Source organism: Bradyrhizobium sp. CSS354 (genome assembly GCF_029051725.1).
In the GTDB taxonomy this organism is placed as follows: Bacteria; Pseudomonadota; Alphaproteobacteria; order Rhizobiales; family Xanthobacteraceae; genus Bradyrhizobium.
The window spans coordinates 56,008-111,420 of sequence record NZ_JAACFU010000019.1 but is presented as its reverse complement, the minus strand read 5'-3'; the positions used below and the strand labels follow the sequence as shown (position 1 = coordinate 111,420).

At 63.7% G+C, this 55,413-nt stretch carries 55 protein-coding genes, 1 other RNA gene and 2 pseudogenes (2 of these 58 cut by a window edge); 14 read left to right on the top strand and 44 right to left on the bottom strand.

Annotated features, from left to right (window positions below; all coding sequences use genetic code 11):
• The 3 genes from GWG67_RS32075 to GWG67_RS32065 all read right to left on the bottom strand — a co-directional run.
• Positions 1-171 carry the beginning of a septal ring lytic transglycosylase RlpA family protein gene (locus GWG67_RS32075; RefSeq protein ID WP_275173522.1) on the bottom strand. The gene continues 342 nt to the left of window position 1, outside the view, so only the first 171 of its 513 coding nucleotides appear in the window; it begins with the start codon at positions 169-171; its stop codon lies beyond the left edge, outside the window.
• Between the two features lie 240 nt (positions 172-411).
• Positions 412-2,064: an NAD-dependent malic enzyme gene (locus tag GWG67_RS32070; RefSeq protein WP_275173521.1), complete on the bottom strand. Its 1,653-nt coding sequence runs from the start codon at positions 2,062-2,064 to the stop codon at positions 412-414.
• 268 nt (positions 2,065-2,332) lie between these two features.
• Entirely contained in the window at positions 2,333-3,331 is a 999-nt protein-coding gene (locus GWG67_RS32065) for a tripartite tricarboxylate transporter substrate binding protein (RefSeq protein ID WP_275173520.1), read from the bottom strand.
• 332 nt (positions 3,332-3,663) lie between these two features.
• Here GWG67_RS32065 and GWG67_RS32060 point away from each other — a divergent pair, with 332 nt between their 5' ends.
• Positions 3,664-3,981 (top strand): hypothetical protein, encoded by a 318-nt coding sequence (locus tag GWG67_RS32060; protein ID WP_275173519.1) that lies wholly within the window; start codon positions 3,664-3,666, stop codon positions 3,979-3,981.
• Positions 3,982-4,655: 674 nt separating this feature from the next.
• Here GWG67_RS32060 and GWG67_RS32055 read toward each other — a convergent pair.
• From GWG67_RS32055 to GWG67_RS32015, 9 genes are all read right to left on the bottom strand, one after another.
• Positions 4,656-6,986, bottom strand: coding sequence for a mechanosensitive ion channel domain-containing protein (locus GWG67_RS32055; RefSeq protein ID WP_275173518.1), 2,331 nt, complete (start codon positions 6,984-6,986; stop codon positions 4,656-4,658).
• 849 nt (positions 6,987-7,835) lie between these two features.
• Positions 7,836-8,786: a polyphosphate kinase 2 family protein gene (locus tag GWG67_RS32050; protein ID WP_275173517.1), complete on the bottom strand. Its 951-nt coding sequence runs from the start codon at positions 8,784-8,786 to the stop codon at positions 7,836-7,838.
• Positions 8,746-9,765, bottom strand: a complete 1,020-nt coding sequence (locus GWG67_RS32045; protein ID WP_275173516.1) for a branched-chain amino acid ABC transporter permease — start codon at positions 9,763-9,765, stop codon at positions 8,746-8,748. The genes GWG67_RS32050 and GWG67_RS32045 overlap by 41 nt, the downstream gene beginning before the upstream one ends.
• Positions 9,762-10,643 carry a branched-chain amino acid ABC transporter permease gene (locus GWG67_RS32040; RefSeq protein WP_275173515.1) on the bottom strand — a complete coding sequence of 294 codons (882 nt, stop codon included), beginning with the start codon at positions 10,641-10,643 and terminating at the stop codon, positions 9,762-9,764. Before GWG67_RS32040 ends, GWG67_RS32045 begins: the two co-directional genes overlap by 4 nt.
• 13 nt (positions 10,644-10,656) lie before the next feature.
• Entirely contained in the window at positions 10,657-11,361 is a 705-nt protein-coding gene (locus GWG67_RS32035) for an ABC transporter ATP-binding protein (RefSeq protein ID WP_275173514.1), read from the bottom strand.
• Positions 11,361-12,131, bottom strand: a complete 771-nt coding sequence (locus GWG67_RS32030; protein WP_275173513.1) for an ABC transporter ATP-binding protein — start codon at positions 12,129-12,131, stop codon at positions 11,361-11,363. Before GWG67_RS32030 ends, GWG67_RS32035 begins: the two co-directional genes overlap by 1 nt.
• A 31-nt stretch (positions 12,132-12,162) precedes the next feature.
• Positions 12,163-13,485, bottom strand: coding sequence for an ABC transporter substrate-binding protein (locus tag GWG67_RS32025; protein WP_275173512.1), 1,323 nt, complete (start codon positions 13,483-13,485; stop codon positions 12,163-12,165).
• A gap of 95 nt (positions 13,486-13,580) precedes the next feature.
• Positions 13,581-14,285, bottom strand: coding sequence for an NUDIX hydrolase (locus GWG67_RS32020; RefSeq protein WP_275173511.1), 705 nt, complete (start codon positions 14,283-14,285; stop codon positions 13,581-13,583).
• A 29-nt stretch (positions 14,286-14,314) separates the two neighbouring features.
• Positions 14,315-15,340 carry an ABC transporter substrate-binding protein gene (locus GWG67_RS32015; RefSeq protein ID WP_275173510.1) on the bottom strand — a complete coding sequence of 342 codons (1,026 nt, stop codon included), beginning with the start codon at positions 15,338-15,340 and terminating at the stop codon, positions 14,315-14,317.
• 137 nt (positions 15,341-15,477) lie between these two features.
• Here GWG67_RS32015 and GWG67_RS32010 point away from each other — a divergent pair, with 137 nt between their 5' ends.
• Positions 15,478-15,927 (top strand): cupin domain-containing protein, encoded by a 450-nt coding sequence (locus GWG67_RS32010; protein ID WP_247288096.1) that lies wholly within the window; start codon positions 15,478-15,480, stop codon positions 15,925-15,927.
• Between the two features lie 39 nt (positions 15,928-15,966).
• Here GWG67_RS32010 and GWG67_RS32005 read toward each other — a convergent pair whose 3' ends face one another.
• Together GWG67_RS32005 and GWG67_RS32000 are read right to left on the bottom strand one after the other, a co-directional pair.
• Positions 15,967-16,752: an ABC transporter permease gene (locus tag GWG67_RS32005; RefSeq protein ID WP_275173509.1), complete on the bottom strand. Its 786-nt coding sequence runs from the start codon at positions 16,750-16,752 to the stop codon at positions 15,967-15,969.
• Positions 16,752-17,570, bottom strand: a complete 819-nt coding sequence (locus GWG67_RS32000; RefSeq protein WP_275173508.1) for an ABC transporter ATP-binding protein — start codon at positions 17,568-17,570, stop codon at positions 16,752-16,754. The genes GWG67_RS32005 and GWG67_RS32000 overlap by 1 nt, the downstream gene beginning before the upstream one ends.
• Positions 17,571-17,702: 132 nt before the next feature.
• Between GWG67_RS32000 and GWG67_RS31995 the strand changes: the two genes are divergently transcribed.
• Together GWG67_RS31995 and GWG67_RS31990 are read left to right on the top strand one after the other, a co-directional pair.
• On the top strand, positions 17,703-18,485 hold the full coding sequence (locus GWG67_RS31995; RefSeq protein WP_275173507.1) for an ABC transporter ATP-binding protein: 783 nt from the start codon (positions 17,703-17,705) through the stop codon (positions 18,483-18,485).
• Positions 18,482-20,041: a glycine betaine ABC transporter substrate-binding protein gene (locus tag GWG67_RS31990; RefSeq protein ID WP_275173506.1), complete on the top strand. Its 1,560-nt coding sequence runs from the start codon at positions 18,482-18,484 to the stop codon at positions 20,039-20,041. The genes GWG67_RS31995 and GWG67_RS31990 overlap by 4 nt, the downstream gene beginning before the upstream one ends.
• A gap of 169 nt (positions 20,042-20,210) precedes the next feature.
• Here the strand turns inward: GWG67_RS31990 and GWG67_RS31985 are convergent, their stop codons facing one another.
• The 11 genes and pseudogenes from GWG67_RS31985 to miaA form a co-directional block, all read right to left on the bottom strand.
• Positions 20,211-21,923, bottom strand: a complete 1,713-nt coding sequence (locus GWG67_RS31985) for a sulfatase-like hydrolase/transferase (RefSeq protein ID WP_275173505.1) — start codon at positions 21,921-21,923, stop codon at positions 20,211-20,213.
• A 231-nt stretch (positions 21,924-22,154) separates the two neighbouring features.
• Positions 22,155-22,445, bottom strand: a complete 291-nt coding sequence (locus tag GWG67_RS31980; RefSeq protein ID WP_018454346.1) for a DUF1330 domain-containing protein — start codon at positions 22,443-22,445, stop codon at positions 22,155-22,157.
• A gap of 62 nt (positions 22,446-22,507) precedes the next feature.
• The gene (locus tag GWG67_RS31975; protein ID WP_275173504.1) at positions 22,508-23,359 is read right to left on the bottom strand and encodes an SDR family oxidoreductase; all 852 of its coding nucleotides are present in this window, start codon (positions 23,357-23,359) and stop codon (positions 22,508-22,510) included.
• 475 nt (positions 23,360-23,834) lie between these two features.
• On the bottom strand, positions 23,835-24,854 hold the full coding sequence (ilvC, locus tag GWG67_RS31970) for a ketol-acid reductoisomerase (protein ID WP_148740630.1): 1,020 nt from the start codon (positions 24,852-24,854) through the stop codon (positions 23,835-23,837).
• Between the two features lie 147 nt (positions 24,855-25,001).
• Positions 25,002-25,604 (bottom strand): LysE family translocator, encoded by a 603-nt coding sequence (locus tag GWG67_RS31965; protein ID WP_275173503.1) that lies wholly within the window; start codon positions 25,602-25,604, stop codon positions 25,002-25,004.
• Between the two features lie 2 nt (positions 25,605-25,606).
• Complete coding sequence (locus tag GWG67_RS31960; RefSeq protein WP_275173502.1) at positions 25,607-26,503, bottom strand: EamA family transporter; 897 nt, start codon at positions 26,501-26,503, stop codon at positions 25,607-25,609.
• A 72-nt stretch (positions 26,504-26,575) separates the two neighbouring features.
• Positions 26,576-27,262: pseudogene (locus tag GWG67_RS31955) on the bottom strand (class I SAM-dependent methyltransferase); the annotation flags it as partial.
• Between the two features lie 3 nt (positions 27,263-27,265).
• On the bottom strand, positions 27,266-27,808 hold the full coding sequence (gene ilvN, locus GWG67_RS31950) for an acetolactate synthase small subunit (RefSeq protein WP_027519532.1): 543 nt from the start codon (positions 27,806-27,808) through the stop codon (positions 27,266-27,268).
• Between the two features lie 23 nt (positions 27,809-27,831).
• Complete coding sequence (locus GWG67_RS31945) at positions 27,832-28,815, bottom strand: threonine dehydratase (RefSeq protein ID WP_275173501.1); 984 nt, start codon at positions 28,813-28,815, stop codon at positions 27,832-27,834.
• A 153-nt stretch (positions 28,816-28,968) separates the two neighbouring features.
• Positions 28,969-30,744: an acetolactate synthase 3 large subunit gene (locus GWG67_RS31940; protein ID WP_027570800.1), complete on the bottom strand. Its 1,776-nt coding sequence runs from the start codon at positions 30,742-30,744 to the stop codon at positions 28,969-28,971.
• A gap of 329 nt (positions 30,745-31,073) precedes the next feature.
• Entirely contained in the window at positions 31,074-32,030 is a 957-nt protein-coding gene (miaA, locus tag GWG67_RS31935; RefSeq protein WP_275173500.1) for a tRNA (adenosine(37)-N6)-dimethylallyltransferase MiaA, read from the bottom strand.
• 11 nt (positions 32,031-32,041) lie between these two features.
• Here miaA and serB point away from each other — a divergent pair, with 11 nt between their 5' ends.
• Positions 32,042-32,947: a phosphoserine phosphatase SerB gene (gene serB, locus GWG67_RS31930; RefSeq protein ID WP_275173499.1), complete on the top strand. Its 906-nt coding sequence runs from the start codon at positions 32,042-32,044 to the stop codon at positions 32,945-32,947.
• A 130-nt stretch (positions 32,948-33,077) separates the two neighbouring features.
• Here serB and GWG67_RS31925 read toward each other — a convergent pair whose 3' ends face one another.
• From GWG67_RS31925 to GWG67_RS31875, 11 genes are all read right to left on the bottom strand, one after another.
• On the bottom strand, positions 33,078-34,577 hold the full coding sequence (locus GWG67_RS31925) for a Do family serine endopeptidase (protein WP_275173498.1): 1,500 nt from the start codon (positions 34,575-34,577) through the stop codon (positions 33,078-33,080).
• Between the two features lie 144 nt (positions 34,578-34,721).
• Complete coding sequence (locus GWG67_RS31920; protein WP_275173497.1) at positions 34,722-34,928, bottom strand: DUF2065 domain-containing protein; 207 nt, start codon at positions 34,926-34,928, stop codon at positions 34,722-34,724.
• Between the two features lie 71 nt (positions 34,929-34,999).
• Positions 35,000-35,896, bottom strand: coding sequence for a protease modulator HflC (gene hflC, locus GWG67_RS31915; protein WP_275173496.1), 897 nt, complete (start codon positions 35,894-35,896; stop codon positions 35,000-35,002).
• Positions 35,893-37,029 (bottom strand): FtsH protease activity modulator HflK, encoded by a 1,137-nt coding sequence (gene hflK, locus GWG67_RS31910; RefSeq protein ID WP_275173495.1) that lies wholly within the window; start codon positions 37,027-37,029, stop codon positions 35,893-35,895. Before hflK ends, hflC begins: the two co-directional genes overlap by 4 nt.
• Before the next feature lie 153 nt (positions 37,030-37,182).
• Entirely contained in the window at positions 37,183-37,692 is a 510-nt protein-coding gene (locus tag GWG67_RS31905) for a dihydrofolate reductase (RefSeq protein WP_275173494.1), read from the bottom strand.
• Positions 37,692-38,177 (bottom strand): GNAT family N-acetyltransferase, encoded by a 486-nt coding sequence (locus GWG67_RS31900; protein ID WP_275173493.1) that lies wholly within the window; start codon positions 38,175-38,177, stop codon positions 37,692-37,694. The genes GWG67_RS31905 and GWG67_RS31900 overlap by 1 nt, the downstream gene beginning before the upstream one ends.
• 5 nt (positions 38,178-38,182) lie before the next feature.
• Positions 38,183-38,977, bottom strand: coding sequence for a thymidylate synthase (locus GWG67_RS31895; RefSeq protein WP_007613362.1), 795 nt, complete (start codon positions 38,975-38,977; stop codon positions 38,183-38,185).
• Positions 38,978-39,204: 227 nt separating this feature from the next.
• On the bottom strand, positions 39,205-40,770 hold the full coding sequence (locus GWG67_RS31890) for a tripartite tricarboxylate transporter permease (protein WP_275173492.1): 1,566 nt from the start codon (positions 40,768-40,770) through the stop codon (positions 39,205-39,207).
• Between the two features lie 7 nt (positions 40,771-40,777).
• A complete protein-coding gene (locus tag GWG67_RS31885; RefSeq protein WP_275173491.1) occupies positions 40,778-41,539 on the bottom strand; it encodes a tripartite tricarboxylate transporter TctB family protein in 762 nt (253 codons plus the stop codon).
• Positions 41,540-41,634: 95 nt separating this feature from the next.
• Complete coding sequence (locus GWG67_RS31880; protein WP_275173490.1) at positions 41,635-42,165, bottom strand: chromate transporter; 531 nt, start codon at positions 42,163-42,165, stop codon at positions 41,635-41,637.
• Positions 42,162-42,779, bottom strand: coding sequence for a chromate transporter (locus GWG67_RS31875; protein ID WP_275173489.1), 618 nt, complete (start codon positions 42,777-42,779; stop codon positions 42,162-42,164). Before GWG67_RS31875 ends, GWG67_RS31880 begins: the two co-directional genes overlap by 4 nt.
• Before the next feature lie 84 nt (positions 42,780-42,863).
• Between GWG67_RS31875 and ssrA the strand changes: the two genes are divergently transcribed.
• From ssrA to GWG67_RS31840, 7 genes are all read left to right on the top strand, one after another.
• Positions 42,864-43,229: a transfer-messenger RNA gene (gene ssrA, locus GWG67_RS31870) on the top strand.
• A 114-nt stretch (positions 43,230-43,343) separates the two neighbouring features.
• Positions 43,344-43,859, top strand: coding sequence for an SspB family protein (locus tag GWG67_RS31865; protein ID WP_275173488.1), 516 nt, complete (start codon positions 43,344-43,346; stop codon positions 43,857-43,859).
• A gap of 86 nt (positions 43,860-43,945) precedes the next feature.
• Positions 43,946-45,418: a class II fumarate hydratase gene (gene fumC, locus GWG67_RS31860; protein WP_275173487.1), complete on the top strand. Its 1,473-nt coding sequence runs from the start codon at positions 43,946-43,948 to the stop codon at positions 45,416-45,418.
• 278 nt (positions 45,419-45,696) lie between these two features.
• The gene (locus tag GWG67_RS31855; RefSeq protein ID WP_275173486.1) at positions 45,697-45,885 is read left to right on the top strand and encodes a DUF4169 family protein; all 189 of its coding nucleotides are present in this window, start codon (positions 45,697-45,699) and stop codon (positions 45,883-45,885) included.
• Positions 45,882-46,136, top strand: coding sequence for a ribbon-helix-helix domain-containing protein (locus GWG67_RS31850; RefSeq protein WP_007600962.1), 255 nt, complete (start codon positions 45,882-45,884; stop codon positions 46,134-46,136). Before GWG67_RS31855 ends, GWG67_RS31850 begins: the two co-directional genes overlap by 4 nt.
• A 152-nt stretch (positions 46,137-46,288) precedes the next feature.
• Positions 46,289-46,564: a FeoA family protein gene (locus tag GWG67_RS31845; RefSeq protein ID WP_007600961.1), complete on the top strand. Its 276-nt coding sequence runs from the start codon at positions 46,289-46,291 to the stop codon at positions 46,562-46,564.
• A gap of 20 nt (positions 46,565-46,584) precedes the next feature.
• Positions 46,585-48,456 (top strand): ferrous iron transporter B, encoded by a 1,872-nt coding sequence (locus tag GWG67_RS31840; protein ID WP_275173484.1) that lies wholly within the window; start codon positions 46,585-46,587, stop codon positions 48,454-48,456.
• A gap of 226 nt (positions 48,457-48,682) precedes the next feature.
• Here the strand turns inward: GWG67_RS31840 and GWG67_RS31835 are convergent, their stop codons facing one another.
• The gene (locus GWG67_RS31835) at positions 48,683-49,858 is read right to left on the bottom strand and encodes a GAF domain-containing sensor histidine kinase (RefSeq protein WP_275173482.1); all 1,176 of its coding nucleotides are present in this window, start codon (positions 49,856-49,858) and stop codon (positions 48,683-48,685) included.
• 155 nt (positions 49,859-50,013) lie between these two features.
• Here GWG67_RS31835 and GWG67_RS31830 point away from each other — a divergent pair.
• A pseudogene (locus GWG67_RS31830) lies at positions 50,014-50,143 on the top strand (N-acetyltransferase); the annotation flags it as partial.
• Between the two features lie 26 nt (positions 50,144-50,169).
• On the opposite strand, the gene GWG67_RS31825 reads toward GWG67_RS31830, so the two are convergent.
• Genes GWG67_RS31825 through soxC form a run of 4 tightly spaced genes read right to left on the bottom strand, consistent with a single transcriptional unit; the run spans position 50,170 to position 52,856 of the window.
• The gene (locus tag GWG67_RS31825) at positions 50,170-50,523 is read right to left on the bottom strand and encodes a hypothetical protein (RefSeq protein WP_275173480.1); all 354 of its coding nucleotides are present in this window, start codon (positions 50,521-50,523) and stop codon (positions 50,170-50,172) included.
• A 45-nt stretch (positions 50,524-50,568) separates the two neighbouring features.
• Positions 50,569-51,039, bottom strand: coding sequence for a DUF302 domain-containing protein (locus tag GWG67_RS31820; RefSeq protein WP_275173479.1), 471 nt, complete (start codon positions 51,037-51,039; stop codon positions 50,569-50,571).
• Between the two features lie 10 nt (positions 51,040-51,049).
• Complete coding sequence (locus GWG67_RS31815) at positions 51,050-51,598, bottom strand: c-type cytochrome (RefSeq protein WP_275173477.1); 549 nt, start codon at positions 51,596-51,598, stop codon at positions 51,050-51,052.
• Positions 51,585-52,856, bottom strand: a complete 1,272-nt coding sequence (gene soxC / locus GWG67_RS31810) for a sulfite dehydrogenase (RefSeq protein ID WP_275173475.1) — start codon at positions 52,854-52,856, stop codon at positions 51,585-51,587. The genes GWG67_RS31815 and soxC overlap by 14 nt, the downstream gene beginning before the upstream one ends.
• Before the next feature lie 163 nt (positions 52,857-53,019).
• Here soxC and GWG67_RS31805 point away from each other — a divergent pair, with 163 nt between their 5' ends.
• Complete coding sequence (locus GWG67_RS31805; protein ID WP_275173473.1) at positions 53,020-53,517, top strand: GNAT family N-acetyltransferase; 498 nt, start codon at positions 53,020-53,022, stop codon at positions 53,515-53,517.
• Here the strand turns inward: GWG67_RS31805 and GWG67_RS31800 are convergent.
• The 3 genes from GWG67_RS31800 to GWG67_RS31790 all read right to left on the bottom strand — a co-directional run.
• Complete coding sequence (locus GWG67_RS31800; RefSeq protein ID WP_275173471.1) at positions 53,499-54,680, bottom strand: MFS transporter; 1,182 nt, start codon at positions 54,678-54,680, stop codon at positions 53,499-53,501. The two genes, GWG67_RS31805 and GWG67_RS31800, sit on opposite strands and share 19 nt — an antisense overlap.
• Positions 54,681-54,918: 238 nt before the next feature.
• On the bottom strand, positions 54,919-55,302 hold the full coding sequence (locus GWG67_RS31795) for a DUF1330 domain-containing protein (protein ID WP_275173469.1): 384 nt from the start codon (positions 55,300-55,302) through the stop codon (positions 54,919-54,921).
• 13 nt (positions 55,303-55,315) lie between these two features.
• Positions 55,316-55,413: the final stretch of a putative quinol monooxygenase gene (locus tag GWG67_RS31790; RefSeq protein WP_275173467.1), read on the bottom strand. The gene runs 295 nt beyond the window's last position; 98 of the gene's 393 nt are visible here — the last part of the coding sequence; its start codon lies off the right edge, out of view — the gene reads right to left on this strand; the stop codon is at positions 55,316-55,318.

The window sequence follows — 55,413 nt, the reverse complement described above, 5'->3', positions numbered from 1 at the left end:
GTGCGGTCGTTCGACAGCGGCTTGGCGGTGGGTGCCGAGATCGGCCTTCTGGCGGCCGACCGGCGATTGCGCACACGCCGCAAGCGACGCCGCGCCGATGATGGCGAGCAGTACCCGGCACAGGGTTGCCGGCGAAATCCGGGCATTTTCGGCACGTGCAAAGCAAGACATGATGCGCCCTCCGAACGTCCCTGAGTTTCGGTGGGCAATGAGGGCAGAACCTTGTCGGAACGAAAGCGCGCCTGAGGCCGCAGTCGTTTCGGCTTTAGCTGTGACGATTCCACCACACTGGCTTGTCCTGAATCGAGACAGATTCTCTCGCGAGCACCTCTCTTACTCCCTCTCCCCCGTTCTTGCGGGGAGAGGGAGTGGTGAGGAGCCGCCTCCGCGAGTCCGGCGTGAATGTAAGCGTCAGTACTGCGGCTCGTACATCTGGGACTGCACCAGTCCCTTCACATCATTGGGCGCAGGTCCGTCCGCGAGCCCGCGCTGAAAAGCGACATCGGCGACGGCGGCGGCGATACGGACCGAGACCTCGCGGATGCGCGGCAGCGCCGGGTAGAGGCCGCCCTGCGCGAGATCGTCCTTGCCGACGCAATCGGCGAGCGTATGGGCGGCCGCCATGAACATCTCGTCCGTCACCAGCCGCGAGCGGCTGGCGATAACGCCGAGGCCGACGCCCGGGAAGATGTAGGAGTTGTTGCCCTGGCGCGGCACGAAGGTGCGGCCATTGAGCTTGACCGGGTCATACGGGCTGCCGCAGGCAAACAGCGCGCGGCCCTCGGTGTAGCGGTAGGCGTCCTCCGCCGAACATTCGGCCTTCGAGGTCGGATTGGAAAGCGCGAACACGATCGGCTGTTCGTTGAGCTCGGCCATCGCCTTGAGCACGTCGGGCGTAAAGGCGCCGCCGACCGCGGCAACACCGATGATCGCCGTCGGCTTCAGCGTCCTGATCGCGGTAAGGAAGTCGGCGATCGGCGCCTGGTCGGCATGGGCATAACGAAGCTTGTGGCCGGACAGGCCTTCACGGCCGCCGACGACGAGGCCGCGGGAATCCACCAGCCAGTTGCGGCGGAGCGCTTCCGCCTCGGAGGCGCCCTCCGCCATCATGGCGGACGTCACGAGATCGGCGATGCCGGTCGCGGCCTCGCCCGCGCCGAGGAACAGGATGCGCTGATCCCTGAGCTTGCCGCCGTTGACGCGCAGGGCCGAAAAGAGGCCGGCGAGCGCGACCGCAGCCGTACCCTGGATGTCGTCGTTGAAGACGCAGGCCTCGTCGCGATATTTGTGCAGCAGCTTGAACGCCGAATGATTGGCGAAATCTTCGAACTGGATCAGCACACCCGGAAAGGTCTTTCGCGCGGCGACCATGAACTCGTCGACGAAGCTGTCATAGGCCTCGCCGGTGAGCCGCCGCTCGCGCAAGCCGAGATAATAAGGGTCTTTCAGGAGCTCTTCGTTGTTGGTCCCGACGTCGAGCACGATCGGCAGGCACGTTTCGGGATGCACGCCGGCGCAGGCCGAGTAGAGCGAGAGTTTTCCGACCGGAATACCCATGCCGTTGGCGCCGAGATCTCCGAGGCCGAGGATGCGCTCGCCATCGGTGACGACGATCAGCTTGGCCGGATAGGGCCAGTTCTTCAGGATCTCGGCGATCTGGCCGCGATCGCGCGAGGAGATGAACATGCCGCGTGGACGCTGGAAGATAAGGCCGTATTTCTGGCAGGCGAGCCCGACCGTCGGGGTGTAGATGATCGGCTGGATCTCGTCGATATTGTCGACGACGACGCGGAAGAACAGCGCCTCGTTGCGGTCATGCAAGGCATTCAGCGCGACATATTTTTCGAGATCGGTCGGCAGCGTGCGCAGATTTACGAGCACCCGCTCGACCTGGGTCTCCATCGTCAGAACGCACGGCGGCAGCAGGCCGCGCAGGCCGAGATTGTCGCGCTCCTGCGCGGTGAAGGCGGTGCCCTTGTTGAGCAGGGGATCGCGCAGCAGCGCCATGCCGTGCACGGAATCGGACGATGTCGAATGGGCGCTGACCCGAGCAGGTCTATTCACGAATTCCCCCAGGGAGTTTCTTATTGAAGGGCGGGCATTGTCGGCCAGCGCTCACCTGAGATCAAGGACGCAGAAAACTGCGGCAAGGATTGTGATCCCGCACCGCAGCGAGGTTTTGGTGACGGGCAAAGGTTAATGCCGTAACGCTCCCGCTCCTCATGGTGAGGGGCGCGTCTTCGCGCGTCTCGAACCATGCAGGCCCTGCTCTCGCCCGCGGCGCATCCTTTGAGACGCCCGCTCCGCGGGCTCCTCAGGATGAGGAGGGGTATTATTCAGCCTTGATGTCGGCGGCCTTCACGATCGGCCACCATTTCTCGGTCTCGGCCTTCTGGAAGGCTCCGAGCGTTGCGGGCGTTTGCTGCTCGGACGGAGGAATCTCCTGCCCCAATTCGCCAAACCGCTGCTTGACGGCGGGATCGGCAAGCACGGTGACGATGGCCGCGTTGAGCTTCGTGACGATCTCCTTCGGCGTGTTCTTCGGTGCCCAGATGCCGTGCCAGTAGGAGATGTAGAGACCGGGCAGCCCCGCTTCGTCGACAGTCGGGATATCGGGCGCGGAGGCGAGCCGCGTCGGCGAGGTTACCGCGAAAGCCTTGATCGCACCGTTCTTGTAGTGCGGCAGCGAGTTCGAGGCCTGGTCGAACATGATGTCGATCTGCCCGGCCACGAGGTCGATCATGGCAGGCCCCGCGCCGCGATACGGCACGAACTGGAAGTCGGTGCCGGTTCTCTCCTTGAAGAAGACACCGGCAACGTGGGCACCCGTGCCTGCGCCGGCCGTGCCGGCAGTCACCTTGCCGGGGTTGGCCTTCAGCCACCCGATCATCTCTTTCAGATTGTTGGCCTCGAGCGACTTCCGGCCGACGATGAGCTGCGTGCCCATCGCGATCATCGCGACCGGCTCGAAATCTGCGATCACGTCATAGGGCAGCTTGAAGATCGCGCCGTTGAGCACATGCGTGCCCCAATGGCCGATCGTGATCGTGGTGCCGTCAGGCGTTGCGCGCGCCACGCGGGCGCCGGCGATGCTGCCGGAGGCGCCCGCCACGTTTTCGACCACTATCGTCGCGTGCAATTCGGCGGCGATGCGTTCGGACAGGATGCGCGCCAGCGTGTCGGTCGGACCGCCCGCCGCGAACGGCACCACGAGAGTGATGGGGCGCGATGGGAACGGCTGCGCTCTCGCTGGAGCAGTCCACGCTGCACTTCCGAGCAACGCACAAATGACGATCACATGACCGCGCAGTCCAACCCACCGCCCCCGCATCAATCTCTCCCACCCTTTTTGTCGCCCGCATGTTGTCAGCGGGCTGGAGCCGGAGTGAACGCTGTCGAACGGATGGAGGCAAGCCGGAAATGATGCCAGACCGCTTAGGACATGTACTCATAAACTCGCGCTGCACTTCGTGTGAGGTCCGCCCTGCCTCCGATACCGGCCGTGTTGGCGCACCTCACCCTAGGTCCGAGTTGGGCCAATAGGCGACATTTTGAGCCCATCCAATCCAATCGTTCGGCGTACTTTTGAAATAGCAATCGGAACTAGGAAACACTGGGAAGTCCGCGCGTTTAGGGAGACGGGGCAACACACTGGAGGAAAGCATGCGAACAACAACTCTCGCGATGATAGTCGTTGCCGGAAGCGCGATTGCCTTCCAAGCAGTGGCCCAACAGCAAAAGGCCGCACCTAGTGAGCAAACCAAGGAGGAGATGCACCGTGGTGTAGACAGTGGGCTCAAGACTAGCGAGCCCAACGAGCAGATGCAGCGTGATGCAGACAAGGGGCTCAAGACACGCAATTCCGGACAGTCCGGGTTCGTGGCAGATCAAGACAAGCCGGGCGCTTCTGCGCACCCTCCGGGCCGGCCGGAAAGCGAACAGACCACCGGTTCGGGTAACCAGACCGGCGCTCCAAAATAGAGCCGCTAGCGCTCACGTCGGCGGCGAGTCCAAATGTCCGTTTTGGGGTCACAAGCGACCTTCGACCGGATGCACCGCGAGGTCGGGCACGGGCCAATAGCCGACATCGGCTATCATCTAACAGGGATGCCAGCCGCGACGACGTCACTCACGGGTCGGTTTCGGTTTATTCAGCCACCATCTTCGAATTACCAGAAGCTGCCCTGCGCACAACGCCAGTCCCAATGCAGCCATCATCACGTAAAGAGCGAGATTCGCAACCAAGCCTATAGGGTGAGTTTCATGAGTGATGATCTGCCAGTGGCGGAGGTTGTCCACCCCGCGTCCAAAGGAGACGAGCAGTCCTCCTGTCGTGTACCAGTTGCACAGCTGGGCAAGCCCTATCCAAGCTACCAATACGCAGGCGCCCCGACCGGCGACAAAACCGCCGATCGATTTTATTATGGTCAGCCACCCCGTCATAATCCGTGATTTTGCCATCCTTCAGCAAACTGGGTCATCTCCCAAATTGAACCGAAGCTAACAAAGGTTGAAGATACAGGAATAGATCGTCGGCTCTTGCCTGCTGACGTTATCCCTACAGGGATATCCGCTTCGGGTCACAGCCGCCGATCACACGCAAGGTGGGAGACTTCCGCTTTGGATTGGTAAGCCGACGTTTAGGGGTGCACGCCCTATCCTGCCGCTCGACGCGGCGTCAGATGAGCGGCGCTATCGGCCGGCGGCGCGATGTGCATCAGGATGGTCTGGGTGGCGGATGCGACCTCGATGCCGTTGTGCTGGAAACGCTGCTTCATGCGGCGGTTGAATTCGCGCTGCACCGGCCAGCGGCCGGCCTCGGTGCAGCGGATCTGGCCGACGATCGACACCATGGCGCCGTCGACCTTGTCGATGCCCCAGAGCTCGAGATCGCCGCGGATCAGGCTGCGGAATTCGACCTCGCGGCGCATCTCGTCGACGATATCCTTGAGGATCTGGCCGGCGCGGTCGGTGTCCTCCTTGTAAGCGACGTTGACGCTGACGGATGCATTGCCGGCGCCGCGGCTGGCATTGGTGATGGTCGTGACCGCGCTGAACGGCACGATGTGCACGGCACCGTCGCCGGCCCTGAGCCTGATCGTGCGGATCGAGACGTTCTCGACCACGCCCGATAGCCCCGACACGCTGACGCTGTCGCCGACCTGGACGGTGTTCTCCAGCAGCAGGAACAGGCCGGTGATGAGGTCCTGCACCAGCTTTTGCGAACCGAAACCGATGGCGATGCCGACGATGCCGGCGCCCGCCAGCAGCGGCGCGACATTGACGCCGATCTCGCTGAGCGCCGTGAGGCCGACGACGGTGGCGATCACGCACAGCAAGGCCGTGCGAAGCATCGGCTGAAAGGTCCGCAGCCGCGCGGCGCGGGCATAGTGGCCGTCGCGCGACAGCGAATTGATCTGGCGGTCCAGCAGCGCGTTGCTGGCTTCCCAGATCGCCGCCGCGATGAATACGGCAAGTCCGATCGTCACCACCGCCGAGATCAGCCGGCTGCCGATCTGGCCGCCATAGAACCAGACGATGGCGTCGACGCCCCAGACTTCGAGCACGGCCACCAGACCGATGAAGGCGATGACGCCAGATACGATCTTGCGCAGCAGCGGCAGATAGCGGTTGGCGCGGATCTCGAGGCCCGGAAAGCGCTGGAGGATCTCCGGCTTGATGCGGAAGCCGCGGTCGATCAGGCCGAGCGTCAGCATGATGGCGACGCGCGTGATCAGCGCCACCGCGATGGTGCCGACGAAATATTGCAGCAGCAACGAATAGCCGTTGCGAATGTTCAGCGCCCACACGGCCCACAGCGCCAGGTCGAGCGCGATGGCGAGATAATGCCAGCCGCCCGCAATGCGGTTGCGCAGTCCCGCCGCGATCCCCTGCCGGTCGGCCGGCGCGCGGATGGCTTCGGCGACCTGGCGGCGGCATTGCAGGATGATCACGACGATGAAGAGATGCACGACCAGCATCACCATGCGCAAGAGCGCGGCATAGCCGCCGCGATGCAGGCCGAGCAGCAGCGCCACATTGGCAAAGGCGATGCCGGAGACGCCGACACCGACGATACGGCGCGCCCAGATCTCGATATAGGCGGCGGTTTCGGCCTTGACCGGAAACAAGCCGAACGGCCCCGCCAGCACACGGACCACACAGATGAGCCCGCGCGAGAACGCATAGGCGTTGACGACCGCGAGGATCACGAGGCGGACGGTGGTGGGCTCGCCGATCTCGGTGCCGAGCAGCGCCGTGGCGACGCCGACAAAGACCAACACGGGTAGCAGCTCGAGCAGGAAGCGTCCCAGCACGAGGGGCAGCCGCAGCATGATTTGCCAAGCCCGCGCCAGGCTGTGGCGGCGCCTGTGCAGTTCGGGGGCGGGGGTGACATCGGCCACGGATGACGGCGGATCGGCAATGGGCAACACCTGCACCGGCAGACGGGCCGTTTGCGGCATGCGCCCTTCCAGGAACGCGACGGGGCGCCGGATCAGACGGAACATCACCCATTCGGCGCAGAAAGCAGAGCCGAACACCAGACCGAGCTTCCAGGCGATCTCGATCAGGAGATTGTAGGCCGCGGGATCGTTCGCGGTCCGCACGATCCAGTAATAGAACGCCGGGAAATGCGTGAGCGTCCTGGCCATATCGGCGACGTCTCGCGAAATTTCGCCGATCTCCTCGGACACGGTGAGCATGAGCTGCGCACCGAGGCCGTCGGCCGCGAGCGGGATCGGCGATTTTGGCTCGGGCGCCGGCTGCTGCGGACCGGACGCATTGGCAATCGCACGCAGCGTGTCGATCATCTGCGTGCGCTTCTTGTCGTCCTGCAGCGTTTCCAGCGCCCGCTTGGCCTCATCGGGCGACAACGCGGCAGCGCTGTTTGCCGCAGGCGCAGGCGGCGCGGCGCAGACGCTGGAGAGAGACGAGATCGCGATCAAGAGCGCGGCGAGAAGCGCGGAGGCAAGCTTATGCGACACGAGGGATTCCCTGGGAAAATGAATGCGACGGCGACGTCGGGCCCGTCACCGCCGAAGCACATGCATCATGTCGGATCGACGCTATTCGCCCGGGCGCTGTGTCGGAAGTTGGCCACTGAGGCGACATTCTCTTGGCATTTGCCGCGGTGCAGGAAGCGGGAACCGCGGACTCAAGCCGGGAAGTGCAGCGATCGGAATGCGGGCACGCGCAAAACTCCTCCCGTCATTCCGGGAGTCGGCCCGGAATGACGGCGATGAGGAGGAGGAGAGAAGTAAGATGTCAAAAGCGCGGCGGCCTTGTCACGGCCATCCGACATGATCGCTGTGATGCGATCGATGTGATGCAAATACAGCGCCGGGCAGGTAGGGGCTATGCCACACTGATGCAGCCCACTAGACCTTGGCCCGGCGTGCCGTTCGCGTTTCTGCCGCTATGCGATAGTCCGAACGAGCTCCATCGCACTTAACGCGGCTGGTTCTGCGGAGGTGGTGTCATAGACCTCCCCTTGCTCTTGATGTGGACGTTGCGCGTCGCTTGTTTGCGACCATTGGGATGGTCCTCCCGTGACGCAAGACTGTCAAGCAAGATCAATGGCGCGCAAATCACATTTGAGGGCGCGTTCCATTCCAGCGCGACGGATTCACCGCTGCCGAAACACGAGAAGTGGACGAGTTACGAGACTGCCCTTCCCGCAAATGTAGAGCGCGTCTGCTACGGGTTGGCGCGTGGGTACTGAGGGATTGGGGATGATGACATCATACCCCTGTTTTGCCCGACGAGTCAAACCGCTTCGACAAATCCGCAATCGATCGAGCTGGCCTTCAAGTCATTGATTTCGCTATCCCCGGCTACTGTGCATGGGGTTGTTTTCGCGTTTTTTGTTTCTTGTCCGCCTTCTCCTCCTTCTCCAGCGCCTTGCGCACCTCGTCGAATTCGCCCAGCGAGGCCTTGTCGGCGCGGGGGAAGCGCAGATCGAGCTTTTCGAGCGCCGCGACGATGGCCGACCCGATCACGACGCGGGCGAACCATTTGTGGTCGGCCGGCACGACATACCACGGCGCATGCGGCGTTGCCGTGTGCCGGACGATGTCCTGATAGACCGCCTGGTAGCGCGGCCACAGCGCGCGCTCCTTGATGTCGTCCATCGAGAACTTCCACTGCTTGGCCGGCTCCTCCAGCCGATCAAGGAAGCGCTCGCGTTGCTCGTCCTTGGACAGGTTGAGGAAGAATTTCAGCACCACGGTGCCGTTGCGCGCTAGATAGCGCTCCCACGCAGAGATGTCCTCGAACCGCTCCTTCCAGATGTTCTTGGTGAGGACCTTCTGCGGCAGCTTCTCCTTGGCGAGGATCTCCGGGTGCACGCGCGTCACCAGGCATTCCTCGTAATGGGAGCGGTTGAAGATGCCGATATGGCCGCGCTCCGGCAGCGCGACCGCGTGGCGCCAGAGGAAATCGTGGTCGAGCTCCTTGCTGCTCGGCGCCTTGAAGGCACTGACTGCGCAGCCCTGCGGATTGATGCCCTCGAAGATCGCCTTGATCGCAGAATCCTTGCCGCCGGCGTCCATCGCCTGGAACACGATCAGCACCGACCAGCGGTCCTGGGCGTAGAGCTTCTCCTGAAACGCGATCAGCCGCTTCTTGTTGGCCTCGAGAATCTCCTGCGCCTTCTCCTTGTCGAGGTCGCCCTTCTCGTCGGTCTTGTGGTCCTTGAGATGAAACTTGCCCGAGCCATCGTAGCGGAAGGGCGTGATGTAGCGGTCAAGTTCCTGGGCGAGCGATTTGGACGGCTTCTTGCTCATGAGCGCGGGGCACCTTGCGTTGCGGCTTCAATCGGTCGAGCAAGCTACCAAGGATGCCCTTCGGAAGGAATATGATGAAAAGCACGAGCAGCACGCCGTAGACGAGATTGTCCCAGCCGACCGCCTTGGTGCCAAAGCCGATGCGCAAGGTCTCGGCCAACATAATCGTGATGACAGCGCCGAAGGTCGGGCCGAGCGAGACGAACAGGCCGCCGACGATGGCCGCGAACACCATCTGGAGCGACACCGCGATGCCGCTGACCGTGTCTGGCGTGATGAACATCTGGTACTGGCAGTAGATCGCGCCGGCCAAGGCCGTCATCAGCGCGCTGAGCAGTGTGATCTTCAGCTTCTCCGCGGTCACGTCAACGCCGGCGGCGGCCGCGGCGTCCTCGTCCTCCGAAATCGCCTCCAGCGCATAGCGGGCCATGCTGCGGTCGACCCAGTGCCAGACCACGATGCCGAAAAGCCAGACCCCGAGCGCGATCAAATACCAGGTGATCTTGTCGTCGAATTGCAGCGCCCAGAGCTTGGTCCCCGCGGCCCGGTTCGGCGTGTAGCCGAGCGAGCCGCCGGTATAGTCGCGCGTCGCCGTGATGACCTGGAGCACGATGCCGGAGAGCGCGAGCGTCACCAGCACGAAATAGTGCCCGGTGATGCGGAAGCGAAAGCAGGGATAGCCGACGATCAGCGCCAGCGCGCCGGCTGCGACCATGCCGATGGGGATGCCGATCCAGGGCGACCATCCCAGGTGATTCCAGAGTAGCGCGGTGACATAGGCGCCGATTCCCATGAACCCGCCATGGCCGAGCGAGACCAGGCCGAACCGCCCCATCATCGACCAGGACGTATAGGCGAACGACCAGATCAGGATCAGCACCAGGATGTGCAGATGATAGGGATCGCGATAGACGAAAGGCAGCGCGACCAGCGCCGCCAATCCCACCGCCCAGGCTGCAAGTCGTCCCCGCCCCATCATCGGCGCTTCGCGAGCAGGCCCGCGGGCCGGATGAACATCATGACAATGAAGAAGGCGAAGGCGAGCACGTAGCCCCATTCGAGATCGGAGAACAGGCCGCCGAGCGAGATGATCTCGGCGAACACGAAGGCGGCGATGAAGCCGCCGATGAAATTGCCTAACCCCCCGAGCACGCAGATCAGGAAAGTGATCGGCCCGAACGACAGGCCGACGAAGGGATGCACGTCATATTGCAGCACAAGGAGGCAGGCGGCGAGCCCGGCCAGCCCCCCGCCGATCGCGGAGGTGATGAGATAGATCCGCTTCGTGTCGACGCCCATCAGCGCCATGATCTGCCGGTCCTGCGAGATCGCCCGGATCGCGGTGCCGGTGAAGGTCCGCGTCATGAACAGATAGACCGCGACCATGCCGACCAGCGCAGCCAGGAAGGACAGAAGTCGTGCGTAGCTGAAATTCATCTCGCCGAAGGCGAGCACCGGCAGGCGGATGCCGAGGTTGCGGAAGTCGATGCCGAAGGCGACGGTGGCAAAGCTCTGCAGCACGAACAGCACCCCGCCGGTCGCGAGCAACTGGTTGATCGGCGGCGCGGTGAGCAGCGGCGCGATCACGAGGTAATGCAGCGCCGCGCCGAGTACCGCGACCAGCAGGATGGTGAGCGGCGCGGCGAGGAAATAGCTGATGCCGTAATACTGCACCAGGAAATACATGGCGTACATGCCGATCATCACCAGCTCTGCGTAGCAGATCCAGGTCACGTCGATGACGCCGAAGATCAGATTGAGCCCGAGCGCGAGCAGCGCCAGCACGCCGCCGAGCAGGATGCCGTTGATCACGGCCTCCAGCAGGTAGATGTCGAAAATGTCTAAAAACGCTTGCATGCCCGCATGAACCTCACACCCCGAGATACGCTTCCTTGACCGTGTCGCTTGCCAGCATCTCGGCCGAGGTGCCTGAGGACCTGATCGTGCCCGCCTCGATCAGGTAGGCACGATCGACCACCCGCAGCACCTGCTGCACATTTTGCTCGACGATCAACACGGTCAGCCCGCTGGCGCGGATCCGCTTCACCAGCTCGAACACCTGCTGCACCACCACAGGCGCGAGCCCTGCCGACGGCTCGTCGAGCAGCAGCAGCTTTGGATTCGACATCAGCGCGCGGCCGATGGCGCACATCTGCTGCTCGCCGCCGGACATGGTGCCGGCCATCTGGTGGCGGCGCTCCTTCAGGCGCGGAAACAGTTCGAACACCACGTCCAGCCGTTCGGCGTAGTGGTCGCGCGCCTCCTTCATGAACGCGCCCATCTTGAGATTGTCGTCGACCGAGAGCTGCGGAAACAGCCGCCGATTCTCCGGCACATGCGCGATCCCGAGGCTGACGATCTTGTGCGGCGGCGTGGCCACCACGTCCACGCCCTCCATTCTGATCGAGCCACGCGAGGGACGGATCAGGCCGGAGATGACGCGCATCAATGTGGTCTTGCCGGCCCCGTTCGGCCCGATGACGCCGACAGCCTCACCCGCCCTCACGTCGAGATCGAGATCGAACAATGCCTGGAACGTGCCATAGCCGGCATTGACACCGCGGAGCTCCAGCATCACTGCACCCCCGCGCGGCGGCGCGCTGCGGCGGCCGCGGCCTGCGTGGTCTCGGCATCGGTGCCGAGATAGACCTCGATGACACGGGGATCGCCGGCAACGGCACTCGGCAAGCCTTCCGAGATCTTCTCGCCGTGGTCGAGCACCATGACGCGATCGACGACTCGCATCAGCACGCCCATGATATGCTCGACCCAGATGATGGTGATGCCGAGCTCGTCGCGGATGTTGCGCAGCATGTCGGCCGCCTGCCCCATCTCGGCCTCGTCGAGGCCGCCGAGGCTCTCATCGGCCAGCAGAAGTTTTGGCGCGGTGGCGAGCGCTTTCGCCAGTTCGAGCTTCTTCAGGCCGGCTGCGCCCAGACCATCGACGCTGGCATGGCGATCGGTCGGCAAGCCGACCATCGCCAGTGATCGCTCGGCCGCCTCCTCGGCCCTGGCACGGCTGTGGCGGCCCTGGCCGTAGAATCCGGCGAGCGCGACGTTCTCGAAGATCGTCAGGCGACGAAACGGCCGCGGGATCTGGAAGGTGCGGCCGATGCCGCTGTTGATGATCCGGTGCGGCGGAAGGCCTGCGATCTCGGAGCCGCCGAACAGGATCGAACCGGACGTCGGCGCCAGCGTGCCCGAGAGCATATTGAAAATCGTGCTCTTGCCCGAGCCGTTGGGTCCGATCAGGCCGAGGATCTCGCCCTGATCGACTTTGAACGACACATTGTTGACGGCGGTGAAGCCACCAAACCGCTTCACCAGCCCGCTGACTTCCAGCACCGTCCCGCTCTCCTCTCTGCGCGCATTGGCGCTACTGGTTGCTGTAGGTGGTGCCCTTCGGCAGCGGCAGCACGGCCTCGCGCTGCGCCTGGCTCTTGGGCCACACCACGGAGGACTTGTCGTCGATGTACTGGATCACGACCGGGAACGAGCGCTCGTTCTGTCCGGCCATCGGCGTGCCCTCGCCGTAGAATTTGACGCCGAAGCCGAGCATGGTGCCCCCTTCGGGAATATCGGTGTCGAGTGCAGCCTTACGCAGCGCATCCGGATCGACCCCGCCATATTTCTTGATCGCGCGCGGCAGCACGTCATTCATGAACACATAGGTGTTGGACGCACCGATGCCGACATGCGCCGAGCGGATGGCGACGCCGGGCCGGATCTTGTCGAATTCCTCGCCGACCATCTTGATCACAGGCGGAAGCTTGGGGTCCATGGTCTTCTGGTTGGCAAGCCAGATCGAGATCGGGTCGGTGTTGAAGATGTAGGTGGCATCAGCCCCCATGCCTTCCTTCAGCTTCTCATAGACGCCGTAACCCGCGCCGTGCCCCATCAGCGCGCCGAACTTCAGCCCCTGCTCGCGGGCCTGACGCAGCAGCAGCGTGATATCGGGGTTGTAGCCGGTGTGGAAAATGACGTCGGGCTTGGCCCGCTTCAACTTGGTCACCAGCGCGGAGAGGTCAGGCGCGGTGGCCGAATAGCCCTCCTTCATCACGACGTTGAAGCCCGCCTTCTTCGCGCCGGCCTCGTTACCCCTGGACACGTCGACGCCATAGGCGCCGTCCTCGTGAATGATGGCGACGCGCAGATCCTTCGGCTCCTTGTCGAACTTCGCCTTGGCGTTCTGCGCGATGAAATCCATCGTCATCATGCCGAACTGGTCGCCGCTCGCCTGCGGGCGGAAGACGTATTTATAACCCTTCTCGTTGAACACGGCCGACGAGATGCAGGTCGTCATCCACATGAACTTCTTGAGCTGCTCGACGCGCGCCGCGACCGGCACGCATTGCGCCGAGGAGAAGAAGCCGAGCACCATGTCGACCTTTTCCTGCTCGAGCAGGCGGACGGATTCGTTGATCGCGATGTCAGGCTTGCTCTGCGCATCGGCGTAGACCGCTTCGATCTTGTAACCCTCGACGCCGGTCTTGGCGAAATGGTCAAGGACGATCTTTGCGCCGATATAGCCGAGCTCAGAGCCGCCGCCGGCGAGAGGCCCGGTTAAATCGAAAACGACGCCGATCTTGATCTTCTTCTCTTTGACTTGATCTTGGGCCTGGGCGCACACTGCCAAGCCCGTCGCTGATATCGCGACCAACAGCCCACGTACCAAACGGGCAGCCCTGCGCACGCGCATCAAAACCTCCCTGGACGATTGTGCATTGCATTCTTTGTAGGTTTGCAATTTTGCCCATCACATGGGCTGAGCGCAGCGATGTCAAGCCTCGCGCATCAGCGCAACGCGAACTGCTGCTCGACGAAGGCCGTGACAAATCGCGGCATGGACGGCGTGAGATCACTCATGCCGCGCACGAGATGAATGGCCGAGAGCTCTGGCTCGGCCTCGCCCGCCAGATTGGCTTCGATCCGCGCACGCGCCACATCACCCGGCATGTCCAGGTTGATAATTTTCAGCATTGCAATCGCGGGACCAGTGACGACGCAGTGCCAGTCCGGCTCGACCCGATAGTCGGTCGCGGTCAGGCCGGTCTCTTCCTCGAGTTCGCGGATCACACTGCCGGGAATGTCGAGCGTGTCGCCCCTGACGTCGTCGAGATCGGGCGTCCCCGAGGGGAAATAGATCCGGCCTGCATTGGCGGTGTGCTGCGCCATCTCGCCCATCACGAATGCGCCGTCGGACGTGCGCAGCGCGCCCATGCCAAAGCCGTTGAACACGGCCTTGTCGGGAAAGCCCCAGTCGCGCCAGGCGAGGAAGCTCGCGAAATCGGTCTCGAAATAGGTCGCGGCGAGATGGCCGTCGGTGAACATTGCATCGCGCCCGAGCAGGACGCGACCGTTCCAGAGCTTTGGCCGCTCGCGCTGCTTCTCGGCGAAATGCGCGGCGATCTCGGCGCGCCGCTCCTCCGCGAACGCCCAGACGATCGGCCGCACGGCAAGTTCAAGCGTCGTGACCCGATGAATGATTGGTGACGTCATGACGCCTGATGACCACGCCTTCGCGTCGGTTATTTGGCGCTGCCCGTGGTCTTCTTGGCCTGCTCGACGTACTTGTTGGTGAAGGTCTTGCTGACGTCGATCTTGGCGTTCGCCACGTCGGGCGATCCGACGCTGAACACCGCGAGCACGGCGTCAGCGCCCTTCGGGTCCATCTTGCCGGTCTCGGAGTACATCGGGATCGTGTTCTTGAGGGCCGCGAGATAGAGGTCCTTGTTCTTGCCGACCGTCTCCTCCGGCATCTTCGCCATGATCTCCTCAGGCGAGTGCGAGTGGATCCAGGCGAGCGTGCCCAGGATCGCGTTGGTGAGCGCCTGCGTCTCCTTCTCGTGGCCGGCAACCCAGGCCGCGGTCGAGTACAGCGCGCCGCCCGGATATTCGCCGCCGAACGTCTCGAGCGTATCCTTTTGCGTGCGGGTGTCCGAGAGGATGCGCAGATCCTTGTGGCTGCCCTGGAGCACGGTCACGGATGGATCGAGCATCACGGCGGCGTCGATCTGGCCCTGCTCCATGGCGGCGACCGCAGTGGCGCCGAGGCCGACGCCGATCACGGCGGTGCTGGCGGGATCCACGCCGTTCTTCTTCAGCATATACTTCAGGAAGAAGTCAGTGGAGGAGCCGGGCGCGCTGACGCCGACCTTCTTGCCGGCGAGGTCCTTGATCGACTTGATCTCGTTGGTGTGCGAGGGCGAAACCACCAGCACGAGGCCGGGATAGCGGTCATAGACGACGAACGCCTGAAGCTCCTGCTTCTTGGCCGCGAGGTTGACGCAATGGTCGAAATAGCCGGAGACCACGTCTGCGCTGCCGCCGAGCACGGCCTTGAGCGCGTCCGAGCCGCCCTTGAGGTCCACGAGTTCGACATTGAGGCCGGCCTTGTCGTATTCGCCGAGCTGCTTGGCCAGCACCGTGGGCAGGTAGCACAGGCAGGAGCCGCCGCCGATCGCGATGGTGACCTTGCTTTGCGCCGCGGCAAGACCGGTGGTGAGCGTCAGCGCGAGCAGCGCGCCCGCGAGCCTGGCTATCGTGTTCTTCATTGGTTTCCTCCGTTCGGCTGGCGGCACCATAGAGCAGCCGGACTGGCTTGAGAAGCAGGACCGAAGGCGCTGGCCATCGGCCTTTCGGCGCAATAGCATGAGCCCACAAGAACAATTCTTGATGGGGAGGATCATCCATGAATCGCCTTGCAATCGGACTGTCGATCGCCACCGCTTTTGCCGCCGGATGCGGCGCAACCCACCTGCTGCGGCCGGCGCTGGCCGCGGAGAACATCACTCCGCAAATCATCCACACCGGCGAGATGGAGGGCGACGCGCTCGGAAACGCCAACGCCGTCGGCTTCCGTTCCAAGATGTTCGCGAGTGCCGACGGCGCCACCATCTCGATCCAGGTCGGCAATGTGCCCAAGCACATGCATCCCAACACGAACGAGATCCAGTATATTTTGGAGGGCACCGGCACGATCTGGTTCGGCGACAAGGAGGTCACGGTGAAGCCGGGCGACCTCGTCATCATCCCGAAGGGGACGCCGCATGGCGGCACCAAGCCGATCAGCGGACAGGTCAAGGCCATCGCGATCAAGACGCCGCCGCAGGCCCCCGACGACACCAAGTTGCTGGATTGATCGATCCGGGGCTCGCGCGGCGCGCGGGCCCCTTGCGGCCTAGCCGCGTCCGTCCACGGTCGGGCGCCAGACCAGCAGTCTCCGCTCGACCAGCGTCACACCAAAATCGATCAGAATGACAAAGGCCGACAGCACGAACATGCCGGCGAACACCCCGGCGACGTCGAAGATGCCCTCGGCCTGCTGAATGAGATAGCCGAGCCCCGCCGCCGATCCCAGATATTCGCCGACGACCGCACCGACCACGGCAAAGCCCACCGACGTGTGCAGGGATGAGAACATCCACGACAGCGCCGAGGGCCAATAGACGTGCTGCATCAGCTGCCGCTCGCTCATGCCGAGCATGCGGCCGTTGTCGAGCACGGTGCGGCTGACCTCCTTGACGCCCTGATAGACGTTGAAGAACACGATGAAGAACACCAGCGTCACGCCGAGCGCGACCTTGGACCAGATGCCCAGTCCAAGCCACAGCGCGAAGATCGGCGCCAGCACGACACGCGGCAGTGCGTTGACCATCTTGACGTAGGGATCGAACACCGCGGCGACCAGCGGCTGGCGCGCGAACCAGAAGCCGATCAGCACGCCACCGGCCGATCCGATCACGAAGGCCAGGATCGATTCTGTCAGCGTGATGCCGAGATGCTTCCAGATCACACCGGACGAGAACCATTTGACGATCTGGGCGAAGACGTCGACCGGGTTGGAGAAGAAGAACGGCGGCAGCAGGATCTTGCCGAACACGGGCACGGTCGACAGCAATTGCCACAGCGCGAGGCAGACCACCGCGACCAGCACTTGCAGCGAGAGCAGCGTCAGCCGCGACATCACACAGCCTCCGCCGCTTGCGTGGACTGCGCATAACCCTTCATGACTTCGTCCTTGAGCACGCTCCAGATTTCGCGATGAAGCGCATGGAACTCCTGGTCCAGGCGCACCTCAAAAATGTCGCGCGGACGCGGCAGGCTCACGCGCCAGTCGCCGATGATGCGGGAGGACGGCCCCGTCGACATGATCACGACGCGGTCGGCGAGCGCGATCGCCTCCTCGAGATCATGGGTGACGAACAGCACGGCTTTGCGGTCGGCGTTCCAGAGGTCGAGCAGCAGGTTGCCCATCACCTGCCGGGTCTGCGCATCCAGCGGCCCGAACGGCTCGTCCATCAGCAGGATCTTTGGATCGCGGATCAGCACCTGCGCCAGAGCCACGCGCTTGCGCTGTCCACCCGAGAGCATGTGAGGATAGCGGTTGGCGAAGGCGCCCAAGCCAACCGAGGTCAGCCACTTTTGCGCCCGCGGCAGCGCCTCGCTGCGCGGCGTGCCGCTGACTTCGAGCCCGATCGCGACGTTGTCGAGCGCGGTCATCCAGGGGAACAGCGCATCGGCCTGGAACAGATAGCCGGCATCCCGGTTCAGCCCGGCAAGCGGCTGGTCGAATATCCTGACGCTCCCGGCAGCCGGCTTCAGCAGCCCGGCCGCGACGTTGAGCAGCGTCGATTTCCCGCAGCCGGTTGGGCCGACGATGGCGACGAACTCGCCCTCTCCGACCGTCAGATTCGCCTTCTCCACCGCCGTATAGACCCGCTCGTCCCCCAGCCGGAACGCGACCTTGGCATCTTCCAGCGCCACCGCCGTAAGCGTCGTCATGTATTCCCTCCGAACTTGGCCCGATGCCTTACCCGCTCGCGCAGCCAAGTTCAATCAAGCCGCCAAGCGTGCTACGCATGGGCCTCGTCATCCCCTGCCCCACGGGCGGGTTAGCGCAGTGAGCCCCGCCCGATGCCCTCCAGGCCGATGATTGGCTATGCCCACGTCACCAAGAGCTTCGGCGCGCTCAAGGCTGTGGACGATGTGTCACTCGACATCGCCGAAGGCGAGTTTGTTGCCGTCGTCGGCGGCTCGGGTTCGGGCAAGACGACGCTGCTGCGGCTCGCCAACCGCCTGATCGAGGCGGATGGCGGCGCGATCACGGTCGAGGGCGACGACGTGCAATCCGTCGATCCGGTCGCGCTGCGGCGCCGCATCGGCTACGTCTTCCAGAGCGGCGGGCTGTTCCCGCATCTGAGTGTCGCCGACAATATCGGGATCACGCCAAAACTGCTCGGCGTCCCTGCGGCGGATATCGCAACGAGGGTCGATGAGTTGCTCGAACTCGTGCAGCTCGACCGGTCCGCGCATCGCGAGCGGTTGCCGGATGCGCTCTCGGGCGGCCAGCGCCAGCGCGTCGGCGTGGCGCGGGCGCTTGCGGCAAGGCCCCGGATCGTACTGATGGACGAGCCATTCGGCGCGCTCGATCCCCTCACCCGCGATGCACTCGGCGACGATTTTCGCGAGCTGCACCGCAAGCTCGGCCTCACCACCGTGATGATCACCCACGACATGACGGAAGCGATCCTGCTCGCGGACCGCATCGCCGTAATGCGCGGCGGGAAGCTGCTGGCGCAGGGCACGCCAGTGGAGCTCTCGAAAAGCAATGACGCCTACGTGCTGGAGTTGCTGCGGACGCCGCGTCGCCAGGTCGAGCGATTGAACGCGCTGCTGCCACAGAGCGGGGCGGCATGAGCCTTTTCATCGATCCGCGCTGGGGCGAGGCGCTGGGGCATTTGCCCGACTATCTCGGCAACCACGTCCGGGTGAGTCTTGCCGCACTTGCGCTCGGCCTGATGGTCAGCCTGCCGCTGGCGATCCTGACTCGCAACCGCCCCACGCCGCGCGCCGTGCTGCTCGCGCTCGCCAGCATCGTGCAGACGGTGCCCGGACTGGCGCTGCTCGCGCTGTTCTATCCGCTCCTGCTGCTCGCGGCCTCCGTAACGCTGGCCTGGTTCGGCGTCTCCTTCTCCGCTTTCGGCTTCCTGCCGGCGATGCTGGCGCTGGCGCTCTATTCGATGCTGCCGGTGCTGCGCAATGGCATCACCGGCCTCAACGGCATCGATCCCGCGCTGATCGAGGCCGCGAAGGGCGTCGGAATGACCGCACCGCAGTCTCTGGTGATGGTCGAACTGCCGCTGGCTCTCCCGGTGATGATGGCTGGCATCCGTACCGCCGCAGTGTGGGTGATCGGCACCGCGACGCTGTCGACCCCGATCGGGCAGACCAGCCTCGGCAATTACATCTTTGCCGGGCTCCAGACCCAGAACTGGGTGTTCGTGCTGTTCGGCTGCTTTGCCTCGGCCCTGCTGGCGCTCGCCGTCGATCAACTGCTCGGGCTGATCGAGAGCGGCCTGCGCTGGCGCAACCGCGTGCGTACAGCGCTTGGCGCGGCCGGGATCGCCGCACTGGTCGTCGCAACATTGGTGCCGACGATGGAGCGCTCGTCACAGAACTATGTCGTCGGCGCCAAGACGTTTGCCGAGCAGTATGTGCTGTCGGCGCTGATGCGGGACCGGCTGCAGGCGGCCGGTCTTTCCGCCGTCGCACGATCCGGTCTCGGCTCGAGCGTGATCTTCGAGGCGTTGAAGGCCGGCGATATCGATCTCTATGTCGATTATTCCGGCACGCTCTGGGCCAATCAGCTTCACCGCACGGACATCAAGCCGCGCGCGGAGCTGCTGGCGGAGCTGCAGACAACGCTTGCGAAGGAGAACATCACGCTGCTGGGCGAGCTCGGATTCGAGAACGCCTATGCGCTGGTGATCCCGAAGAAGCGCGCCGAGGCACTTGGCATCCGCACCATCGCCGATCTCGCCGCGCATGCTTCGACCCTGTCGATCGCCGGCGACTATGAGTTCTTCTCGCGACCCGAATGGGCGGCGCTGCAAAAGGCCTATGGCCTCTCGTTCCGCGCCCAGCGCCAGATGCAGCCGGACTTCATGTATGCGGCCGTCGCCAGCGGCGAGGTCGATGTCATCGCGGGCTACACCAGCGACGGGCTGATCGCAAAATACGATCTCGTTGCGCTCGACGATCCCAGGCACGCGATCCCGCCCTACGACGCCATCCTGCTGCTGGCCCCGAAACGGGCCGGCGACGAGCGGTTGCAGGCCGCACTGAAACCGCTGCTCGGCAAGATCGACATCGCGACCATGCGCGAAGCCAATTTACGCGCCGCCGGCAATGATGCGAATTCGTCGCCGGATGCGGTGGCGAAATGGCTGTGGGAGAAGGTGGGTGGGCGGTAAGCCGCGCCATTCATTCGATGTCGTCCTGGCGAAGGCCAGGATCCATCACCCCCCACAAGGCAATTGTCGAAGTCCGATAGCCACGATTTCGTTGGAACCAACACATTTTGCCAACGATAAATCACGCGGTATGGGTCATGGCCTTCGCCAGGACGACGTTGGAGAGACGCTACAACCCTCTGATCATCCCCGCATCGATCAGCAGCCGGTTCAGCCGGCGCGCTTCGGCCCCGTCCTTGCAACCGTAGAATATGCCCTTGCAGCGGAGCATGATCTCCTTCTGCTCAGCGAAGGACGGATCAAGCGGGATGCCGGCAGCTTCCTGGATGACCAGCGGCAGATACGGGCCATCGACCGTGTCCATCACGGCCTCGCTCTTCACCGGCTCGAAATTGACGGCGTCGATCGCGTAGTAGGTCGCGTAAAGACGTGGGTCGTAGGCGTCGAGCTTCTTGCCGAGAGCGCCCTCGTCGAGCCCGGGCTCGAGGATAGCAGGCGCGAATTCCGGCTGGTGATCGCCGTAGCGCACGATCAGGAAGGGCTCGCCGGGAAATTTCTTCTTCAGGCTCGCGAGAAAAGCCTTGTATTGCTCGGCGCTCATCGCCTGCCGGCGCAGATATTCGTCGATGGAGGGCACATTGCCCGGTGCGCGCCAGTTCGGCAGCAGATCCGGGCGGAAGCGCGTCTCCCAGGGGAAATGATTGGCGCCGAGATAGATGAAGGTGAACAGCGGCTTGTTCGGCGTTCGCTCACCCATCAGCCGGAGCGCCTTGTCGTAGAAGAAGCTATCCGGCTCGACATCCTTGGCGCCGAGATCCTTGGAATCGAGGAAGCGTTCGATGCCGGTCGTCACCTGAAAGCTGCGCGCGGCCATGAAGCCGCCATGGGCGGGGTAGAGCGACATCGTATCGTAGCCGCAGCGGCGCAGCGCCAGCGGCAGGCCGCGCTCGACGCGGCCCGTCGCGATGCGGGTCACGAAATAGGCGAAGCGGCCGAACGAGCGCGACGACAACCCTGCGAGCACATTGTATTCGGTGAACCAGCTCGGCCCGCCATTGCTCTCGGCCAGAAACGCGCGCTCCTTGCCGTCCCAGGATTTGAAATGGCTGCCGTAGCCCGGCGGCACCTTGATGCCCTGCGCAGCGCGGATGTCGAAGCTCGATTCATCATGGACCATGATGATGTTCGGCCGCCGGCCGGCGGGATGGCAGGCATCGACCAGCGGCATGTTGAGCCGTTCGTTGGTCGAAGCCGTCGACTCCATGAAGCCGTATTGCGCGAAGTCGGAGACCGCGCTGACGCCGGAGCGGAAGAACTTCGAGAGATAGCCGTCGTCGTAATAGCCGCGCCAGGCCTCGTCCGGATGATAGAGCGAATAGCCGACCAGCGCGGCGAGGCAGGCGAGCTTGCAGGCGAGCGCCGGCAGCCTACGGATGCGGAATGGGTCGAGCCACCACAGCGCATACATCAGCGGCAGCGTGACGAGGCCGGCCCCGATCACCGACCAGCGCAAATTCGGGAAGATCGTGAACAGGAACGCCACCGTGTCGCGGTCGATCATCATCAGGTCGATGAAGTTCACCGTCATCTGCACGACGTCGTGCTTCAGCCGTGACAGCAGCACCAGCACCACGACCAGGGTCAGCGACAGCGCACCCGAGAGCGCCGGCCGCCGCAGCAGTGTGATCCAGAAGAAGTTGAGGATGCCCCAGGCCAGCACGAAGGAGAGCCGTGCGCCGAAATCCGTCTCGGTCTCGTACATAAGGACGAGCGCAGCGAGATGCGGCGCCGCAACGGCGAGCAGCCGCCAGATGCCGAGCGCGGCGACGCTCGCCAGTACGGCGGTCGTGGCAGAAGGACCTGGATTGGGCGCGGACGCCATCGACGACACGCAACTGCTGGTCCGGCACGGTGATGCCGAGCCGGCTGACCGGGCCTGCGGCGTTCGGCGCAGCCGGAAGGCCTGCACCGTGTCATAAAACTGTAATTGAACGGTCACGGACAAGCAACGCGTGTCGCGATCCGACCTTCGCTTAATGTTAGCGGAAGCCGATTGGTCTCCGCGCCCAACTCGTCCCCAGGGAAATCCCGCAGTGCAGAACCGACTTGCAGTCTAGTCGAGGCCCTCGACGCTGACCAGGCGGGCAGAACTGCAAGCGTCCCGGACCGCTTTGAGTCCCTGGTAGGTCGCGCCTGTGTAGAACGCCTCCCAGGCTGCGACGGATGGGAATTCCAGCAGAACGATCCTGCGGGGCTGCCAATCTCCCTCGTAAACCTTGTGGGCGCCCCCGCGCGCCAGATATCTGGCTCCAGCGGCCTCCAGGGCGGGCTTCACGCCCAACATAAAGCTTTGGTACTGCTGTAAATCCCTGATCTCGACGTCGAAAATCACATAAGCCGGCATCTCAAGACGCTCCCACGATCGGAAATCGATCACCTGTCTGGCAATGGTCTCACCTCAGAGGCTCAGCCCTGCGGCAGCAGCCCGAGCCGCTTGGCGATGATGCGGTCGACCACACGCTTGGGCAGCGTGGCCGTCATCAAATGTCGCATCCGGTCCGGCGTGATCTGGTAGCGAACCTTGGGCCTCTCAGCGGTGAGCGCCTCCAAAACGACCTCGGCGATCCGCTCGGCCGGCAGCCCGGTCTCGCCGAGCTTCATCATGAACGTCATGACCTTGTTCAACGCCGGCAGATAAGGCGAGTTCTGGTAGACCGAGAGATCGATCTGTTCGGCCTTGCTCCAGATCGGCGTCTTCACCGCGCCGGGGGCGACGATGATGACGTCGATGCCGAACAGCATCAATTCGCGGCGCAAGCTCTCCGACAGGCCTTCGATGGCATGCTTGGAGGTGCAGTATGGCGCCAACAACGGATTGCCGTTCTTGCCGGCGACCGAGCTGATCATCACGATCCGGCCCTTCGGCCCCTTCAGCGAGGGGTCGGCGCCGAGCAGCGGCCCGAAAGCCTGCGTCGCGATGACAGGGCCGATGACGTTGATGTCCATCTGGCGCCGGAAATCATCGGCCGACAGCTCGAGCACGGGACCGGCGACCGCGACGCCGGCATTGTTGACGAGACCGGCCAGCGTCTCCCCGCTCAGCGCCTCGCGGACTTTTCGCGCAGCCGCGAGGACCGCCGCCTCGTCGGTGACGTCGAACAGCAGCGGCGTGAAGTTCGTACCGAACTCGCCCGTGAGCCGATCAGCATCGGTCTGCTTGCGGACGCTTCCGAAAACGCGATAGCCGCGCCCGACCAGAAATTTAGTAATGGCCCAGCCGATACCGGTGGACGCGCCGGTGATGACAACGGATCGCATGGTCTTCCCCCCAAGAGCTCCCGCGATCATGCAGGGGAAAGGGGCCGGCGCGCAATGCCGCCACCGGTCAAGGAGACGCCGCAGATGTCAGTTCTTAAGGTGAAGCGAGGCGCGAACGTCGCGACGCGAGATTGATTGCATCATGAAGATCTGGATGAAGAGCGGAATCCTTGACCCTGAAGACGCTGGGCTTTTGAGGATCGGGAGCTTCCAAAAAAAACCTGAGAAACAACACCAGACCAAGAATGTGGTTTAAGCGTCAGTTCTTCGTGCTCAGGAAGCACTTCGGCTCGCGAAGAATTTGAATGAAGCAGCAATGCTTCGCGCGAGACGAAAAGAGCGAGACCGCTGGTTGCGATCTCGCTCGAATATAGCCGCGAAAGATTTAAGAATTGGTTTGGCGAGCGAAGCTTGTGTTTTCGCTCGCGTGTCCGGATGCGGCGTAACCGATACGCCGTATCCGAACGGCGCCGACTTAGTTCTTCGACTTGTCGACCAGCGCGCCCTTCTTGATCCAGGGCATCATGTCGCGCAGCTTGGCGCCGACTTCCTCGATCGGGTGCTCGGCGAGCTTGGCGCGGGTCGCCTTGAACGAGGTCTGGTTGACCTTGTTCTCGAGCATCCAGTCGCGGGCGAACTTGCCGGACTGGATGTCGTTCAGAACCCGCTTCATCTCCTTCTTGGTCTCGTCGGTGACGATGCGCGGACCGGTGACGTACTCGCCGTACTCCGCGGTGTTGGAGATCGAGTAGTTCATGTTGGCGATGCCGCCTTCATAGATCAGGTCGACGATCAGCTTCACCTCGTGCAGGCACTCGAAATAGGCCATCTCCGGCGCGTAGCCGGCTTCGACCAGCGTCTCGTAGCCGCCCTTGATCAGTTCGACCAGGCCGCCGCAGAGCACAACCTGCTCGCCGAACAAGTCGGTCTCGCACTCTTCCTTGAAGGTGGTCTCGATGATGCCGGCACGGCCGCCGCCGACGGCGGAGGCGTAGGACAGGCCGAGGTCGTGGGCGTTACCCGAGACGTCCTTGGCGATCGCGATCAGGCAGGGCACGCCGCCGCCGCGCTGATATTCCGAACGCACGGTGTGGCCGGGGCCCTTCGGCGCGATCATGAGAACGTCGAGGTCGGCGCGCGGGTCGAGCAGGTTGAAGTGGACGTTGAGACCGTGCGCGAAGACGAGAGCCGCGCCCTTCTTCATGTTGTCGTGCAGGTGCTCGCGGTAGATGTCGCCCTGGAGCTCGTCCGGGGTCAGCATCATGACCAGGTCGGCCCATTTGGCGGCCTCGGCGACTTCCATCACCTTGAAGCCGGCAGCTTCCGCCTTCTTGGCCGAGGCCGAACCCTTGCGGAGCGCAATCGCCACTTCCTTGACGCCGGAATCCTTCAGATTCAGCGCATGGGCGTGGCCCTGGCTGCCATAGCCGACGATGACGACCTTCTTGCCCTTGATCAGGTTCAGGTCGGCGTCGCGATCGTAATAAACACGCATGGTCGTTTCCTCGTTCAGGGGCCGGAATCGGCCGTTGGTCAGGTCTTGTCAGTCAGGTCTCGGACGATGAAATTTGCGGATTTCGGGGGCTGTCTAGAGCATTTTCGGCCCCCTGGGAAACCCGTTTCTGCATGGAAAGCTGGGGCATCATGCATCCATGACGACGGGATAGAGAGAGGCCAGCAGCAGGATCGCCATCAGGATATTGAAGGCGCGGACCATCCGCACGGAGGTCAGGACCGGCCGCAGGGCGGTGCCGAAGAAGGCCCAGACTACCGTCGAGACCGTGCCCACAAGCAGGCTGATCAAGGTCTGGATCGCGATGTTGAGCGGGAATTGGGCGATAGCCGCATAGGCGGTGATGGTGCCGATCACGATCACCCAGCCTTTCGCGTTGATCCATTGGAACATGGCGGCCCCCAGGAAGGTCATCGGGCCGCGGCCGTCTCCCTCGCCCGGCTTGGCCGGACCCGAGAAAGCGATCACGGCGGCCAGGTAGAGCAAGTAGGCGGCGCCGGCATATTTCAAGATGGTCTGCAGGATCGGATAGGCCAGGAACACCGTGCCAAGCCCGAGGCCGACCGCTGCAATCATGAAGGCGAAGCCGATAACGACGCCGGCGATGTGGGGAATCGTGCGCCGGAAGCCATAAGTCAGCCCCGAGGACAGCAGCATGATGTTGTTCGGCCCAGGCGTGAAATACATCACGGCCATGAAGGCGAGGAAGGCATACAGCAGCGATTGGGACATGCTCACCTCACGCGGCCTTCGGCTGTGGTTTTCTGGAGTACCGCCTCGGGGCGCTTCGCCAGCACCATCACCGCGATACCGCCGATCACCGTGAGCATGCCGGCAAGGCGCAGCGGACCGAACCGCTCGCCGAACACGATGCTGGACGCGGCCGATCCGACGAACGGCACCAGCAGCGCGAATGGCACCACTTGCGCGGGGGGATAGTCACGCAGCAACCGGCCCCACAGCCAATAGGCGATGCTCGTGGAGATGCCGCCGATCAACAGCAGGCAAATGAGTCCGGTGAGCGACATGTGGATCAGGGACTGCCAGGTCGGCGTCGGTCCATTGACGACCAGCGTGAGCGCGAACAGCGGGACCGCCGTGGCGAGGCACAACCAGGCGAACAGATCGAACATCGGCACGCCGCGGGCGCCGCGCAGCAGGATATTGCCGACCGCAAAGCTGACCGGCGCGATCATCAGCACGGCGAACGCACCGACGCTGAAATCATAGCCGACCGTGCCGCAGATCATCAAAAGACCGATTGCTGCGATGACGATGCCCAGCGTCTGCACCGGCGTCGGCCGCTCGCCGAATGCGATCGCGGCAAAGCCGATGGTGAACAGCGCCTGGCTCTGCACGACGACGCTGGTCAGCCCCACCGGCACGCCATGGGCGATGCCGTAGGCCTGGCTCAGAAACTGGCCGAGAAAGAGCGTGAAGCTGATCGCAATCAGCAGCGACCAGGCGACCTTGGGCTTGCGAATGAACAGGCACGGGACCGCGGCAATGGTGAAGCGCATCGCCGTCATCAGTTCCGGCGAAAACTCGTCGAGCGCGATCCGGCTTGCCACGAAGGCAAGCCCCCAGATGATCGCCACCAGGATGGCGATGAGGATGTCGGCCGGCTTCATTGTCGTTCCCGGTTCTGCCCTGTCGTGCAGCCCTGTTTGTTGTTCTGGTCGAGCCTTGCTCGCCGGCCTTTACGTGGAAGAATTGGGTTTCCGCAGCAGATAAGTGCCGTGCATCGGGGCGTGGTAATCGGCCGAGACCAGCGTGAAGCCGACGTCGGCCAGCATCCGCTCCATGACCCAGCCAAAAGTGGAATACTCGTCGCGCATGTGGGTGACGACGCTTTCACGCGGGACATCGTGGTTCTTGATCTCAAAGTCGGCCCATTGCTCGACGTCGCGCTCGAGCGCATCGGGCATCGATGCGTAGACGATGTCGCGCAAATAGAACGTGGCACCGGGCTTGAGCGCGCGATAGATCCGCGACATCGCCACCGCCTTCCAGAAATCCGGCAGATGGTGCAGCGTGAACTCGCTGACGATCAGGTCATAGGATTCCGGTCGGTAGGCGAAGCTGAGCAGGCCGGCGGACTGCGTGCGCACGGGCGCCTTGCGGTCGCGCGCGTAGATCTCGGCGAGCGCCAGCATCGCGGGCGAGATGTCGATGGCGTCGACCTCGGCGCCCATCAGCGCAGCCTCGGTCGCGAGCACGCCGTTGCCGCAACCGATGTCGGCGATGCGCCAGCCGCGCTGGACGCCAAGCATTTTCAGCGCGGCGCGCGCCCGTAGATCGGCATCGTCGTGGCTGTCGTAGATCGACGCCACAGCCGGCCCGATCCCCATCCGGTTCCGCTCGTTGTAATACCAGTCGCGCGCCAGCATGGCTCACATTCCTTCAGGCCCGCGACCGATCGCGGCAACACCGGTGCGCGACACTTCGACGAGGCCAAGCGGACGCATCAGGTCGATAAACTGATTGATCTTGTCGGTATTGCCTGTGATCTCGAACACAAAGCTCTCGGTGGTGGCGTCAATCACGCGGGCGCGGAACGCATCCGCCAGCCGCAGCGCCTCGACGCGATGCTCGCCCTCTCCGCGCACCTTCACCATCGCCAACTCGCGCTCGATCGAGCGCTTGGTCAGCGTCATGTCGACGACGCGATAGACCGGGATCATGCGGTCAAGCTGATGCTTGATCTGCTCGATCACCATCGGCGTACCCGTGGTGACGATGGTGATGCGCGAGAGATGCTTCTGGCTCTCGGTCTCCGAGACCGTGAGGCTCTCGATGTTGTAGCCGCGCCCCGAGAACAGGCCGATGACGCGCGCGAGCACGCCGGGCTCGTTCTGCACGAGCACCGAAAGCGTGTGCGTCTCGTTCGGGTCGTGGCGCTCCTCGATGAAATAGGCGGATGCGGGCTGGTTCATTGTCGTCCCCTTCATTCTCGTCGTTACGCCGTCGCCCGATGAGCGACCGGCGCATCCGTTCCGACCCAACCGTGGAACAGATCGAAATCGATATTGCCGCCGGACAGCACGAGACCGACGCGCTTGCCCGACAATCTTTTCTTTTCCTGAAGCGCCGCAGCGAGCGCGGCGGCGCCGGCGCCTTCGGCGAGATTGTGCGTGTCGGTCCAGAGCGCACGGATCGCGAGCGCGATCTCATCGTCCGTCACCTGGACGATACGCGAGGCGCCCTTGAGGATGACCGCGAGCGCTTCCGGATCGGGAATCCGCGTCGCCATGCCGTCCGCGAGCGTGTTGCTGGTCTCGGTCGTCACGACGTGGCCCGCCGCGAACGACAGCGCGTAGGACGGCGCCTCGGTCGATTGCACGCCGACGATCTCGGTCTTCAGGCCGAGCAGATCGCGCGCCATGATGCAGCCGCAGATCCCCGAGCCTTGCCCGATCGGCACATAGAGGATGTCGAGATCAGGCGTGGTCCGGAGCAATTCGAGCGCATAGGTCGCCACGCCCAGCACCAGGTCCGTATGGAACGACGGCACCATGTGCAGCCCGGCAAACTGCGCGTGGCGTCCGGCTTCCTCGCGTGCGGCCTGAAAGTCCTCGCCATGCTCAACGAGCTCGGCGCCAAACGCCTTCATCGCCCGGTTCTTCTCAACCGAATTGCCGCGCGGCACATAAATCACGGCAGGCACGCCATGGCGGCTCGCCGCAAAGGCGAGGCTCTGGCCATGATTGCCGCGCGTCGCCGAAATGATGCCCGGAATGTTCGGCCGTTCGCGCTTCAGCCGATCGAGATAGACGAGCCCGCCGCGCACCTTGAAGGCGCCCGTCGGCGTGTGGTTCTCGTGCTTGACCAGAACTTGCGTGCCGAGCCGCTCGGCGAGCAGCGGCCAGGCGTGCGCCGGCGTTGCCGGCACCGCCTGCCCCACGATCGCATGTGCGCGTTCGAGCTCCTTCAGGTCGAACATTTTACCTTCCCATCAACCATCTCTCGCGACTGTCATCCCCGCGAAGGCGGGGATCCAGTATTCCAGAGGCCCCCGAGGGCGATCGAGAGGCCGCGGCGTACTGGATCGCCCGGTCAAGCCGGGCGATGACAGCTGAATTTGTGACGATCACGCTCACACCAGCGCCTTGCCGCCGGCGAACGCCTTTGCGGTGGCTTCGTCGTTCGCCTGCTCCGGCAACAGCATCTCGTTGTGCGCCTTGCCGGAGGGAATCATCGGGAAACAGTTTTCGAGCGACGCGACACGGCAGTCGAACAGCACGGGGCGCTTGACCGAGATCATCTCCTGGATGGCGCCGTCGAGATCGCCGGGCTTGTGCACCTGGATGCCGACCCCGCCATAGGCTTCCGCGAGCTTGACGAAGTCCGGCATCGCCTCCGAGTAGGAATGCGACAGGCGGTTGCCGTGGAGCAGCTGCTGCCACTGCCGCACCATGCCCATATACTGGTTGTTCAGGATGAAGATCTTGATCGGCAGCTCGTACTGCACCGCCGTCGACATCTCCTGCATCGTCATCTGCACCGAGGCATCGCCCGCGATGTCGATGACGAGGCTGTCGGGATGGGCAACCTGCACGCCGACCGCGGCCGGCAAGCCGTAACCCATGGTGCCGAGACCGCCCGAGGTCATCCAGCGATGCGGCTCCTCGAAGCCGTAGAACTGCGCGGCCCACATCTGATGCTGGCCGACCTCGGTGGTGATGTAGGTGTCCTTGCCGCGCGTCGCCTCGAACAGGCTCTGGATCGCATGCTGCGGCAGGATGACGTCGTTGCTCTTCCTGTAATAGAGCGAGTTGCGGGCGCGCCACTGCGCGATCTGCTGCCACCACGCCTTGATGTCGGGCTTCTTCGCCTCCGCCTTGAACACCTGGAGTATGTCGCCGAGGATGTTGCCGCAGTCGCCGATGATCGGCACGTCGACGCGGATGTTCTTGTTGATCGAGGACGGGTCGATGTCGATGTGGATCTTCTTCGAGCCCGGCGAGAACGCGTCGACGCGGCCGGTGATGCGATCGTCGAAGCGCGCGCCGACGCACAGCATGACGTCGCAATCATGCATGGTCATGTTGGCTTCGTAGGTGCCGTGCATGCCGAGCATGCCGAGCCAGCTCTTGCCCGACGCGGGATAGGCGCCGAGGCCCATCAGGGTCGAGGTGATCGGGAAACCGGTGACCTCGACCAATTCGCGCAGCAGCCTGGTTGCCTCGGGGCCGGAATTGATCACGCCGCCGCCGCTGTAGATCACGGGGCGCTTGGCGCCTGCGAGCAGGGCCACGGCCTTGCGGATCTGCGTCGCATCGCCCTTCACCCGCGGCGCGTAGGAGCGATGCACGTCGGACTTGCGCGGCGGATGATAGGTGCCGGTCGCGAACTGCACGTCCTTGGGCACGTCGACGAGCACCGGACCCGGTCGACCCGTGGTCGCAACGTAAAACGCCTCGTGCAGCACCTTTGCGAGATCGTTGACGTCGCGCACCAGCCAGTTGTGTTTGGTGCAGGGGCGCGTGATGCCGACGGTGTCGCATTCCTGGAACGCGTCGTTGCCGATCAGATGCGTCGGCACCTGGCCGGAGATGCAAACCAGCGGGATCGAGTCCATCAACGCGTCGGTGAGCGGCGTCACCATGTTGGTGGCGCCGGGACCGGAGGTCACCAGTGCGACGCCCGGCCTCCCGGTCGAACGCGCATAGCCCTCGGCGGCGTGGCCCGCGCCCTGCTCGTGGCGAACCAGGATGTGCTGGACTTCGCTCTGCTGAAAGATCTCGTCGTAGATCGGGAGCACCGCGCCGCCGGGATAGCCGAAAATGTCGGTCACGCCATGATCGATGAGCGCGCGGACGATCATCGCGGCGCCGGTCATCTGGTTCGGATCGTGGCTCTTGTCGCTCATTGGCTTGCTCCGGATGCGCTGTTGTCAGCGGCTTCGTTCGTGTCGGTTCGGGAAATAAAAAAGGCCCCGAAGAGGGCCCCATGCACACCGCCTGTCATGTGGATGGCAGCTAGCCACCCCCGGCGGTGTGCCTGGGTACGACGGCGATAAGGAGTTTGGTAATAATATTACGCATGGCAGGTGCCCGGCTTCCCAAAGGTTGCGCGAAACATAGCGGCCAGCGCCCTGATGTCAAGGCAATGCGACCGTTCCCGCGCGATTTTGGCAGTGTAGCGGTGTTCCCAGGGTTGAGCGAGAGGTAAATTCGCGACCCGAGGCACAAAAGCGTGTCAGCCGGAGCCCCGTGCCGCATTCACCATCGCCGCCAGCCAGCCCTTCGTCTCCTCCGGCTTCACCCACTCGAATTCGGGCAATTGGTGCCGGAACCAGGTGAACTGCCGCTTGGCGTAGTGGCGGGTGTCGGCGCGGCCGATGGTGGCCGCCTGCTCCAGGCTGAGCTCACCGCGCAGATGCCGGATCAGGGCCGGCACACCATGAGCCTTCATCGCCGGCAGCAGCGGATCGAGATTTCGGGCGGCGAGACGCTCGACCTCGCGCAAGGCGCCAGCGCCCAGCATGGCGTCGAAGCGGGCGTCGATGCGGGCATAGAGCTCATCGCGCTCGGGCGCGATGAACACGGCGCGAAAACTGTCCTTCGGCAGCAGCGGCGGCTGGCCCTCATGGTGCCAGTCCAGCAACGAACGGCCGGTGGCTTCGACCACTTCGAGCGCGCGCGCGATGCGCGTGCGATCGCGCAGGTTCAATCGTTCGGCGGCTCGAGGATCGGCGGCTGCGAGTTCCGCGTGCAGCGCCTCCACGCCGTTCCGCTCCAGCCGCGCCCGAACGTCCTCGCGCACCTCGGCGGGAATTGGCGGTACCACGGAAAGGCCCGCCGTCAGCGCCTTGAAGTACAGCCCGGTGCCGCCGATGAAGATCGGCAGGCGGCCTTTGGCTTGCGCCTCTTCAAGCGCCTTCGCCGCGTCGCTCACCCAGGCACCAGCCGAAAAATTCACGGCCGCATCGACATGGCCGTACAGGCGATGAGGCACCTGCGCCTCGTCGCCATCTGTGGGACGCGCGGTGATGATGCGGAGGTCGCGGTAGACCTGCATGGAATCGGCATTGATCACGACCCCGCCCGCAGCGAGCGCAAGCTCCAGCGCCAGCGCCGACTTGCCGCTGGCGGTCGGGCCTGCGATAAGCACCGCCTTGCCAACATGCCTTCTGCCGACTTGCCCCTCGCTCACGAAAACCTCACATGTCCCTCGTCGCCACGCTGATCTGCAACCCGAATAATCCCGCGCTCGACTCGACCATCGTCGACGGCGCCCGCGCTGTGCTGCCTCAGGCAGCTCCCGCGCACTGGCTGTTCGACGGGGTTGCAGTCGATATCCCCTTCGGTGCCGACAGTAACCTCGAAGGCGACCGTCACGCCATCGAGCAGCGGCTCCGCGAGCTTCGCGGCGACCTGCCCATCGACATCGTCGTGCAGCCAGTCGGCTTCCGGCGCAAGAAGCTTTTTCTCGCCGACATGGATTCCACCATGATCGGCCAGGAATGCATCGACGAGCTCGCCGATTTCGTCGGCGTGAAGGCCCATGTGGCCGCCATCACCGAACGCGCGATGCGCGGCGAGGTCGAGTTCGAGCCGGCGCTGCGCGAGCGCGTCGCGCTGCTCAAGGACCTCCCCGCCAGTGCCGTCGACGAGGTGCTGGCGAAGCACATTACACTGACCCCGGGTGGCCGCGAACTGGTCGCGACCATGCGCGCCCATGGCGCCTATGCCTGTCTCGTCTCCGGCGGCTTCACGCTGTTCACCAGCGCGGTCGCCACCAGGATCGGCTTCCAGGAGAACCGCGCCAACGAGCTCGTGGTCCGCGACGGCAAGTTCACCGGCGAGGTGAAGGAGCCGATCTTGGGGCGCGCTGCAAAGCTCGCGACCCTGGTGGATCTGATGGAGTCGTTCGATCTCGACGACATCGACTCGCTGGCGGTCGGCGACGGCGCCAATGATCTCGCGATGATCCAGGCGGCGGGACTGGGCGTGGCGTATCATGCGAAGCCCGCGGTAGCCGCGGCGGCGGCGGCGCGGATCGACCATGGCGATCTCACCGCGCTGCTGTATGCGCAGGGGTATCGACGCGAGGAGTTCGTGGAGGCTTAGTCTCCTCTCCGCTGTCATCACCCGCGAAAGCGGGTGATCCAGTTTCCAGGGCGAGGATACGGAAAAGCCGCGGCGTACTGGATGCCCCGCTTTCGCGGAGCATGACAGTGAATGTGTGGCGACTCGGTCCTTACTGCACGCTCAACGCCACGAAGCGCAGCTCGCCGTCGGCGTTCGACACCAGCAGCAGCACCGATTTCTTGCCGTCCTTCTTGAGCTGGTCGACCCGTTTCTGAATGTCGGCGCCGCTGGAAACGCCCTCCTGCGCGACTTCAACGATGACGTCGCCGGCAGAGAGGCGCTTCTCGGCGGCATCCGAATTGGCATCGACATTGGTGACGACAACGCCCTTGACGGTGTCCTTGATCTTGTAGCGTGCACGCAGATCCTTGCTCAGCGCCGCGAGATCGAGGCCGAGCGCCTTCTGTGTCACAGTCTTTTCAGGCGCGGGCTCGTCGGTCTTCACTGCGGCCTGCACCTTCTCGGGATCCTGCAACCGGCCGAGCGTGACCTTCTTGGTCTCCTCCTGACCCTTGCGGATGATGACGACGTCGACTTCCTTGCCGACCGCCGTGTCGGCGACCACGCGAGAGAGATCCTTGGGGTCCTTGACGTCCTTGCCGTCGAACTTGACGACGACGTCGCCGGGCTCGATGCCGGCCGGCTTGGCCGGGCCCTTGTCGTCGATGCCGGCAACCAGCGCACCGCGCGGCGGCTTGATGTTCAGGCTCTCGGCGATCTCGTCAGTGACGCTCTGGATGCGCACGCCCAGCCAGCCGCGGCGCAATTCGCCGAACTGGCGGAGCTGGTCGACGACACCCGCGACCGTCTTTGACGGTACGGCGAAGCCGATGCCGATCGAGCCGCCGGAGGGCGAGATGATCAGCGTGTTGACGCCGATGACGTCGCCATCGAGGTTGAACAGCGGACCGCCGGAATTGCCGCGATTGATGGAGGCGTCGGTCTGAATGTAGCTGTCATAGGGACCCGAGGAGATGTCACGGTTCTTCGCCGAGACGATACCGGCCGTCACGGTGCCGCCGAGGCTGAAAGGATTGCCGATCGCGACGACCCAGTCGCCGAGGCGCAGCTTGTCGGAATCGCCGAACTTCACCGACACCAACGGCTTCGACGGCTTGAACTTGAGCACGGCAAGGTCGGTCTTCTTGTCGACGCCGACCAGCTCGGCCTTGATCTTGGTGCCGTCGTTGAGGATGACGTTGATCTCGTCGGCGTCCGCGATGACGTGGTTGTTGGTGACGACGACGCCTGATGTGTCGATGATGAAGCCGCTTCCGAGCGAGTTGGTCTTGCGCGGCGCCGGGCTGTTCTCGCCGCCCTTGCTGCCGCCGCCGGGACCCTTGCGATTCTTGAAGAAGTCGTCGAAGAACTCCTCGAAGGGCGAACCGGGCGGCAATTGCGGCATGGCATTGCCGCCGCCCCCGCCCTTGGCTTCGACGGTCTGCGAGGTCGAGATGTTGACGACCGCGTCGATCACCTTTTCGGCGACGTCGGCGATGCCATCCGGTCCGCGCGCATAGGCCGGTGTGCCGAGTGCGCTGAAAACGCCCACGGCGAGCGCGGCCAGCCCTAAGCGCAAACGGGTCGGGGCAATGGTGGCAGCGGTCATTGTGATCTCCAGGAAACAAGGATTCGACGTCAAGACTGCGCTCGAACGGGGGGACGGCGCAAGCGCGGACCTTAACGGGCCTCAAGACCCGGATAATAAGGCGAAAACCGGTCCCTCGCCTTCACTTTGGCGTTGGTGCGACGGTTAAATTGGACGTCGCATAACCCAGATCAGGATCAGGCCGGCCACGGCCGAACCAATGCCGACCGCCCGCAGGATATTGTCCGGCGTGGCCATCGCGCTTTTCATGGCCTTGCGCATCCAGGCCGGGCTCGCCGCGAACATCAAGCCTTCCAGCACGAACAGGATGCCCAAACCGATGAGGAAGTCGGTGAACGCAATGGACCTCATCGGATTGGAACCTCCCGTTGTGCTGTTCTTGTCTGGACGAAGGGCGGCCAGACCTGCCGCCCTTGTCTCGCTTACGGCTTCGCTGGCGTCGTAGTCGCCGTCTTGCCGGACGGGTTACCAAAGAACCGGAAGAAATCCGAGTCCGGCCGCAGCAGGAAGCGGGTGTCGTTCGCGCGCAGCCCGGTCTCATAGGCCGCCATCGAGCGGTAGAAGGCGAAGAAATCCGCATCCTTGCCGTAGGCTTCGGCGAACAGACGGTTGCGCTCGGCATCGCCGACGCCGCGCGTCTGCTCGGCCAGCGACCTTGCATCCGCCTCGATCACGGTCGCCTCGCGGTCGGCCTTGGAGCGGATCTCCTGTGCCTTCTGGCCGCCCTGCGCGCGGAACTCGGCGGCTTCGCGCTCGCGTTCCGTCTTCATGCGCAGATAGACCGCCTGGCTGTTCTGCTCGGGCAAATCGGCGCGGCGGATCCGGACGTCGACGACCTGGATGCCGTAGCCGTCGGCCTCGTGGTCGAGCTGATCGCGGATGCGCTGCATCAGCTTCTCGCGGTCGTCGCGGACCACGTTGATGAAGGTCACCTCGCCGAGAACGCGGCGCAGCGCCGCGTTCAAGAGCGTGGTGAGCTGGATGTTGGCGGCCTGGATCGAGCCGATGCTCTGATAGAAGCGCAACGCGTCCTTGATGCGGTAACGCGCGAAGGCGTCGACCACGAGCCGCTTTTGGTCGGACGCGATCGCTTCCTGCGACGGGTTCTCCAGATCGAGGATGCGTTTATCGATGTTGATCACCGAATTCCACGGCGCCTTGAAGTGCAGGCCGGGAGCGGTGACGACGTCGACGGGCTTGCCGAACTGCAGCACGATGGTCTGCTCGGTCTGCGCCACCGTGAACAGGGACATGTAGCCCACGATCACGACGAGCAGGAGGCCGAGCAGCGTGGCGATGCCTGTAACCGGAGATCTCATCGGTTGCCTCCGGTCGTCTGCTGGCCGGCTGCAGGTGGCCGCTTGGTCGTCAATTCGCTGAGCGGCAGATAAGGCACGACGCCCTGGCCCGACTGGCCGCCGTCATAGATCAGCTTTTCCGAGCCACCGAGCACGCGCTCCATCGTCTCCAGATAAATCCGTTCACGCGTCACGTCGGGCGCCTTCTTGTATTCCTCGTAAACCTTCAGGAAGCGCGAGCTCTGGCCCTTGGCCTCGGCGACGGTCTGCTCCCTGTAGCCTTCGGCGGCCTGCATGATCTGCGCCGCACGTCCGCGTGCCTGCGGCACGACCTGGTTGGCATAGGTCTGCGCCTCGTTCTGCAGCTGCTCGAGGTTGGCGCGCGCCGCCTGGACGTCGCGGAAGGCGTCGATCACCTGAGCCGGCGGGTCGACCTTCTGCATCTGCACCTGGCTGATCTGAATGCCGGCGCCGTAGCTGTCCAGGGTCTTCTGGATCAGTTCCTGCACGCCCTGTTCGGTGACGTTGCGCGCGCCGGTCAGGATCGGCTGGATCTGCGAGCGGCCGATCACCTCGCGCATCGCGCTCTCGGCAACCGCCTTCACGGTGCCTTCGGGATTCTGGATGTTGAAAAGGAAATCGCCGACGCCGTTAGGCTTGATGCGCCAGAGCACCGTGAAGTCGACGTCGACGATGTTCTCGTCGCCGGTCAGCATCAGGCTCTCTTCCGGCACGTCACGAATGGAGCGGCCGCGCCGCGCCGGATCGTCGATCAGCGTCATGCCGATGGAGATGGTGGAAACGCGCAATGCCTTTGGCAGCAGCACCGTCTCGATCGGATAGGGCAGATGGTAGTTTAGGCCGGGCTCGACGGTGCGGACATGCTTGCCGAAGCGCAGCACGACGCCGAGCTCTTCGGACTGCACCCGGAAGAAGCCCGACAGCAGCCAGAACGCGACGATGAGCAGCACGATCAGCGTGATGCCGATGCCGGAGAAATAGCCACCCGGCATGATCTGCTGGAGGCGATCCTGGCCGCGCCGCAGAAGGTCTTCCAGATCCGGCGGCCTGGGCCCGACCGGTTGCGGGCCGTTGCCCCATGGTCCCTTCGGACCCGAGCCCCATGGGCCACCGCCCTGATTCTTCCACGGCATTCGACGCTCTCCTCGGCAGGGTGAAATTGCCCCCGCCCGCTTTGTCCGGTCCGGCTTTATAGGGGACAGGCAGGTCCCTTACAACGCAGCCCTCGCCGCCCTCCGAGCTAAGCTCGGGGGCAGAAAAGTCAATGTTAACATTGGCAAATGCGGTTAATGGCCCACCCGCCGACGATATGTCACATAGGAGTAGTCGGCGCTGTCGTGGGGGCCGGCAGGATGACGGATGCGCTCAACCTCATCCCACTCCGCCCTGTTGATGTCGAAATGCGTGTCGCCTTCGGGGCGGGCATGCACTTCGGTGATTTCGAGGCGATCGGCGCGATCGAGCCATTGCCGGTAGATTTCGGCACCGCCAATCACGGCGATCTCGGCGACCGAACGCCGCAGGGCATCGCCGCGCGCGATGGCGTCTGCCTCGGCGGTCGATGTGGTGACGATGGCGCCAGCGGCGCGGTAATCCGCATCGCGCGTGACAACGATATTGGTGCGGCCCGGAAGCGGCCGGGGCAGGGATTCGAAGGTCCTGCGGCCCATGATCACGGGCCTGCCGATCGTGAGCGCCTTGAAGCGCGCCATGTCGGATTTCATTCGCCACGGCATCGCGTTGCCGGCGCCTATGACGCCGTTCTCCGCGATCGCGACGACGAAGACGATCTCCATCAGGACGCGCTCCCGGCAAGCCGCGTCAGCGCCGGACCGGTGACGCGGCACAGCGTCCAGTCATCAAGCATGACGGCACCGAGCGATTTGTAGAACGCGATCGACGGCGCGTTCCAGTCGAGCACCGCCCATTGCAGCCGCGACCAGCCGTTCTCGACGCATTCCCTGGCGAGGTGCACGAGCAGCGCCCTGCCGAGGCCCCTGCCCCGATGCGACGGCCGCACATACAAATCTTCGAGATAGATGCCGTGGCGGCCGCTGAACGTCGAAAAATTCGCAAACCACACCGCGAAGCCGACCGCCTCACCATTCCACTCGGCGAGAGCGCAATGGAGTTGCGGCCGCTCGCCGAACAGTGCGTCGGCGATCATCGCCTCGGTCGCCTCGACCTCGTGCGAGAGCTTTTCGTACTCGGCGAGTTCGCGGATGAAAGCGAGAACAAGCCCGGCCTCGCCGGGACGCACACGTCGGATGTTGAGCGACATCGGCGTCAGACCGCGACCGCGGCCTTGATGTGCGGATGCGGATCGTAGCCGACGAGCTCAAAGTCCTCGTAACGGAAGGAGAAGATATCCTTCACATCGGGATTGATCCGCATCACCGGCAGCGCCCGCGGCGCGCGCGTGAGCTGGAGCTTCGCCTGCTCCAGATGGTTGGAATAGAGATGGGTGTCACCGAACGAGTGCACGAAGTCGCCGGGCTTCAAGCCCGTGACCTGCGCCACCATCATGGTGAGCAGCGCGTAGGAGGCGATGTTGAAGGGCACGCCGAGGAACACGTCGGCCGAGCGCTGATAGAGCTGGCACGACAGCTTGCCGTTGGCGACGTAGAACTGGAACAGGCAGTGGCACGGCGGCAGCGCCATCTTGTCGACTTCAGCCGGATTCCAGGCCGAGACGATCAGGCGGCGCGAGTCCGGATTGCGCTTGATCATGTCGATCACGTTCGCGATCTGATCGATGCTGCGTCCGTCCGGCGCGGGCCAGGAGCGCCACTGATGGCCGTAGACGGGCCCGAGATCGCCATTGGCGTCGGCCCACTCGTCCCAGATGGTGACGCCGTTGTCGCGCAGATATTTGATGTTGGTATCGCCCTTCAGGAACCACAACAGCTCGTGCACGATCGCCTTCAGCGGCAGGCGCTTGGTGGTCAGCATCGGAAAACCGGCGGACAGGTTGAAGCGCATCTGATGGCCGAACACCGAGAGCGTGCCGGTGCCGGTCCGGTCGGTCTTTTCGGCGCCGTCTGAAAGAATCCGCTCGAGCAGGTCCTGATACTGGTGCATGTGCGTGAGCCTTTGGGGAGGCGGCGAATTTAGCGGCCGCCCCCGCGCTGCGACAGCGGCGATTCGCCATCCATACGCATTATACCCGGAAAAGTGAGCGTTCCCGGTGCAAACGACAAGGGGCGGAACTCAGCGTCCCGCCCCTCGTCTATCAGATTGATCCTGCTGGCTAACTTGCCAACTTGGGTTCGAGCCACGGCGCGCCCGACGCTGGGCGGGTCGCCCCCCTAGTTCTCGGATTCCGTGAACACCTCGTCGCGCTTGGCACGCAACGCGGGCAGCACCGTGAGCACCAGGAGGAAAGCCGCAATCGCGAGCAGCACGGCCGACAGCGGACGCGTCAGGAACACGCTCCAGTCGCCGCGCGAGATCAGCAGCGCACGGCGCAGGTTCTCTTCCATCAGCGGCCCCAGCACCATGCCGAGCAGCAGCGGCGCCGGCTCGAAATCGTGCTTGATCAGCCAGTAGCCGACCAGACCGAACACGCCTGCGAGGATGACGTCGACCGGCGCGTTGTTCACCGAGTAGATGCCGATCGCGCAGAAGATCACGATCGAGGGAAACATCAGCCGGTAAGGGACGCGCAACAGCCGCACCCAGATTCCGACCAGCGGCAGGTTGATAATGATCAGCATCAGATTGCCGATCCACATCGAGGCGATCATGCCCCAGACCAGCTCCGGCTGCTTCTGCATCACTTGCGGACCCGGCACGATGCCGTGAATGGTCATCGCGCCCACCATCAGCGCCATCACGGCGTTGGGCGGGATGCCGAGCGTCAGCAGCGGGATGAAGGAGGTCTGCGCCGCGGCGTTGTTGGCGCTTTCCGGCGCCGCCACGCCCTCGATCGCACCACGGCCGAACCGCGACGGGTTCTTGGCGATCTTCTTCTCGAGCGTGTAGGACGCAAAGGACGCGATGACCGCGCCGCCGCCCGGCAGGATGCCGAGAATCGAGCCGAGCACGGTGCCGCGCAGGATCGCAGGCGTCGAGTCGATCAGGTCCTTCCTGGTCGGCATCAGGCCGGTGATCTTCTGCTGCACGAGATCGCGGTTCATCTCGGCGCCGGCGTCGAGGTTGCGGATGATCTCGGCGAAGCCAAACACGCCCATCGCCACCGTCGCAAAGCCGAGACCGTCGGCAAGCTCCGGAATGTTGAACGCCATGCGCGAGGCGCCGGTCTCGATGTCGGAGCCGACCATCGACAGCATCAGGCCGAACACGATCATCGCGATCGCTTTCAGCACCGAGCCCTTGGCCAGCACCACCGCGAAGATCAGGCCGAGCACCATCAGCGAGAAATATTCGGCCGGACCGAACGCCAGTGCCAGCTTGGTCAGAGGCGCGCCGAGCACGGCGATAAGCACGGTCGCGACGCAGCCGGCGAAGAACGAACCGATCGCCGCGATCGCCAGCGCCGGGCCGGCACGGCCTTGCTTTGCCATCTGGTGGCCGTCGATTGCGGTGACGACCGAGGTCGCCTCACCGGGAATATTGACCAGGATCGAGGTGGTGGAGCCGCCGTACTGGGCGCCATAATAGATGCCGGCGAGCATGATCAGCGCGCCGACCGGCGGCAATCCGAACGTGATCGGCAGGAGCATCGCCACGGTTGCGACGGTGCCGATACCGGGCAGCACGCCGACCAGCGTGCCGACCAACGCACCAATCAGGCACATGAGGATATTGATCGAGATCGGGAGCGACAGACCGTAGAGCCACCAGGGTGACCACCACGAGATCTGAAACACCACACCGAAACCGAGGCCCAGATTGTGGAAGAGATCGAACATCACACCCTCACTGAACCAGGAAGCGCGGGAACATCGGCATCGGCAGGCCTAGCACGTAGGGGAAGAGCACCGCGCAGCCCAGCGTCAGGCAGGCGCCGACGATGAGCGCTTCGACCCAGCGCGTCTCATGCGTGCCCATCGCCGCGATCATGAAGCTTGCGAAAGCCGTAACCACCACCCCAAGCGGACGAATCGCCAACGCGAAGAAGACGATCGAGACCATCACGAAGAGCGGCCCACGCCAGGCATAGTGCGCCATGCCCGGCCCGTCGGTCAGCAGTCCCGTCAACGCAATGCCGGCGCCAAGTGCGACGAGCAGCCCGCCGAACATTCGCGGCGCCGTGCCGGCGCCAAAGGAGAAGCCCCGCATCCCCTGCAAATCGCTGGAGGCCCACAGTGCGAACAGGGCGAGCGCCATCAGCACGATCCCGCCGACATAGTCCTGCGCCGACCTGATCGTCATGAAGATCGTGAGAATCGCCACCGCGAAGATCGGATAGGAATAGATCAGCGCCAGCAGCACATCGGATGACGCCTTCTTGGTGTCACCGCCGACCGCTCCGAGCAACGCGCCGGGCGCGCCCGCGAGCAGCGCCGTAGCGTGGCTGATCACGACGGTGGCCGGGCCGCGTCCCGCGCCCCAGCCAAAGAACGTCCCGAACGACCAGATGAATTCGAAAATCTGCGGCGCTATGGCCAGCAGACAAAAGCTGATCACCACCGAGGTGTTTCGGTTGGCTGTCGCCGAGTGGCCCAGCGTATCGGCCATGCATGTCTCCTCCGCGACCCGTAAGCCACGAGCACTGTTGTTCTAATCGGCTGGAAATCGATCCCCCCGCCCGGATCACTGCCTAGCCATTTTCATTACACAATGCCAGCAAAACCCAACAAGCCCCCGACCAGCAAAATCCATAGTGGATTGATGCGCGGGACGGATGCGACCACTGCAACCGTCGCGGTCAGAAGCAGCGCAGCAAGCGTGCGATCGGTCGACTGGGCCAGGATCAGGGCGCTCGCCGCCATCAAGCCGATCGAGAGCGGAACCAGTGCAGCCTGGATCAGCCCCGGCCAGCGCGATTGGCTCGGCCGATTGAGGAGCCGGCTGACATAATAGGCAAGCAGCGCGGTGGGCAGGCACATGGCCAAGGTCGCCGCCAGAGCGCCAGGAATGCCGGCGACGGCATAGCCGATTAACGTGACGATAAGTACGTTCGGACCTGGTGAGAGCTGCGCGATCGCATAGGCGTCGGCGAACTGCTTGTCGGTCATCCAGTGATGCACATCGACCGCGATGCGGTGCATCTCGGGTACCGCCGCCGCGGCACCGCCGACTGCGAACAGCGACATCAGACCGAAGGTCGAGATCAGCGCCCAGATCGGGTTCTCCGCGTTCATGCTGCTACCTTCCGCCCCATCAGAAAGGCAGTGCCGATACTGACGGGAATCGCGACCAAAAGGACGATCTGGAGCGGCAGGCGAAGGACGCCGATGGCGAGGAATACGCCCAGCATCAGGATGAGCGCGACGGCGTGCAGCCGCTTGAGCAGCGGCGTCGCCATCCGGAAGACCACGGCGATCAAAAGGCCGACGGCCGCACAGGAGATGCCGGCGAGGATGCGGCGCAGCACCTCCACATCGCCGAACCGGGCGTAGACGATCGCGAGCACCGTCATGATCAGCGTGGGCGGCAGCAACAGCCCTGCGAAGGCGGCAATGCCTCCGGCGATCCCGCGCAGCCGCGCGCCGAACACCATGGACAGATTGACGATATTGGGCCCGGGCAGGAAATGGCAGAGCGCAAAAATCTCGTTGAATTCGTCCGCCGTCATCCAGCGGTGCTGCTCGACGATGGCCTGCCTGGCGAACACCAAAACCCCTCCGAAGCCCGCCAGCGACATCCTGGCAAAGGCCAGGAACAGCGCGAGCAGGCCCGGCGGAACGGCGCTGATGGCTCGACGGTCCGGCTCGTGATCTCGTTGGGGGGCAGCCGGTGCGGAATCCTCGGACATGTCAGGAGCTTAGAACGCCGGCCGGCGCGCGGCCAAGGCTGCCGGGAACCTATCCAAAGGGAACCTCGCAATGATCGCTCGAAGCACCTGTTATTTGAAACCTTTGCCCCCTATATTGGGAGTGCCGGTTCGCCGGCTATGGAAATAAACGGTCGTCGCAATAAACCATTCGGACCCGGGGGCGGTACCCGGCGCCTCCACCAAAGCCCACCAGCGGGCTGGCCCTGAGGCGGGCTTTGGCGGGGGCGAAATAGGATCGACGAGGGCGTAAAGGGCGTTCTTTTTCTCGGTATTGTTCCGCCGTTATCGGGCTATGCAATAGTTGCCAACGACAACTTTGCTCCGGTTGCTCAGGCTGCGTAACGCAGTTTGAAAGACCATTCTGAAGTCCTAACGGGTTAAGCTCCGTTAGGCGGGGTTCGGAGGCACCTGGCAACAGAAGCCTCCACTTACCTCTTATTTCCTACCCCGCGGGGACTCCTGCTGACCCGTCAGGCGCGGTATTATTGCGGCTTGGCGAGTCGGGCCGGCAGGGCCCAGCTCCTGGAATGCAACAGGACCACCATGGCGACCGATCATATCCGATACGATGTGCTGGCCCGCGACGCACTGCGCGGCGTGTTGCGCAAGGTGCTGACCGACGCCGCGTCCCAAGGACTGCCCGGCGAGCATCATTTCTTCATCACCTTCGTGTCGAAGGCCGACGGCGTGAAATTGTCCTCACGGCTGCTGGCCCAATATCCGGAAGAGATGACGATCATCCTGCAGCACCAGTTCTGGGATCTGACCGTGCTCGAGGACCGCTTCGAGGTCGGCCTGTCCTTCGGCGGCATTCCGGAGCGGCTGATCGTGCCGTTCAGCGCCATCAAGAGCTTCCTCGATCCATCCGTGAAATTCGGCCTCCAGTTCGACACCTCCGATGTCGCCGACCTCTCGGCCGAGACATTGCCGGCCGCTCCCGCCCCGTCAGCGGTCGCGGTGCCCCCTGCCACTGAACCTGCGGAAGGCGCCGAAGAGCCGGCGGCTCCGAACCAGGGCGGCGCCGAAGTCGTGCGCTTGGATCGTTTCCGCAAGAAATGATCTAGATCGGACTGGCGCCCGTCGCGGGCGGCCAAACTCTCTATATAGAGGCACATGAAGAGCCGCGTGGCATTTCGCGCGGCGGAATGGATGTGCTCATGGCCAAAACTTCACTCTCGAAGACTTCCCGCTCGAAGGCTGCCCGCTCGAAGACCGACAGCTCCTCACGCCCGGCGACCCGCACCGAGACCGACAGCTTCGGCCCGATCGAGGTCCTCGCCGACCGCTATTGGGGCGCGCAGACCGAACGCTCGCGGCAGAATTTTCGCATCGGCATCGATCGCATGCCGATCTCGCTTGTGCATGCGCTCGGTATCGTCAAGCTCGCCGCGGCGCAGTCCAACCAGGAGCTCGGTCTGCTCGACCAGCGCCGCGCCAATGCCATCATCCGCGCCGCGCGCGACGTGATCGAGGGCAAGCTGGACGACCATTTTCCGCTGGTGGTGTGGCAGACCGGCTCGGGCACGCAGAGCAACATGAATCTCAACGAGGTCATCGCCAACCGCGCCAATGAGCTCCTGGGCGGCGAGCTCGGCGCCAAGAAGCCGGTGCATCCCAACGATCACGTCAACATGAGCCAGTCGTCGAACGACTCGTTCCCGACCGCGATGCATATCGCGGCGGCAAGCCGCATCACCGCCGATCTCGTCCCTGCCCTCGGCGAATTGCTGCGCGCGTTGCGCAAGAAGGAGAAGGAGTTCGCAAAGATCGTCAAGATCGGCCGCACCCACACCCAGGACGCGACGCCGCTGACGCTCGGCCAGGAATTTTCCGGCTATGCCGCACAGGTCGAAAGCGGCATCGCCCGGCTCAAGGTCGCGGTGAAGGAGCTCTATCCGCTGGCGCAGGGCGGCACCGCCGTCGGCACCGGCCTCAATTCGAAGCCGCGCTTTGCAAAACTGTTCGCAAAGCACGTTGCCGGGATTACCAAGCTGCCCTTCACCAGCGCCGCCAATAAATTCGAGGCGCTGGCCTCGAACGACGCCTATGTGCTGGCGCACGGCGCCATCAACTCGGTCGCGACAGGCCTTTTCAAGATCGCCAACGACATCCGCCTGCTCGGATCGGGTCCGCGTTCGGGCCTCGGCGAACTGATGCTGCCCGAGAACGAGCCGGGCTCCTCGATCATGCCGGGCAAGGTCAATCCGACGCAGTGCGAGGCGATGACGATGGTGTGCTGCCAGGTGTTCGGCAATCACACCGCGATCACGGTCGCCGGCAGCCAGGGCCATTTCGAGCTCAACGTCTACAAGCCCGTGCTGGCCTACAACATGCTGCACTCGATCCGGCTGATCGCGGACGCCGCGCGCTCCTTCACCGAGCATTGCGTCAGCGGCATCCGCGCCGACGAGAAGCGCATCAAGGAGCTGATGCAGCGCTCGCTGATGCTGGTGACGGCGCTCGCTCCCAAGATCGGCTACGACAACGCGGCCAAGGTGGCCAAGACGGCGCATGCCAACGGCACCACGCTGAAGGAAGAAGCGCTGCGGCTCGGCTTCGTCTCGGGGGAGGAATTCGACCGCCTGGTGCGCCCCGAGAAGATGACCAGCCCGGGATAAATTCCGAATTCCGATAGCCATCCGTAATGATACGGAGCCCCAAGCTCCATTAAATGTAGGGCTTAACGGACGGGATTTGATTACCGTCAATGTCGCGGCGGGATTGCGTGCTACGCAGCCCCTCCACCCCCCACGGGGGCGGAATTCATCGTTTGATGGCCCAAGGGTCGATTGACGAGGACAAGCGAATGGCGATCAAGTCTCATTGGGCGCAGTGCGGCGCACAGTTTCTGAATGTTTCATCCTGCCCACGGAGGATCGGATGATGGAGACGCGACATGGCGAACGTCATCAACCTGAACCGTTTCCGGAAGCGCGCCGAGCGGGAAGCCACGGCGAAGCAGGCGCACGCCAACCGAACGAAGTTCGGCCGCACGAAGGCGGAGCGGTCAGCGGAGGAGACGCGCGCGGACCAGGCGAAGGCGCATCTGGACCAGCACCAGATCGATCGCGAGGAGCAGCCATGAAGTCGCCCGTCGTGAAACGGTCGATCGTCGTCGCCGGTCACAAGACCAGCGTCAGCCTGGAAGAGGCGTTCTGGAACGGCATGAAGGAGATCTCGGGCCTGCGCAATATGACGCTGTCCGAGCTGGTCGGCGAGATCGACGGCAACCGCCAGCAGGGCAATCTGTCCTCGGCGATCCGCCTGTTCGTGCTCGACTACTTCAAGAGCCGCGCCATGGCCGCCATCCAGGCGGAAAAGGTCCCGGCCCAGTAGCCGACTTTGCGCCGATCCTTGGCGCTCATCTTGGCGCCGATCCCGGCGCCAATCGCCTCCGTCACGAAGCTGGTACTTTAAAATCACTCTAAGGTGCAGTTTCAGCGACCGAGCGCGCTTGACCTCGATGCCCTGCGTTGAAAATACAGGGCATGACCGACATCCATGATACGCGTCCGCAGATGCCGCTGGGCCTGGCCCAGCGCGGCTATACCGGCGTCATCCAGCACCTTTCCCCCAAGGACGCGGGCTCGGCGCTCTCGGACATCGAGCTCGAGAGCCGGCTGATCGAGCTCGGCTTCGTCGAGGGCGCCCGGGTCGAGGTCCTGCACGAGGGGCTGGTCGGGCGCGACCCGATCGCGGTACGGGTCGACAGCATCACCATCGCGGTCCGCCGTCGCGAAGCCATGGCCATTATCGTCGCCTGAAGCGACCGGACCCCAATTCGATGGAATTGCCCCTACTTCATCTCGCCCTGGTGGGCACGCCAAACAGCGGCAAGACCTCGCTGTTCAATGCGCTGACCGGGAGCCGGCAGAAGGTCGCGAACTATCCCGGCGTCACCGTCGAGCGCAAGGAAGGCTTCTTCGTCACGCCGTTAGGACGCCAGGTCTCCGTGGTCGATTTGCCCGGCACCTATTCGCTGCGCGGCCGCAGCCCGGACGAGGAGATCACCCGCGACTTCGTGCTCGGCAAGGCCACCGGCGAGACCCTGCCCGACCTCGTGCTGTGCGTGGCGGATTCGACCAATCTGCGCCTGACCATCCGCCTGCTGCTGGAGCTCAAGCGCACCGGCCGGCCGATGATCCTCGTGCTCAACATGTTCGACATCGCGACCCGCCGCGGCATCACTGTCGACGTCGCGCGGCTCGCCAAGGAGCTCGGCGTGCCCGTGGTCACCTCGATCGCGGTGCGCAAGGGCGGCACGGCCGACCTGCTGTCGCTGACCGACGAGATTTCGGCAAAGCTCGCCGCCGAGCCGGGAGAGAATAATTGGCGGGCGCTCAGCGTGGCCGATCTGCGCGCCACCCAGCGCGAAGCCGACCGCATCATCGCCGACTGCGTCAGCCTGCCTGCTCGCCCCGACACATGGACCGCGCGGATCGACGCGATCGTGCTGCATCCCGTCGGCGGGCTGATCGTGCTCGCGGCCATCCTGTTCGTGATGTTCCAGGCGGTGTTCGCCTGGGCGCAGCCGCTGATGGAGCTGCTCAATTCGGGTTTCGACTCCCTCGGTGAGTTCGTGCACGCCACCCTGCCCGCCGGCCTGCTGCAGAGCTTCCTTCAGAACGGCGTGATATCAGGCGTCGGCAGCGTCATCGTGTTCCTGCCGCAGATCATCATCATCTTCCTGTTCATCCTGCTGCTGGAAGATTTCGGCTACATGGCGCGTGCCGCGTTCCTGATGGACCGCATCATGGGCGGCGCCGGCCTGCACGGCCGCGCCTTCATTCCGCTGCTGTCGAGCTTTGCCTGCGCCATCCCCGGCATCATGGCGACGCGCGTGATCGACAACAAGCGCGACCGGTTGACCACGATCCTGATCGCGCCGCTGATGACCTGCTCGGCGCGCATTCCCGTCTACACGCTGATCATCTCCGCCTTCATTCCGGCCAGGGACGTCTGGGGCTTCATCAACCTCCAGGGCCTGGTGATGTTCGGCCTCTATGCCATCGGCATCGCCAGCGCACTTGCCGTCTCGTTCCTCATCAAGTTCTTCATGCTGCGCGACTATGCGCCGGCGCCGTTCATGCTGGAGCTGCCGGACTACAAGATGCCGCGGCTGAAATCGATCGCGATCGGCGTCTATACGCGGGCCAAGATGTTCCTGCACCGCGCCGGCACCACGATCTTTTCGATGATGGTGCTGATCTGGTTCCTGGCCTCGTTCCCGCAGCCGCCCGCCGGCGCCACCGAGCCGGCGATCGACTTCAGCCTGGCCGCGATCATCGGCAAGGCGCTCGAGCCGCTGCTGGCGCCGGTCGGCTTCAACTGGCAGATCGCGGTCGCGCTGATCCCGGGCATGGCGGCGCGCGAGGTCGCGGTCGCAGCACTCGGCACCGTCTATGCGATCGAAGGCGGCAAGGAAGCGGCCGAGCAGATCGGCCAGGTGCTGGCGACGAAATGGTCGCTCGCGACCGCGCTGTCGATGCTGGCCTGGTACATCTTCGCCCCGCAATGCGCATCCACGCTGGCCGTGATCCGGCGCGAGACCGGAAGCTGGACCTGGATGGCCGTCACCTTCTTCTACATGCTGGTGCTGGCCTACGCCGCGAGCCTTCTGACCTACAATGTCGCGCTCGCGTTCGGGGCGGGCTAACCCCTCTCGAAACTAAAAAGCGCGAAAACAACCCCATGCACAGTAGACCGACGCTGTGAGATCAATGGGTTACGCGTGTGCTAAAATCAGCTGACCGTAGCTGGCCCGACCCACGCCGGCACATAAGGCCGGTTGCGCCGTCGGGCAAAACAGGCGCATGATGGCATTGTCCGAGAATTGGCCAGACGCTCGGTGACGGCCAGATACTGGAGCGTGGCACGCCTTCTCAGCCGCTGGCCTGTGTTGCCGGGAACGACGCGGTGAACACCGTTTCATCCCGCATCGACGACGCGGCGATCAACCCGCCATGGGCACGCGCGATCTCCTGGGCGATGTACAATCCGAGCCCAAGCCCCTTCTGGTTCGGCAGAACGTCGCCACGATCGAACGCAGTGAAGAGGCGCGGGATCGCATCAGCCGGAATTGGCGCGCCTTTGTTGATAACGCTGATGTCGAAGCCGGCTTCGGTCGTCTGCGCCAGCACCCTGATCGGCTCGTCGGCGGCGCCATAGGAAATCGCGTTGCCGAGAAGATTGGACAGCATCTGACCTATGCGGTCGGCGTCGATCCTCACACTCACCGGAACGTTGACCACCGTTTCAATCACACGATCCGGATGCACGTTCTCGAACTCCGCGACAATTTGCTTGATGACAGGCTCGAGCGGCTGTTCTTTCAGCTTGAGCTGCATCCCGGAGCCGAGCCGCGCGCGGGCGAAGTCCATGACATTGTCGATCAGGCCCGCCATCCGGGCCACGCTTCCCTGCAGCAGGTTGATCCAGTTCTTGCCCTCGTCATCGACCTTCTTGTTCAGAAGCCGCAGGCCGCCCTGGATCGAGGCAAGAGGGTTTCTGAGGTCGTGACCGAGCACGGCAATGAACTGCTCGCGCAGTTCGGCATTGCGTTGTTCCAGCGCGAGCCGGTTCTCGATCAGCTCGACGCGCTCGGCCGCATCGAGATGAGACGCGATCAGCTCCGCAAAAAGCTTGAACATGCCGATGATCTCGGGGGTCCGAAGCTTGCGCGGCTTCGGATCGATGGCGCAAAGAGTTCCGAAGAATGAACCGTCGGGAAGAATGATCGGCACGGAGATGTAGCTTTGGAAGCCATATTGCGCAGGTGTGTGATGCGTGCAGTACGCGGCGTCTTCGCTGACATTCTCGATGACGACGGCGTCACGGCTCTGCCGGATCTCATGGCAGATCGTGGTCTCGACCTTGAGCTCGTCACCGGGTTTCAGCCCGAACGCAAGCTCGTCACGCGAGGCACACGTGATCCACCTGTCCTCGGTGACGCGGGCAACGGCGGTAAACCCCATGCCGGTGGTCCGGCTGACCACGTCCAGGATGGTCGAGACCGCAGCGATTCCGCTGACCTTGGCTATGTCGCGCTCGAAATCCATTGCCACTCCGCTTCAGAACATTCGCCCCGGGGAGACCGTCACCCCAACTAAAGCGCGTCCTTGCCACGGTGAAAAGCACTGCCAGCCAAGTTATTCCGCGTCAATGTTCCACGACTCTCCACCATTGAAACGGCTATCTGTTCCCAACGGAACAATTGAGTATTGGCAGGCTAAGCGCCGAGAGGCTTTCGTGAGGATCACCTGGCCGACCTCGTCGCATTGCATCTCCATGCCGAGGTGTCCCGATATTTCGGCGGCGTGCGTCCGGCGGAGAGGACGAAGACCCCCGGGATTCGAAGCGAGCATCCGGCTCAGCGGACTCTCTCGGTGCGCTCGCTCGGTGTGGTGGAGCCTGAGCTGACGCTTTCTTCGTTCGAATCGCTCTCCGGCTCCCGGATCAGCACCGCCGGTTCGTCATAACCCTTGCGGCTGCTGTAGAACACCAGCGCCATCAAGCCGATGCCGACGACCAGCGAAAACACGACACCGAGCACCAGTGCGACATACCCCGACGCTGGCACCTCCGTTGTCGTGCTGAACCAGCCGAGATAGCCGAGCGCGCCGGCACCGACGAGGAGGGCGCATAACACCGCTATGACCGCCCATCTGGCGATCTTGCCGTCCCCGGGAGCGGGTGATTCCGGTTGCCCGTCTGTGCTGTTCATGGATCTCTCCTCATGGCGCACGCGTCGCGCGGTCGTCCCATTGCGCTAGGGGGCGGTGACCTTGGTCGCGATCGCGTGCAGGGCCGCCGTCATAGTGACAATTGCAGCCTTGGCCGGCTCGCCGATGCCGTGACGCCCGGCGATATACGCCGGATCATTGTAGGACAGCCAGGTCGCGCCTTGTTCGTCCTGCCAGACCAGCGCCTTCAGCGGCAGATCGATGCCGCTGGTCTGCGACTGCTGCATCAATGGCGTACCACCCCTTGCGTTCCCGAAGATGATGAGATTGGTCGGGCGCAACGGCAGACCGGCAGCGGCGGCGCCCGCGGCATGATCGACATGGGCGAATATTGTGAGACCCTTGGCCGTCACCTCGGCTTCCAGCCGCTTCATCGTCTCTTCAGGGCCGAAACTGCTCCTGATCGTGATCAGTCCGTCGACGGCCATTGCTTGGGTCTCCCATAAACATGTCGCAGCAACCAGAACGAGGATCTTGAGCAGCGCCGAAACCCTCATGATCACACGCTCATTTCTTGCGGAATAGTTTTGCCGGATCGAATTCCGGGTCCGGAATGAAGCCGTCGCGGTTGGGCATCTTGATCTTCGGCAAGCTGTCCTTATCAACCTTGCCGTCGGGAGGAACGATGCCATTCAGACTCAGGATGTAGGCCGTGACGGCATAGGTGTCGTCGGTGCTGAGCGAACCCGGTGTGGGATATGGCATCGCGCGGTGGATGTAGTCGTACAAGGTCGTCGCATAGGGCCAGAAGCTGCCGACGGTCTTGACCGGCGCGCTGGAGGCGAGTGTGCCCTGCCCACCGGCCAGACGATCCTTGATCCCGCCCTGGCCGTTGTCGCCATGACAGGCCGTGCAATTGTCGGCGAAGACCTGCTTACCCTGCGCAACCGTGCCGCTGCCGACAGGCAGCCCCTTGCCATCGGGTGTCACGTCGATGTCCCATAGCTTGATCTCCTCCGGAGTCGCGGGACGGCCGAAATCGAATGCAGATGCGGGCGCCGCGAGCAGGCCGAGCGCGAGAGCCGCAGCGACAAGCCGATTATTATGCGAGGACATTGCGGACCCTCCCGGCCTCGTCGATGCTCCAGGTCTGCTGGGCGTTGTAGTGGAACAGCGCATTGGTCCCCATCGCGGCGATGAAGGACTGCCGGTCCGGCTGAACGTTGCCTTGCTCGTCGGTCGCGCGGCTCACGATCCTTGTCGGCTTACCGTCCCAGACCCAATCCATCTGAAATCGAACCTGGGCCTTCGACAGCACCGGCTGATTCAGCTGCGCCTGTTTCCAGATTTTCGCGCCGTCAGTCGATATCTCGACCCTGGCGATCTTGCCATGGCCGCTCCAGGCGAGACCGGAGATAATGTTGTAGCCGGGCTGGATCTGCATCGTGCCCGAGGGCTGCGTGATGACGGAGTTGGTTTCCATCCTCAGCTGGAACTGGCGGGCCTTGCCGTTGGCGAGCAGCTGCGTGTAGCGCGCCGTCTCCCAGCGGGTCATCAAGGGCTCAGTGCCGAACTTGAGACGGCGCAGCCATTTGATGTTGAGGTTGCCCTCGAAACCCGGCATCACCAGTCGCATTGGAAACCCGTGCGCGGGGCGCAGTGGTTCGCCGTTCTGACCGTAGGCGACAAAGGCCTCGTTCACGATTTCGTCGGTCAACGGAATGCTGCGGTCGACGCCCGCGCCGTCGCCTCCCTCCGCGAGCATCCAGTTCGAGTTCTTCTCCTTGCCCGCGAGACCAATGAGGAACTTCAGCGGAACGCCAGTCCACTCATTGGTGCTGACGAGGCCATGCGTGTTCTGCACCGTCAGGTCAGGGTCTGCCTTCTTCCAGTTTTCCCAGCCGTTTCCGGTGCATTCGATAAAGACCACGCGCGTGACCGACGGCATCCGCTTGAGATCGTCGACGCTGAACACCAGCGGCTTCTGAACCAGGCCATGGATGAGCAGATGGTGCTGCGCGGGATCGATGTCCGGCACCCCGGAATGGCTGCGCTCGTAATGCAGATCGGTTGGTGTGATATTGCCCACCAGCTTCTGATGCGGCGTCTTGGAGTTGATGGCATCACTGGGGTCGACGTTGCGCTTGCCTGGTCCCGCCTCGGGAATGCGATCGATCTTGACGAACCGCGATCGTTCGCTGTGCGCACCGAGATCGGCGCCGGGCCCGCGATCAGGGATTTCGGCCAGCGTTTGCGCGGCCGCCGCTTCGGTCGCAACCGCCCCCAGAACGCCCGCCGACAGGCCTCCCAGAAAACCGCGGCGCGAGACGCTCGCGCGCCGTTGCAGTGATTCGATTTGCGTTTTGGACGTCATGCAATCTCCGTCGGCCTTCGTGCTGATTTGGAAATTCCACCGCTTTTCCATGGGGACATTGACCGGATGCCGCCGAAATTGCCCGTTAGGATGTGTTAGAAATCATGAGGGGGCGGCGAAGGCGCGTCATCCTGCCATGCTCCGAAAGCTTCTATCCGGGTCCATGGATCATTTCAGCACCGAGAACCTGACTGCCGAGAGGCTTCGTGAGGATCACCTCGCGCACCTCGTCGCATTGCATCTCGATGCGGACGTGTCGCGCTATCTCGGCGGCGTCCGTTCGGCGGAGAGGACCAAGACCTATCTCGATGCGAATATCGCGCATTGGGACCAGCATGGCTTCGGGCTGTGGGTGCTGCGAACGAAAGACGGCGCATTCGCCGGGCGAGCGGGCATCCGGCACATCCTGGTGGACGAAATCGACGAGATCGAGATTGCCTATGCGTTCAAGCGCGAATTCTGGGGCCGCGGACTTGCAAGCGAGATCGCCACGGCGCTGACGGATATCGGACTGTTACACTACGAGCTGCCGTCTCTGATCGGCCTGGTCTATGTCGGCAATGGCGCATCGCGCCGCGTCCTGGAGAAGTCCAACTATCTCCTCGAGCGAAGCACGATCCGTCACGGCGAAGAGGTCGTGATCTACCGTATTCGGCGATAGATCCCAAAAGCAAGAAGTCCGGAGCCGCAGAGCACGACGGCGGCGGCAATGAAAGCGCTCCGGTATCCACTGCTGTCGTACAAGAACCCTCCTAGGGATGCGCCCGCCGTTATGGCGAGCTGGATCACCGCGACCATCAGGCCGCCGCCCGCCTCCGCATCCTTAGGCAGCGCCCTGCTCATCCAGGTCCACCAAGCGACCGGTGCGGCCGTGCCGATGAGGCCCCAACCGGCCAGCAGCACAGTGACCACAACGGTTGAACCTCCGAAGGCGATCAAGCCGAGGGCAAGGGCAGCCATAGCAAGCGGCATCCCGATCAGAAGTCCTTGCAGGCCCCGCCGCAGAAGGAAGCTGATGAGGTAAGTCCCCAGCAGGCCCGCGACGCCGACCACGAGCAGGATGGCCGAGAGCGTCGAGACGTCTACGCGCGTCACGGTCTCTAGAAATGGCCGCAAATAGGTGAAAAGCGCGAACTGGCCCATGAACAGGAGAGCGACCGAGAGCATCCCAATGCCGATCGCCCGCCGGCGAAGCAACCCGAATACGTTCCCCGCGGCACTGCGCTCGGAGGGCATCGAGGGCAATGTGGCGTATTGCCAGACCAGAGTGACGATCGCGAGCGGGACCACGCAGAAGAAGGCGCCTCGCCAGCCGATGAACTGACCGAGGAAGCTCCCGAGCGGCGCGGCGATCGTGGTCGCCAGCGCGTTGCCACCATTGAGGAGGCTAAGCGCGGCCGCGACCTGCGGCTCCGGCACAAGGCGCATCACGGTAGCCGCCGACATGGACCAGAACCCGCCGATGACGATCCCGATCAGCGCGCGCCCTGCCATGAACACCAGCGCGTTGGGCGCCAGCGCCACCATTAGTCCCGATACGATCATCGCCGAGGTGAGGCCAAGCAGAACAATACGTCGATCGATGCCCCGCGTCACCGAGGAGATCGCAAGGCTGGTGAAGACGGCGAACAGCCCGGAGACCGCGATGGCCTGGCCCGCCTGCCCCTCGGTCATGTGGAGATTGGTCCCGATGGGGGTGAGCAGGCTGACCGGCATGAACTCGGACGCAATCAAGGTCCCGACGCAGAGGGTCAGCGCAAACACTGCACTCCATGCCGGACCGCGCGACAGCGCCTCGTTGCTTCGAGCGAGTTGTACGCTCATGAAAACCTCTCCTAATGATTGGCGCGCGCGTTCGCCCCGATTGGAGGATGTGGGGTGGGATGCGGGGCCTTACATTTCGGTACTGCTCGTCACTCACCTTCTCCATTCATTCGACGGTTCGTCCGTCCTGCGCCGACCATGAACATGGGGATCTCACGGACGTTTCTGTCGCCAGCACGACGACACTAAGCCGATGAATGATGAGATCCGACGTCCGCTGGAACCGGTTGGAATTTGGTCACTTGGACAAGCCATCGACCGCAAAGATGCGAAAACGACCATACCTCTCGCCCATGGCACGCGCGGCGGTGTATTCCGGCGAATGTCGCCACTTCGTCATTTGCTCGACCGAGTCCCATTGGCCAAGAACGACACGCCCCTCCGGCGGATCTCCGTCGACTGAAAGGCCACTGCCGCCTCCTAGATACCGTCCCCCGTACGTCTTGAGGCTTTCACGCGCTAGAGGAGCGAATTCCTTCGCGAACTCCTCGGGGTCGATTACCGTGTTATCTTCGATCATATAGACGGGCGGCTTCGCCTGCGCATGAAGAGTCTGAACGCCGAAGCTACCGATACCGATTCCGGCCGCCAGCGCCGCGACCATCGCGATCGAGTTGTTCATGTCGATTCTATCCTCACTTCGATTGGGCGCCGAGCACGATCGGGGTTGCCTGTATCAGCTTGAGCGACTTCACCATCTTCTCAACCGTCGTCTTGTATTTCTTGAAATGAT

Excerpts from the sequence above, each read along its gene's own strand:
- GWG67_RS32065 (WP_275173520.1), bottom strand. The coding sequence starts at position 3,331 with ATGCGGGGGCGGTGGGTTGGACTGCGCGGTCATGTGATCGTCATTTGT.
- GWG67_RS32060 (WP_275173519.1), top strand. The coding sequence starts at position 3,664 with ATGCGAACAACAACTCTCGCGATGATAGTCGTTGCCGGAAGCGCGATT.
- GWG67_RS32050 (WP_275173517.1), bottom strand. The coding sequence starts at position 8,786 with ATGAGCAAGAAGCCGTCCAAATCGCTCGCCCAGGAACTTGACCGCTAC.
- GWG67_RS32045 (WP_275173516.1), bottom strand. The coding sequence starts at position 9,765 with ATGATGGGGCGGGGACGACTTGCAGCCTGGGCGGTGGGATTGGCGGCG.
- GWG67_RS32040 (WP_275173515.1), bottom strand. The coding sequence starts at position 10,643 with ATGCAAGCGTTTTTAGACATTTTCGACATCTACCTGCTGGAGGCCGTG.
- GWG67_RS32035 (WP_275173514.1), bottom strand. The coding sequence starts at position 11,361 with ATGCTGGAGCTCCGCGGTGTCAATGCCGGCTATGGCACGTTCCAGGCA.
- GWG67_RS32025 (WP_275173512.1), bottom strand. The coding sequence starts at position 13,485 with ATGCGCGTGCGCAGGGCTGCCCGTTTGGTACGTGGGCTGTTGGTCGCG.
- GWG67_RS32020 (WP_275173511.1), bottom strand. The coding sequence starts at position 14,285 with ATGACGTCACCAATCATTCATCGGGTCACGACGCTTGAACTTGCCGTG.
- GWG67_RS32015 (WP_275173510.1), bottom strand. The coding sequence starts at position 15,340 with ATGAAGAACACGATAGCCAGGCTCGCGGGCGCGCTGCTCGCGCTGACG.
- GWG67_RS32010 (WP_247288096.1), top strand. The coding sequence starts at position 15,478 with ATGAATCGCCTTGCAATCGGACTGTCGATCGCCACCGCTTTTGCCGCC.
- GWG67_RS32005 (WP_275173509.1), bottom strand. The coding sequence starts at position 16,752 with ATGTCGCGGCTGACGCTGCTCTCGCTGCAAGTGCTGGTCGCGGTGGTC.
- GWG67_RS32000 (WP_275173508.1), bottom strand. The coding sequence starts at position 17,570 with ATGACGACGCTTACGGCGGTGGCGCTGGAAGATGCCAAGGTCGCGTTC.
- GWG67_RS31995 (WP_275173507.1), top strand. The coding sequence starts at position 17,703 with ATGCCCTCCAGGCCGATGATTGGCTATGCCCACGTCACCAAGAGCTTC.
- GWG67_RS31990 (WP_275173506.1), top strand. The coding sequence starts at position 18,482 with ATGAGCCTTTTCATCGATCCGCGCTGGGGCGAGGCGCTGGGGCATTTG.
- GWG67_RS31985 (WP_275173505.1), bottom strand. The coding sequence starts at position 21,923 with ATGGCGTCCGCGCCCAATCCAGGTCCTTCTGCCACGACCGCCGTACTG.
- GWG67_RS31980 (WP_018454346.1), bottom strand. The coding sequence starts at position 22,445 with ATGCCGGCTTATGTGATTTTCGACGTCGAGATCAGGGATTTACAGCAG.
- GWG67_RS31975 (WP_275173504.1), bottom strand. The coding sequence starts at position 23,359 with ATGCGATCCGTTGTCATCACCGGCGCGTCCACCGGTATCGGCTGGGCC.
- ilvC (WP_148740630.1), bottom strand. The coding sequence starts at position 24,854 with ATGCGTGTTTATTACGATCGCGACGCCGACCTGAACCTGATCAAGGGC.
- GWG67_RS31965 (WP_275173503.1), bottom strand. The coding sequence starts at position 25,604 with ATGTCCCAATCGCTGCTGTATGCCTTCCTCGCCTTCATGGCCGTGATG.
- GWG67_RS31960 (WP_275173502.1), bottom strand. The coding sequence starts at position 26,503 with ATGAAGCCGGCCGACATCCTCATCGCCATCCTGGTGGCGATCATCTGG.
- ilvN (WP_027519532.1), bottom strand. The coding sequence starts at position 27,808 with ATGAACCAGCCCGCATCCGCCTATTTCATCGAGGAGCGCCACGACCCG.
- GWG67_RS31945 (WP_275173501.1), bottom strand. The coding sequence starts at position 28,815 with ATGTTCGACCTGAAGGAGCTCGAACGCGCACATGCGATCGTGGGGCAG.
- GWG67_RS31940 (WP_027570800.1), bottom strand. The coding sequence starts at position 30,744 with ATGAGCGACAAGAGCCACGATCCGAACCAGATGACCGGCGCCGCGATG.
- serB (WP_275173499.1), top strand. The coding sequence starts at position 32,042 with ATGTCCCTCGTCGCCACGCTGATCTGCAACCCGAATAATCCCGCGCTC.
- GWG67_RS31925 (WP_275173498.1), bottom strand. The coding sequence starts at position 34,577 with ATGACCGCTGCCACCATTGCCCCGACCCGTTTGCGCTTAGGGCTGGCC.
- GWG67_RS31920 (WP_275173497.1), bottom strand. The coding sequence starts at position 34,928 with ATGAGGTCCATTGCGTTCACCGACTTCCTCATCGGTTTGGGCATCCTG.
- hflC (WP_275173496.1), bottom strand. The coding sequence starts at position 35,896 with ATGAGATCTCCGGTTACAGGCATCGCCACGCTGCTCGGCCTCCTGCTC.
- hflK (WP_275173495.1), bottom strand. The coding sequence starts at position 37,029 with ATGCCGTGGAAGAATCAGGGCGGTGGCCCATGGGGCTCGGGTCCGAAG.
- GWG67_RS31905 (WP_275173494.1), bottom strand. The coding sequence starts at position 37,692 with ATGGAGATCGTCTTCGTCGTCGCGATCGCGGAGAACGGCGTCATAGGC.
- GWG67_RS31900 (WP_275173493.1), bottom strand. The coding sequence starts at position 38,177 with ATGTCGCTCAACATCCGACGTGTGCGTCCCGGCGAGGCCGGGCTTGTT.
- GWG67_RS31895 (WP_007613362.1), bottom strand. The coding sequence starts at position 38,977 with ATGCACCAGTATCAGGACCTGCTCGAGCGGATTCTTTCAGACGGCGCC.
- GWG67_RS31890 (WP_275173492.1), bottom strand. The coding sequence starts at position 40,770 with ATGTTCGATCTCTTCCACAATCTGGGCCTCGGTTTCGGTGTGGTGTTT.
- GWG67_RS31885 (WP_275173491.1), bottom strand. The coding sequence starts at position 41,539 with ATGGCCGATACGCTGGGCCACTCGGCGACAGCCAACCGAAACACCTCG.
- GWG67_RS31880 (WP_275173490.1), bottom strand. The coding sequence starts at position 42,165 with ATGAACGCGGAGAACCCGATCTGGGCGCTGATCTCGACCTTCGGTCTG.
- GWG67_RS31875 (WP_275173489.1), bottom strand. The coding sequence starts at position 42,779 with ATGTCCGAGGATTCCGCACCGGCTGCCCCCCAACGAGATCACGAGCCG.
- GWG67_RS31865 (WP_275173488.1), top strand. The coding sequence starts at position 43,344 with ATGGCGACCGATCATATCCGATACGATGTGCTGGCCCGCGACGCACTG.
- fumC (WP_275173487.1), top strand. The coding sequence starts at position 43,946 with ATGGATGTGCTCATGGCCAAAACTTCACTCTCGAAGACTTCCCGCTCG.
- GWG67_RS31855 (WP_275173486.1), top strand. The coding sequence starts at position 45,697 with ATGGCGAACGTCATCAACCTGAACCGTTTCCGGAAGCGCGCCGAGCGG.
- GWG67_RS31850 (WP_007600962.1), top strand. The coding sequence starts at position 45,882 with ATGAAGTCGCCCGTCGTGAAACGGTCGATCGTCGTCGCCGGTCACAAG.
- GWG67_RS31845 (WP_007600961.1), top strand. The coding sequence starts at position 46,289 with ATGACCGACATCCATGATACGCGTCCGCAGATGCCGCTGGGCCTGGCC.
- GWG67_RS31840 (WP_275173484.1), top strand. The coding sequence starts at position 46,585 with ATGGAATTGCCCCTACTTCATCTCGCCCTGGTGGGCACGCCAAACAGC.
- GWG67_RS31835 (WP_275173482.1), bottom strand. The coding sequence starts at position 49,858 with ATGGATTTCGAGCGCGACATAGCCAAGGTCAGCGGAATCGCTGCGGTC.
- GWG67_RS31825 (WP_275173480.1), bottom strand. The coding sequence starts at position 50,523 with ATGAACAGCACAGACGGGCAACCGGAATCACCCGCTCCCGGGGACGGC.
- GWG67_RS31820 (WP_275173479.1), bottom strand. The coding sequence starts at position 51,039 with ATGAGGGTTTCGGCGCTGCTCAAGATCCTCGTTCTGGTTGCTGCGACA.
- GWG67_RS31815 (WP_275173477.1), bottom strand. The coding sequence starts at position 51,598 with ATGTCCTCGCATAATAATCGGCTTGTCGCTGCGGCTCTCGCGCTCGGC.
- soxC (WP_275173475.1), bottom strand. The coding sequence starts at position 52,856 with ATGACGTCCAAAACGCAAATCGAATCACTGCAACGGCGCGCGAGCGTC.
- GWG67_RS31805 (WP_275173473.1), top strand. The coding sequence starts at position 53,020 with ATGGATCATTTCAGCACCGAGAACCTGACTGCCGAGAGGCTTCGTGAG.
- GWG67_RS31800 (WP_275173471.1), bottom strand. The coding sequence starts at position 54,680 with ATGAGCGTACAACTCGCTCGAAGCAACGAGGCGCTGTCGCGCGGTCCG.
- GWG67_RS31795 (WP_275173469.1), bottom strand. The coding sequence starts at position 55,302 with ATGAACAACTCGATCGCGATGGTCGCGGCGCTGGCGGCCGGAATCGGT.